Origin of the sequence: Baekduia sp. (assembly GCF_035685985.1) — a bacterium.
In the GTDB taxonomy this organism is placed as follows: Bacteria; Actinomycetota; Thermoleophilia; order Solirubrobacterales; family Solirubrobacteraceae; genus Baekduia.
In genome coordinates this window covers 279201-336871 of record NZ_DASRZV010000024.1, presented here as the reverse complement: position 1 = coordinate 336871, position 57671 = coordinate 279201, and the positions used below count along the sequence as shown (strand labels likewise).

General features: G+C 73.8%; 49 protein-coding genes (2 of these 49 cut by a window edge). 22 read left to right on the top strand and 27 right to left on the bottom strand.

The window, feature by feature from the left end; all coding sequences use genetic code 11:
* Together VFG42_RS14005 and VFG42_RS14000 are read left to right on the top strand one after the other, a co-directional pair.
* Window positions 1-448, top strand: the 3' portion of a protein-coding gene (locus tag VFG42_RS14005; RefSeq protein ID WP_324909353.1) for an acyl-CoA dehydrogenase family protein. The gene continues 647 nt to the left of window position 1, outside the view; the window shows 448 of its 1095 coding nt (coding positions 648-1095); the start codon falls outside the window, past its left edge; it ends in the stop codon at window positions 446-448.
* Window positions 445-1422, top strand: coding sequence for a zinc-binding dehydrogenase (locus tag VFG42_RS14000; protein WP_324909352.1), 978 nt, complete (start codon window positions 445-447; stop codon window positions 1420-1422). Before VFG42_RS14005 ends, VFG42_RS14000 begins: the two co-directional genes overlap by 4 nt.
* Here VFG42_RS14000 and VFG42_RS13995 read toward each other — a convergent pair.
* From VFG42_RS13995 to VFG42_RS13985, 3 genes are read right to left on the bottom strand one after another with little or no spacing between them, the layout of a single operon-like run.
* Window positions 1419-3104: an AMP-binding protein gene (locus VFG42_RS13995; protein ID WP_324909351.1), complete on the bottom strand. Its 1686-nt coding sequence runs from the start codon at window positions 3102-3104 to the stop codon at window positions 1419-1421. The genes VFG42_RS14000 and VFG42_RS13995 overlap by 4 nt on opposite strands.
* Window positions 3105-3115: 11 nt before the next feature.
* A complete protein-coding gene (locus VFG42_RS13990; protein WP_324909350.1) occupies window positions 3116-3925 on the bottom strand; it encodes an enoyl-CoA hydratase/isomerase family protein in 810 nt (269 codons plus the stop codon).
* Window positions 3918-4835, bottom strand: a complete 918-nt coding sequence (locus tag VFG42_RS13985) for a hydroxymethylglutaryl-CoA lyase (protein ID WP_349260417.1) — start codon at window positions 4833-4835, stop codon at window positions 3918-3920. Before VFG42_RS13985 ends, VFG42_RS13990 begins: the two co-directional genes overlap by 8 nt.
* 64 nt (window positions 4836-4899) lie before the next feature.
* Here VFG42_RS13985 and VFG42_RS13980 point away from each other — a divergent pair, with 64 nt between their 5' ends.
* A complete protein-coding gene (locus VFG42_RS13980) occupies window positions 4900-6063 on the top strand; it encodes an acyl-CoA dehydrogenase family protein (protein ID WP_324909348.1) in 1164 nt (387 codons plus the stop codon).
* 34 nt (window positions 6064-6097) lie between these two features.
* Here VFG42_RS13980 and VFG42_RS13975 read toward each other — a convergent pair whose 3' ends face one another.
* Both VFG42_RS13975 and VFG42_RS13970 read right to left on the bottom strand, forming a co-directional pair.
* Window positions 6098-6862: an SDR family NAD(P)-dependent oxidoreductase gene (locus tag VFG42_RS13975; protein ID WP_324909347.1), complete on the bottom strand. Its 765-nt coding sequence runs from the start codon at window positions 6860-6862 to the stop codon at window positions 6098-6100.
* 129 nt (window positions 6863-6991) lie between these two features.
* Window positions 6992-7747: a tyrosine-protein phosphatase gene (locus VFG42_RS13970; RefSeq protein ID WP_324909346.1), complete on the bottom strand. Its 756-nt coding sequence runs from the start codon at window positions 7745-7747 to the stop codon at window positions 6992-6994.
* A gap of 27 nt (window positions 7748-7774) precedes the next feature.
* On the opposite strand from VFG42_RS13970, the gene VFG42_RS13965 reads away from it, so the two are divergent.
* On the top strand, window positions 7775-8806 hold the full coding sequence (locus VFG42_RS13965) for a DUF7064 domain-containing protein (protein ID WP_324909345.1): 1032 nt from the start codon (window positions 7775-7777) through the stop codon (window positions 8804-8806).
* Between the two features lie 43 nt (window positions 8807-8849).
* On the opposite strand, the gene VFG42_RS13960 is transcribed toward VFG42_RS13965, so the two are convergent.
* Genes VFG42_RS13960 through VFG42_RS13945 form a run of 4 tightly spaced genes read right to left on the bottom strand, consistent with a single transcriptional unit; the run spans window position 8850 to window position 13534 of the window.
* Complete coding sequence (locus VFG42_RS13960; RefSeq protein ID WP_324909344.1) at window positions 8850-10094, bottom strand: ABC transporter substrate-binding protein; 1245 nt, start codon at window positions 10092-10094, stop codon at window positions 8850-8852.
* 38 nt (window positions 10095-10132) lie between these two features.
* Window positions 10133-10948, bottom strand: a complete 816-nt coding sequence (locus VFG42_RS13955; protein ID WP_349260422.1) for an acyl-CoA dehydratase activase — start codon at window positions 10946-10948, stop codon at window positions 10133-10135.
* Between the two features lie 32 nt (window positions 10949-10980).
* The gene (locus tag VFG42_RS13950; protein ID WP_324909342.1) at window positions 10981-12315 is read right to left on the bottom strand and encodes a 2-hydroxyacyl-CoA dehydratase family protein; all 1335 of its coding nucleotides are present in this window, start codon (window positions 12313-12315) and stop codon (window positions 10981-10983) included.
* Window positions 12316-12349: 34 nt separating this feature from the next.
* Complete coding sequence (locus VFG42_RS13945; protein WP_324909341.1) at window positions 12350-13534, bottom strand: 2-hydroxyacyl-CoA dehydratase family protein; 1185 nt, start codon at window positions 13532-13534, stop codon at window positions 12350-12352.
* Between the two features lie 88 nt (window positions 13535-13622).
* Here VFG42_RS13945 and VFG42_RS13940 point away from each other — a divergent pair, with 88 nt between their 5' ends.
* Window positions 13623-14477, top strand: a complete 855-nt coding sequence (locus VFG42_RS13940; RefSeq protein ID WP_324909340.1) for a PaaX family transcriptional regulator C-terminal domain-containing protein — start codon at window positions 13623-13625, stop codon at window positions 14475-14477.
* A gap of 6 nt (window positions 14478-14483) precedes the next feature.
* Here the strand turns inward: VFG42_RS13940 and VFG42_RS13935 are convergent, their stop codons facing one another.
* Window positions 14484-15278: an SDR family oxidoreductase gene (locus VFG42_RS13935; protein ID WP_324909339.1), complete on the bottom strand. Its 795-nt coding sequence runs from the start codon at window positions 15276-15278 to the stop codon at window positions 14484-14486.
* A 191-nt stretch (window positions 15279-15469) separates the two neighbouring features.
* Between VFG42_RS13935 and VFG42_RS13930 the strand changes: the two genes are divergently transcribed.
* The 5 genes from VFG42_RS13930 to VFG42_RS27440 all read left to right on the top strand — a co-directional run bounded on the left by VFG42_RS13930 (window position 15470) and on the right by VFG42_RS27440 (window position 20951).
* A complete protein-coding gene (locus tag VFG42_RS13930; RefSeq protein WP_324909338.1) occupies window positions 15470-17056 on the top strand; it encodes a class I adenylate-forming enzyme family protein in 1587 nt (528 codons plus the stop codon).
* Complete coding sequence (locus VFG42_RS13925) at window positions 17057-18166, top strand: CaiB/BaiF CoA-transferase family protein (RefSeq protein WP_324909337.1); 1110 nt, start codon at window positions 17057-17059, stop codon at window positions 18164-18166.
* Between the two features lie 98 nt (window positions 18167-18264).
* A complete protein-coding gene (menB, locus tag VFG42_RS13920; RefSeq protein ID WP_324909336.1) occupies window positions 18265-19092 on the top strand; it encodes a 1,4-dihydroxy-2-naphthoyl-CoA synthase in 828 nt (275 codons plus the stop codon).
* Between the two features lie 369 nt (window positions 19093-19461).
* Window positions 19462-19899, top strand: coding sequence for a hypothetical protein (locus VFG42_RS13915; protein WP_324909335.1), 438 nt, complete (start codon window positions 19462-19464; stop codon window positions 19897-19899).
* Window positions 19900-20132: 233 nt separating this feature from the next.
* Window positions 20133-20951 (top strand): cation-translocating P-type ATPase C-terminal domain-containing protein, encoded by an 819-nt coding sequence (locus VFG42_RS27440; RefSeq protein WP_349260416.1) that lies wholly within the window; start codon window positions 20133-20135, stop codon window positions 20949-20951.
* Here the strand turns inward: VFG42_RS27440 and VFG42_RS13910 are convergent.
* On the bottom strand, window positions 20878-22950 hold the full coding sequence (locus tag VFG42_RS13910; protein ID WP_324909334.1) for a PKD domain-containing protein: 2073 nt from the start codon (window positions 22948-22950) through the stop codon (window positions 20878-20880). The genes VFG42_RS27440 and VFG42_RS13910 overlap by 74 nt on opposite strands.
* Before the next feature lie 3 nt (window positions 22951-22953).
* Window positions 22954-27015, bottom strand: a complete 4062-nt coding sequence (locus VFG42_RS13905; protein ID WP_324909677.1) for a hypothetical protein — start codon at window positions 27013-27015, stop codon at window positions 22954-22956.
* Window positions 27016-27123: 108 nt separating this feature from the next.
* Between VFG42_RS13905 and VFG42_RS13900 the strand changes: the two genes are divergently transcribed.
* The 3 genes from VFG42_RS13900 to VFG42_RS13890 all read left to right on the top strand — a co-directional run bounded on the left by VFG42_RS13900 (window position 27124) and on the right by VFG42_RS13890 (window position 29541).
* Window positions 27124-28164, top strand: coding sequence for a helix-turn-helix domain-containing protein (locus VFG42_RS13900; protein WP_324909669.1), 1041 nt, complete (start codon window positions 27124-27126; stop codon window positions 28162-28164).
* Between the two features lie 338 nt (window positions 28165-28502).
* Complete coding sequence (locus VFG42_RS13895; protein ID WP_324909333.1) at window positions 28503-28892, top strand: hypothetical protein; 390 nt, start codon at window positions 28503-28505, stop codon at window positions 28890-28892.
* 85 nt (window positions 28893-28977) lie between these two features.
* Window positions 28978-29541 (top strand): putative Ig domain-containing protein, encoded by a 564-nt coding sequence (locus VFG42_RS13890; RefSeq protein ID WP_324909332.1) that lies wholly within the window; start codon window positions 28978-28980, stop codon window positions 29539-29541.
* 53 nt (window positions 29542-29594) lie between these two features.
* On the opposite strand, the gene VFG42_RS13885 is transcribed toward VFG42_RS13890, so the two are convergent.
* From VFG42_RS13885 to VFG42_RS13855, 7 genes are all read right to left on the bottom strand, one after another.
* Window positions 29595-30236, bottom strand: a complete 642-nt coding sequence (locus VFG42_RS13885; protein ID WP_324909331.1) for a LutC/YkgG family protein — start codon at window positions 30234-30236, stop codon at window positions 29595-29597.
* Complete coding sequence (locus tag VFG42_RS13880) at window positions 30233-31648, bottom strand: LutB/LldF family L-lactate oxidation iron-sulfur protein (RefSeq protein WP_324909330.1); 1416 nt, start codon at window positions 31646-31648, stop codon at window positions 30233-30235. The genes VFG42_RS13885 and VFG42_RS13880 overlap by 4 nt, the downstream gene beginning before the upstream one ends.
* Window positions 31645-32379 (bottom strand): (Fe-S)-binding protein, encoded by a 735-nt coding sequence (locus VFG42_RS13875; RefSeq protein ID WP_324909329.1) that lies wholly within the window; start codon window positions 32377-32379, stop codon window positions 31645-31647. Before VFG42_RS13875 ends, VFG42_RS13880 begins: the two co-directional genes overlap by 4 nt.
* Before the next feature lie 60 nt (window positions 32380-32439).
* Complete coding sequence (locus VFG42_RS13870; RefSeq protein WP_324909328.1) at window positions 32440-33477, bottom strand: substrate-binding domain-containing protein; 1038 nt, start codon at window positions 33475-33477, stop codon at window positions 32440-32442.
* Window positions 33478-33520: 43 nt separating this feature from the next.
* Window positions 33521-34555: an ABC transporter permease gene (locus VFG42_RS13865; protein ID WP_324909327.1), complete on the bottom strand. Its 1035-nt coding sequence runs from the start codon at window positions 34553-34555 to the stop codon at window positions 33521-33523.
* Window positions 34552-36087: a sugar ABC transporter ATP-binding protein gene (locus VFG42_RS13860; protein ID WP_324909326.1), complete on the bottom strand. Its 1536-nt coding sequence runs from the start codon at window positions 36085-36087 to the stop codon at window positions 34552-34554. The genes VFG42_RS13865 and VFG42_RS13860 overlap by 4 nt, the downstream gene beginning before the upstream one ends.
* 73 nt (window positions 36088-36160) lie before the next feature.
* A complete protein-coding gene (locus VFG42_RS13855; protein ID WP_324909325.1) occupies window positions 36161-37027 on the bottom strand; it encodes a class II fructose-bisphosphate aldolase in 867 nt (288 codons plus the stop codon).
* A gap of 46 nt (window positions 37028-37073) precedes the next feature.
* Here VFG42_RS13855 and VFG42_RS13850 point away from each other — a divergent pair, with 46 nt between their 5' ends.
* The 4 genes from VFG42_RS13850 to VFG42_RS13835 are packed head-to-tail and all read left to right on the top strand — an operon-like array spanning window position 37074 to window position 41273.
* Window positions 37074-38006 (top strand): 2-dehydropantoate 2-reductase, encoded by a 933-nt coding sequence (locus VFG42_RS13850; protein ID WP_324909324.1) that lies wholly within the window; start codon window positions 37074-37076, stop codon window positions 38004-38006.
* Complete coding sequence (locus tag VFG42_RS13845) at window positions 38003-38782, top strand: MBL fold metallo-hydrolase (RefSeq protein WP_324909323.1); 780 nt, start codon at window positions 38003-38005, stop codon at window positions 38780-38782. The genes VFG42_RS13850 and VFG42_RS13845 overlap by 4 nt, the downstream gene beginning before the upstream one ends.
* Window positions 38782-39624 (top strand): fumarylacetoacetate hydrolase family protein, encoded by an 843-nt coding sequence (locus tag VFG42_RS13840; RefSeq protein WP_324909322.1) that lies wholly within the window; start codon window positions 38782-38784, stop codon window positions 39622-39624. Before VFG42_RS13845 ends, VFG42_RS13840 begins: the two co-directional genes overlap by 1 nt.
* Entirely contained in the window at window positions 39621-41273 is a 1653-nt protein-coding gene (locus VFG42_RS13835; RefSeq protein WP_324909321.1) for a hypothetical protein, read from the top strand. The genes VFG42_RS13840 and VFG42_RS13835 overlap by 4 nt, the downstream gene beginning before the upstream one ends.
* Here VFG42_RS13835 and VFG42_RS13830 read toward each other — a convergent pair.
* Entirely contained in the window at window positions 41266-42231 is a 966-nt protein-coding gene (locus tag VFG42_RS13830) for an alpha/beta hydrolase (protein WP_324909320.1), read from the bottom strand. The genes VFG42_RS13835 and VFG42_RS13830 overlap by 8 nt on opposite strands.
* Before the next feature lie 23 nt (window positions 42232-42254).
* On the opposite strand from VFG42_RS13830, the gene VFG42_RS13825 reads away from it, so the two are divergent.
* From VFG42_RS13825 to VFG42_RS13810, 4 genes are read left to right on the top strand one after another with little or no spacing between them, the layout of a single operon-like run.
* Entirely contained in the window at window positions 42255-43250 is a 996-nt protein-coding gene (locus VFG42_RS13825; protein WP_324909319.1) for a zinc-dependent alcohol dehydrogenase, read from the top strand.
* 3 nt (window positions 43251-43253) lie between these two features.
* Entirely contained in the window at window positions 43254-44021 is a 768-nt protein-coding gene (locus VFG42_RS13820; RefSeq protein WP_324909318.1) for an SDR family NAD(P)-dependent oxidoreductase, read from the top strand.
* A complete protein-coding gene (locus VFG42_RS13815; protein WP_324909317.1) occupies window positions 44018-46045 on the top strand; it encodes a four-carbon acid sugar kinase family protein in 2028 nt (675 codons plus the stop codon). The genes VFG42_RS13820 and VFG42_RS13815 overlap by 4 nt, the downstream gene beginning before the upstream one ends.
* On the top strand, window positions 46038-46445 hold the full coding sequence (locus tag VFG42_RS13810) for a VOC family protein (RefSeq protein WP_324909316.1): 408 nt from the start codon (window positions 46038-46040) through the stop codon (window positions 46443-46445). Before VFG42_RS13815 ends, VFG42_RS13810 begins: the two co-directional genes overlap by 8 nt.
* Window positions 46446-46472: 27 nt before the next feature.
* Here VFG42_RS13810 and VFG42_RS13805 read toward each other — a convergent pair whose 3' ends face one another.
* The 5 genes from VFG42_RS13805 to VFG42_RS13785 form a co-directional block, all read right to left on the bottom strand.
* Window positions 46473-48893: a hypothetical protein gene (locus tag VFG42_RS13805; protein ID WP_324909315.1), complete on the bottom strand. Its 2421-nt coding sequence runs from the start codon at window positions 48891-48893 to the stop codon at window positions 46473-46475.
* 259 nt (window positions 48894-49152) lie between these two features.
* Complete coding sequence (locus tag VFG42_RS13800) at window positions 49153-50136, bottom strand: glycerate kinase (RefSeq protein WP_324909314.1); 984 nt, start codon at window positions 50134-50136, stop codon at window positions 49153-49155.
* Window positions 50133-51068, bottom strand: a complete 936-nt coding sequence (locus tag VFG42_RS13795; RefSeq protein ID WP_324909313.1) for a D-glycerate dehydrogenase — start codon at window positions 51066-51068, stop codon at window positions 50133-50135. Before VFG42_RS13795 ends, VFG42_RS13800 begins: the two co-directional genes overlap by 4 nt.
* A 619-nt stretch (window positions 51069-51687) precedes the next feature.
* Window positions 51688-55863: a hypothetical protein gene (locus tag VFG42_RS13790; RefSeq protein WP_324909312.1), complete on the bottom strand. Its 4176-nt coding sequence runs from the start codon at window positions 55861-55863 to the stop codon at window positions 51688-51690.
* Between the two features lie 49 nt (window positions 55864-55912).
* Complete coding sequence (locus tag VFG42_RS13785) at window positions 55913-56035, bottom strand: hypothetical protein (RefSeq protein WP_324909311.1); 123 nt, start codon at window positions 56033-56035, stop codon at window positions 55913-55915.
* A 276-nt stretch (window positions 56036-56311) separates the two neighbouring features.
* On the opposite strand from VFG42_RS13785, the gene VFG42_RS13780 reads away from it, so the two are divergent.
* Window positions 56312-56572 carry a hypothetical protein gene (locus VFG42_RS13780; protein WP_324909310.1) on the top strand — a complete coding sequence of 87 codons (261 nt, stop codon included), beginning with the start codon at window positions 56312-56314 and terminating at the stop codon, window positions 56570-56572.
* 19 nt (window positions 56573-56591) lie between these two features.
* On the opposite strand, the gene VFG42_RS13775 is transcribed toward VFG42_RS13780, so the two are convergent.
* Together VFG42_RS13775 and VFG42_RS13770 are read right to left on the bottom strand one after the other, a co-directional pair.
* Window positions 56592-56954: a DUF4267 domain-containing protein gene (locus tag VFG42_RS13775; protein WP_324909309.1), complete on the bottom strand. Its 363-nt coding sequence runs from the start codon at window positions 56952-56954 to the stop codon at window positions 56592-56594.
* Between the two features lie 36 nt (window positions 56955-56990).
* Window positions 56991-57671, bottom strand: partial view of a Gfo/Idh/MocA family oxidoreductase gene (locus VFG42_RS13770; RefSeq protein ID WP_324909308.1) — the 3' portion only. The gene runs 414 nt beyond the window's last position; the window shows 681 of its 1095 coding nt (coding positions 415-1095); its start codon lies off the right edge, out of view; its stop codon occupies window positions 56991-56993.

Genomic DNA, 57671 nt, shown 5'->3' with positions numbered 1-57671 from the left:
GCTGGTCGCGGTCGGGCGGGCGGCGGCCGTCGCGCTGGCGGCCGACGCGCTCGGCGCGGCCGAGGCGTTGTTGGACATGACGGTCGCCTACGTCAAGGAGCGCCAGCAGTTCGGGGTGCCCGTCGGCTCGTTCCAGGCGGTCAAGCACGGCGCGGCCCAGATGCTCGTCGACGTCGAGGGCGCGCGGGCCGCGGTGCACTACGGCGCGTGGGCGGTCGACGCCGGCAGCGAGGACGCGGGCGCGCACGCGGCGGTGGCCAAGGCCCAGGCGTGCGACGCGGCGTTCCGCGTCGCCGACAGGGCGCTCTTCCTGCACGGCGCGGTCGGCTACACGTGGGAGCACGACCTCCAGTTCGCGTTCAAGCGCATCAAGAGCGACCGGCTGCTGCTCGGCTCGCCCGACGCGCACCGCGACCTGCTGGCCGCCGAGCTGCTCGCGGCCGCGTGAACGCCGCCGCGCTCGCCGCGTTCGGCGGGCCGGAGGCGCTGGCCTTCGGCGAGCGGCCGGACCCGGTCGCGCCGCCCGGCTGGGCGGTCGTCGAGCTGCGCGCCGCGGCGCTCAACTGGCACGACGTGCTCGTGCGCCGCGGGCAGTACGACGTCGCGCTGCCGCGCGTCCCCGGTGCCGACGGCGCGGGCGTGCGGCGCGACACCGACGAGGCGGTGGTGATCCTGCCGTCGCTGCATTGGGGCGAGGACGACCGCTTCCCCTCCCCCGCGTTCGAGATCCTCGGCGACCACACCGACGGCACCTACGCCGAGCTGGTCGCGGTCCCGGAAGTCAACCTGATGGCCTTGCCGTCCGGGTGGTCGTGGGAGGAGGCCGCCGCGCTGCCGCTGGCGGGCCTGACCGCCTACCGCGCGCTGTTCACGCGCGGTGGCCTGCGGGCGGGCGAGACCGTGCTCGTGCTCGGCGCGGGCAGCGGCGTGTCGACCATGGCCATCGCCTTGGCCGCGCTGGCCGGCGCGCGCGTGCTGGTGACCTCCTCGTCGCGCGCGAAGATCGAGGCCGCGCGCGAGCTGGGCGCCGACGGCGGCGCCCTCTACACGCGGGACGGCTGGCCGGAGGAGATCCGGGCGCTGACGCCGGGCGGCCGCGGCGTCGACCTCGTCATCGACTCCGCCGGGACCTGGCCGCAGGCGCTGGCCGCGCTGGCCGGCGGCGGGCGGCTGGTCAACTTCGGCGCCACCGCCACGCCCGACGCGACCGTCGAGCTGCGCCGCTTCTACTTCGGCCAGCACACGATCCTCGGCACGACGATGGGCTCGCCGCGCGACTTCGCCGGGCTGCTGGCGCTGCTCGCCGAGCATCCGACCTGGCGGCCGCTGGTCCACGCGACCTACCCGCTGGACCGCGCCGCCGACGCCCACGCGGCGCTGGAGCGGCGCGAGCACATCGGCAAGTTGGTGCTGTCGGTCTAGGGCTGCGGCGGCGCGGCGCCCGCGAAGCGCTCGCGCAGCCGGTACTTCAACACCTTGCCGCCGACGGTCTCCGGCAGCGCGTCGACCGTGAACACGAGCTTCGGGGTCTCGTAGCCCGCCAGGCGCTGCCGGCAGAACGCGATCAGCTCGTCGGCTTCCAGCGCCGCGCCGTCGGCCAGGACGACGACCGCCGCGATCAGCTCGCCCCACTTCGGGTCGGGCACGCCGATGACCGCCGCGCGCGCCACCGCCGGGTGCTGCAGCACCGCGCCCTCGACGCGCTGGCTGGAGACGTTCTCGCCGCCGGTCTTGACCACGTCCTTGTAGCGGTCGACCATGATCTGCTGGCCGTCGGGCTCGTAGCGGCAGCTGTCGCCGGAGTGAAACCAGCCGCCGTCGAACGCGGCGCGCGTGGCGGCCTCGTCGCGGTAGTACCCGGCGGCCAGCGCGGGCCCGCGGTAGACCGCCTCGCCCGGCACGCCGGGCCGGTCGCGCAGGTCGTTCATCGCGTCGTCGACGACCCTGGCGGCGATCACCGGCGTCGGGCCGCCGACGTGGTTGACCGTCCCGCGCGAGGCGGCGACCTTCTCGGGCCACTCGTCGGCCCAGAAGCGGAACGAGGACATCGACTCGGTCTGGCCGAACACCTCGACCAGCCCGAGGTCGTCGCCGGCCAGCGCGCGCAGCCGCGCGACGAGGTCCGGGTGCATCGTCGCCCACGAGTAGAGCGCGACGGTCAGGCTGCTCAGGTCCGCGGCGGCCGGGTCGGCCTCGGCGGCGTCGGCGACGGCGGTCAGCAGGATCGGCGAGCCCGCCCACAGCGCCGTGGCGCGCTCGCGCGTGACCGCGCCGACGATCCCCGCCGCGTCGGGCCGGCGGCCGACGATCGCGGTGCCGCCGCCCAGCCACGCGCTGAAGACCGCCGCGTGGTGGCCGCAGTGGTAGACGATCGGCAGGAAGCTCAGCGCGCGGATCTGGTTGGGCCGCAGGACGCCGCGGTGGTAGCTCAAGGTGTAGGTGTGCGTCGCCATGTAGGAGTACATGTGCGTCGTCATCACCGCCTTGGGCATCGACGTCGTGCCCGACGTGAAGGTCAGCGACCACACGTCGTCGGCGTGGATGGGCGGCGCGGCGACCTCGGGCTCGGCGCTCGGCTGCCCGGCGATCCACTCGGCGAAGCGGACGCTGCCCGCGGGCGCGTCGCCCTCGCCGATCGGGATCGTCACCGCGGGCTCCAGGCCCGCGGCCGCGAACGCCTCGGCGCCGCGCGCGTAGAGGCCCGTGTCCACGATCGCGAGGCGCGCCTCGACGTGGCCGATCGCCCACGTGAGGACGTCCGGCGCCATCAGCGGGTTGACCGGCACCGCGACCAGGCCGGCCTTGGCGATGCCGATGAGCGTCAGCACCGCCTCGACCGAGTTGTCGCAGTACAGGATCACGCGGTCGCTGCGCCGCAGGCCGGCGGCCAGCAGCGCGTTGGCGACCTGGTTGGCGATCGCGTCGGCCCGCGCGTAGGTCACGCGCGCGAAGGCCGGGTCGCCGTAGGCGCCCTCCCAGCCGATCAGCGCCTCGCGGTCGGGCGTGTGCCACGTGACGCGCTCCAGGAGGTCGCCGACCGCCAGCCGGTTGTAGCGCTCGTCGGCGCGCCGTCCGTGCAGGCTCGTGACGTCGAACGCGGGCATCGGCGTGGCCCCTAGCCGAAGCGCGGCGGTCGCTTCTCCAGGAACGCGGCGATGCCCTCGGCGGCCTCGCCGTCGGTGAAGAGCCCGTGCTCCAGGCGCTCCTCGCGCGTGAGGCCCTGCGGAAGCGGGACCTCGAAGGACACGTCGACCGCGCGGACGACCGCGTGCAGCGCGGGCTGGGACATCGTCCGCAGCTCGCGCGCCAGCGCCAGCGCGTGCGCCTCGGCCTGCCCGTCCTCGACGAGCCGGTCGATCAGCCCGATCGCCTGCGCCTCCTGGGCGCCCACCTGACGCGCGGTCAACATGATGTCCAACGCGCGCCCGCGGCCGACCAGGCGCGGCAGGCGCTGCGTGCCGCCCGCACCGGGGATCAGCCCCAGCTTGACCTCGGGGAGGCCGAACGTCGCGCGGGCGCTGCCGACGCGCATCGTGCACGCCATCGCCAGCTCCAGGCCGCCGCCGAGGGCGAGGCCGTCGATCGCGGCGATCGACAGGCGCTCGGGGGAGGCGAGGCGGTTCAGCGGGGCGCGCAGCGCGCGGCCGTAGGCGGAGAACGCCTCCGCGTCGATCGACCCCATGTGCTTGATGTCGGCGCCCGCGGCGAAGAAGCCATCCAGGCGCGAGGCGATCACCATCACCTTGATGTCGGGGCGCGCGTCGGCGTGGTCCAGCGCCGCGGCCAGGCCGTCGATGAGCGGCAGGCCGAGCGCGTTGGCCGGCGGGCGGTTCAGCGCGATCGTCAGGATGCCGTCGTCGGCGTCCTCCCAGGTGACGACCGCGTCGGAGCCCGCGGCGACCGGCGTGGAGGCGGCCTCAGGCATCGTGCCACTGCACCGGGCCGGCGGTGAGCAGGTGGCTTCCGAGCGGGCGGCCGAGCACGCGCTGGACGTCGCGGCTCGCCTCCAGCAGCGCGGCCAGGTCGACGCCGGTGTCGACGCCCATCTCGTGCAGCATGGAGATCAGGTCCTCGGTCGCGATGTTGCCGGTCGACCCGGGCGGGACCGGGCAGCCGCCCAGCTCGCCGAAGCTCGACTCGAAGCTCGTCACGCCGGCCTCCAGGGCGGCCAGCGCGTTGGCCAGCCCCTGGCCGCGCGTGTTGTGGAAGTGCGCGGTCAGCTCGACGTCGGGCAGCTCGTCCAGCGCCCGCTCGTAGAACGCGCGGACCTGGCGCGGGTTCGCCATCCCGGTCGTGTCGCCGAAGCTGATCTCCCGCGCGCCGGCGGCGGCCATCGCCCGTGCCAGCTCGATCACGCGCTCGGGGTCGACATGGCCCTCGTAGGGACAGCCGAACGACGTCGCGATGCTCGCCAGCGGGCGCAGGCCCGCCTCGGCGATCTGGGGCAGCAGCGCCTCGACCGTCTTCAGCGAGTCGGCGATCGGCCGGTTGATGTTCTTCTGGTTGTGGGTCTCGGACGCGCTGAGGAAGACGATGACCTCGTCGAAGCGCTCCTTGTGCGGCAGCGCCGCCTCCCAGCCGCGCTGGTTGGGGACCAGCACGGCGACGTCGACGCCGTCGGGGATGGAGATGCCCGCCAGCACCTCGGCGCCGTCGGCCAGCTGCGGGATGACGTCCGCGCGGACGAAGCTGCCGACCTCGACGCGACGCAGGCCGGTGCGGGCCAGGGCGTCGATCAACCGGATCTTGTCCGGCGTCGGGATCGCCTCGGGCTCGTTCTGGAAGCCGTCGCGGGGACCGACCTCGCGTACCCGCACCCGGTCCGGCAGATCCACGGAACCAGTCGTTGCCATGCGCGCACACTAGCACCACATGTGAACGATCGTTTACTCTCGTCGCATGCGGCGCACGATCTTCACCGACGAGCACCAGGCGCTTCGCGAGACCTTCGGGTCCTATCTCGATCGCGAGGTCGCTCCGGTCTATGACGACTGGGAGCGGGCGGGGCTGATCCCGCGCGAGGTCCTGCGTCAGTGGGGCCGGCTCGGCTTCCTCGGCCCGGCCGTCCCCGCCGAGCACGGCGGCGCCGGCGCGGACGACTTCCGCTTCAACACGGTGTTGTTGGAGGAGGCCGCGCACCGTGGCTTCATCGGCGTCGAGATGGCGCTGTCGGTCCACAGCGACGTCGCCCTCCCCTACGTGCTCGAGCTGGGCACGCCCGAGCAGAAGGAGCGCTGGCTGCCGGGCCTGGCCAACGGCGACCTGATCGCCGGCATCGCGATGACCGAGCCGTCGACCGGCTCCGACGTGGCGGGCATCGGGACGCGCGCCCGCAAGAGCGACGGCGGCTACGTCGTCTCCGGCGCCAAGACCTTCATCTCCAACGGCATCAACGCCGACGTGATCGTCACCGCCGTGCGCACCGGCACCAGCGGACGGCCGAGCGACATCAGCCTGGTGATGATCGAAGACGGCATGCCGGGCTTCTCGCGCGGGCGCAACCTCGACAAGCTCGGCTCGCACTCGCAGGACACGGCCGAGCTGTTCTTCGACGAGGTGCCGGTGCCGCGCGAGAACCTCCTCGGCGAGGAGGGCCGCGGCTTCGCCTACCTGATGCAGAACCTCGCGCAGGAGCGGCTGGCGATCGCGGTCGCGTCGATCGCCGCCGCGCGCGGCGCGCTGGCGCGGACGCTCGACTACGTCAAGGAGCGCACCGCGTTCGGGCGGCCGGTCGGCACGTTCCAGAACTCGCGCTTCAAGCTGGCCGCCTGCCACGGCGAGGCGCAGGTGACGACCGCGCACGTCGACGCCGCGATCGACGCGCACGTCCGCGGCGAGCTGAGCGCCGAGGACGCGGCGGTCGCCAAGTGGTGGGCGACCGAGGCCCAGGGCCGGATCATCGACGCCTGCCTCCAGCTGCACGGCGGCTACGGCTACATGATGGAGTACCCGATCGCCCGCTCCTACGCCGACGCGCGGATCAAGCGGATCCTCGGCGGCACGAGCGAGATCATGTTGGAGTTGGTCGGGCGCTCGCTGGGGCTGGCCGAGCCGCGCCCATAGGCGGCGGCGCCCCGGGGCCGATCCCCCACCAGGCCTACGCCTGCTCGGTGGGCCGCACGATGACCTCGTTGACCGCCACGCGGCGGTCGCGGGTCACGATGTAGGCGATGGTCTGCGCGATGTCGTCGGCCTCCAGCGGCTCGACGCCCGCGAACATCCTCTCGTAGCGCTCCTGGGTCTCGGGGCGCTGGTGGCCGAACAGCTCGGTGGTCGTCACACCCGGGCCGACGACCGAGACGCGCACGTGGCGCCGGGTGACCTCCTGGCGCAGCGACTCCGAGAACGCGTGAACGCCGAACTTGGTGGCGTTGTAGACCCCCGCGCCGCGGTTGGCGAAGCGGCCGGCGATCGAGCTGATGTTGACCAGGTCGGCGCAGCGGCGCGGCTCCCGCTCGGCGGCGGCCAGCAGGTGCGGCAGCGCGGCGTGCGACACGTACAACAAGCCGTTGACGTTGATCGCGACCATGCGGTCCCACTCCTCCAGCGGCGCGTCGACGATCGGGCCGTTGAGCATCGCGCCGGCGTTGTTGACCACGACGTCGAGGCGGCCGCCGAGCCCGTCGACCGCTCGCCGCACGGCGTCCGCGGCCCGCGCCCGGTCGGTGATGTCGGCCTCGATCGCCAGCGCCTCGGCGCCGGCGCTCTCCAGCTCCCGCGCCAACGCGGCGAGCCGGTCGGCGCGGCGCGCGACGAGCGCCACCGCGGCGCCCTCCGCGGCCAGCGCGCGGGCCGTCGCCGCCCCGATGCCGGAGCTCGCGCCCGTGACCAGGGCCACGGTCCCGTCCAAACGCTGGGGCATGCCGGTGAACCTAGGGCCACGAGCCACGCGCGGCAGGCCGCGGACGCCCGGCGCGTTGGAGGGTTCTCCAATCGGATCGGCGCATCGCGTCCTCGGGGGCGGCGACGCTCCAGGGCTCGATCGCGCCGCTCACCGCAGCAGCTGCGCCCGCAGCGCGTCGAGCGTCGCGTCCTCGACGCCGATCGCGGCGAGGTAGCCCGGGATCGAGCCGTGCGCCTCGCGGATCCACGCCAGCAGCAGCTCCATCGCCTCGGCGGGGGCCTGCATGAACGCGGGCGGCTGGGCGACCATCGCGCCGGAGGGACGCGCCTCGCGCGCCCGGGCGCGGATGCGCTCCACGCGCTCCTTGGAGAGGTGGTAGTCGGCGACGATCGCGTCGTCCTCCACCCCGAGCGCGCCGAGCGTCAGCGCGGCCAGGACGCCGGTGCGGTCCTTGCCGGCGGCGCAGTAGAAGACGGCGGGCAGCCCGTCGGGCCGCGCGAGCAGGCCCAGCGCGGTGGCGATCGTCGGCGCGCCCTCGTGCAGCATGTCGCGGTAGCGGTCGCGGAGGAAGTCGTGCGGCGTGGCGATCGCGGCGGCGTCGGTCAGGTCCCAGATCCGCTCGATCATCGGGAGGTGGTGGAACGTCGTGGCCAGCGGCTCGAACGGGAACGTGCCGGTCGCGCGGACCTCGCCGTCGGTGCGCAGGTCGATCGCGGTGGTGAGGCCCAGCTCGCGGACCGTCTCGAGGTCGGCGCCGTCGAGCCGGTGGAGGGCGGCGCCGCGGAAGAGGCGCCGCCAGCGCACGACGCGGCCGTCGCGGGTCGGGTAGCCCCCGAGGTCGCGCAGGTTGAACGTGTCGACGAGCGCGATGTCGCGCATCCGGACCTCCTTGGCTGGCGCCATGTGTGAACGATCGTTAGCATACGCGACATGGAGATCTCGGCCGACGCCTTCGGCGACCCGCTGGTCACGCGCGACGCTCCGGAGCTGCCGGATCGCTTCTTCGACCGGTTCGTGTTCAACCTCCATCCGCCCGCCGACGGGCCGACCGAGCCGTCGGTGCTGCTGGGCTTCGGCGTGCACCCGCGCAAGGACGTGGCGGACGGGTTCGTCATGGTCACCGCGGGCGGCGTCCAGCGCAACCTGCGGTTCTCCACCGAGTTGAGCGCGACCGCCGGCGACGGCGCCGGGCCGGTCTCGTTCGCGGTGGTCGAGCCGATGGCGACCTGGCGCCTGGTGGTCGGGCCGAACCCGACGGGCGTCGAGCTCGACGTCGTCTGGCGCGCGACCGGCGGCGCCTGGCACGGGCCGGTCCACGTCACCCAGGGCGACGTCGCGACCGCGGCCTTCGACCACCTCTTCCAGCCCGGCCGGTACGTCGGCCGCCTGACGATCGACGGCGTCGAGACGTCGGTCGACGGCTGGTGGGGCGTGCGCGACCGCTCGCGCGGCGTGCGCACGATGTCCGGCGGCCAGGGCCTGCACCTCTGGTACCAGGCGGAGTTCGAGGACCGCGCCGTGGGCTTCCTGCTCGTCGAGGGCCGCGACCACTCGCGCCTGCTGCTGGAGGGCGGCGTCATGCACGCCGACGGCGGCGTCGACCCGATCGCCGACGTCGGCCACGACCTCGAGTTCGACGCGCAGCTGGACCTCGTCGGCGGCCGCGTCGAGGTCGTGACCGCGTCCGGCGCGCGGTACGCCATCGACGCCGACGCGCGCGCGGGCGGCGGCTACATGGCCGGCGCCGGGTACGGCGGCCACCACGGCAAGGTCGTCGGGCGCGACCACGTCGAGCACGACACCTACACCTTGGACGGCGGCGTCACGCCCAAGACGGTCGACACGTCGCTGACCGACCGCCTCACGCGGTTCTCCTGGGACGACCGTCCCGGCATCGGCATCTTCGAGTTCGCGCTGACCCGGAGCCGCTCCTACACCTACGCGCCGACGCCCCGCCCGTGAGCGCCGGCAGCGAACGCTGCCGGCGCCACGAGCGCGACCGGACCTACTTCGAGCAGGCCCCCGTCCCCGCCGGGACGACGTTCGCCGGGTCGAGGCTCTTGACGACCTTCCACTCGAAGCCGCCGCCGGGCTTGGCCTTCACCTGCCCGACGTACCACGGGCGCTCGAGCGTGTTGGAGGCGTTGAACTTCGTCGCGCCCATGATCGTGTCGTCGAAGGTGCCGCCGGTCAGCGCGGACCGCAGCGCGTCGGGAGCGGTGGAGTGGGCCTTGGCGACCGCGTCGCGCAGGACCTCGGCGGCGAGGTAGGCGTTGGCCTCGTCGTAGTTGGGCTCGCGGCCGTACTTGGCCTCGAAGCCCTTGACGAACGCGGCGTTGGCCGGGTTGTCGGCCTTGACGTCGTAGATCTGCGAGTCGTAGAAGCCGGCGGCGGGCTGCCCGATGCCGTCCCAGTTGATGTCGCTGACCATCGAGTAGCCCATGCGGACCTTCAACTGCCCCAACAACCCGAACTGCTTGGCCTGCGTGAGGAACGTCGAGGAGCCCGAGCCCGAGATCATCCCGAACATGCCGTCGGCGCCGCTGCTCTTGATCTGCGTGATCGCCGAGCCGAAGTCGGTCGTCGCGATCGGGACGTAGACGGTCTTGACGACCTGCGCCCCGGCGGCCTTGACCGCCTTGGTGATCGCCGCCGCCGCGGTGTGCCCGGTGCTGTAGTCGTACAGGATCAACGCGTACTTCTTGGCGGGCAGCGTGCCCGCCATCGAGCCGACGCCCTCCACCTGCGAGGACGTGCTCGGGATGAAGTGGAACGCCCGCGAGCTGCAGTTGTCGCCGGTCAGCGCCGCGTCCGAGCCGCTCGTGTTGAGGTAGAGCGCGCCCATCCCGGCCAGCTGGGCCTGCGTCGCGCCGACCTCCGCCGACGTGACCATCCCGGTGATCACCTTCGCGCCCTTGGACACCGCGGCGCGCGCGGCGCGCGTGCTCACCGCCGGCGTCCCGTCGGTCACGTTCTTGACGATCTCCAGCTTGTGCCCGTCCATGCCGCCGTGCGCGTTCATCTCCGCGGCCGCGTACTCCCAGCCCTTCAGGATCGACGACCCCAACTCGACCAGCGGCCCGCTCGACGGCGTGACGACCCCCACCTTGATCGGGCTCGACGACGACCCGCCGCCCCCGCCCCCGCTCCCGGCCGCCGAATCCGAGCCGCTGCCGCATCCGGCGCCCGCGGCGAGCAGCGTGCATCCCGCGACCGCGCCGAGCGCTCGCGACGTCTTCCTCCCCAACATGTCTCTCCTCCTGGGTTGACTCTGGTCCTACAGGTCCGTCACGGCGCCATCGGCAGCGCCTCGCCCACCGTGGGCGGGACGCGCACGCCGCGCAGGTCGTCGAGCGCGAGCAGCGCCGCGCCATAGGCGCCGGAGATCTGCGGCTCGTCGGGCACCGCGACCTCCAGCCGCAGCGCCTCCGACAGGAACCGCACCAGCGCCGCGTTCTTGGCCACCCCGCCGGTCATCACGACCGGCTCGCGCGGGCCGACCTGGGCGACGAGCCCGACCGTCCGGGCCGCGACCGCGCGGTGCACCGACGCCGCGATGTCCGCGATCGCGGCGCCCTGGGCGAGCAGCGAGATGACCTCGGTCTCGGCGAACGTCGCGCACATGCTCGACACCGCCACGGCGTCCGAGCCCTCCAGCGCCAGCCCGCCGATCGCCTCCAGATCGACCTCCAGCGCGCGCGCGAGCACCTCGAAGAAGCGTCCGGTGCCGCTCGCGCAGCGGTCGTTCATCGCGAAGCGGTCCACGAAGCCGTTCTCGTCCACGGCGATCGCCTTGCTGTCCTGGCCCCCGATGTCGATCACCAGCCGCACGCCCGGCCACAGCGTCGCGGCGCCGCGCGCGTGGCAGGTGATCTCGGTGAACGACCGGTCGGCGTCGGCGATCAGCCGCCGTCCGTACCCGGTGCTCACCATCCGGCCGATCGCGTCGGCGTCCAGGCCGGCGTCGGCCAGCGCCCTGTCCATCGACGCCTTCACGCCGACGCGGCTCACCGCGCCCATCCGCAGGACGCTGGTGGCCACCGGGCGGCCGTCGGCGTCCAGGATGACCGTCTTGGCGGTGGTCGACCCGAGGTCGACCCCCATCACATGGTCGGCGGACACGGCGCTGCGCTCGCTCAGGCGGCCATCCGCCGCACGTCGATGGCCTCCAACATGGCCTCCAGCCGGCTCTCCAGCACCTCGTCCTTGTAGTAGGAGTCGTCGGCGACGTCGCCCTCGAAGAACATCGTCTGGATCCCGAGCTCGCGCTGCGCCGCGGTGGCGAGCACGTGCTGCGGGTTGGCGAACGCGCGGCACGTGCGCGTCGCGTGGAAGACCGCGCCGTCGACGCCGTAGTCGGCGCAGTCGCGCAGCATCAGCTCCTCCAGCACGTGCGACCCGTGGTTGGTCGGGCACAGCAGGTAGTGCTGGGCCATGCCGAGGATCGGGTCGTCGGGGTCGATCAGGTGCGGCTCCTGCCAGAACGCGTTGTGCGTGTACCGGCCGACGACGACCGCGGCGTCGTGCTCGGCGAACTTGTTGGCCAGCCACCCGAGCCGGTTCCAGTTCATGATGCCGTCGAAGTAGAGGCGGTAGCGCTCACCCGGCAGGGCGGCGGTGCCGTCCTGGAGCCGCTGGGCGATCTCGTCGCGCACGCCCTGGAAGTAGTCGACCAGCGCCTGGTCGCCGGGCAGGAAGTTGATCGGCGCGATGCTCGCGATCCAGTCCCAGTAGGTGGCGGGCGTCGGCGCGCCCTTGCACAGCTCCATGCCCTCGCGCCGCAGCTCGGCCGCGCGCTTGATGTAGCCCATGGACTCGCGCAGCTTGTCCCAGTCGAACGGCCGGCCGGTCATCTGCTCCAGGAAGCCGATCAGGTCGTGGAGCTGGCGGGCGACGTAGCGCGACGCGTTGTCCCACTCGCGCCCGCGCAGGTAGCCGGCGTCGGGCTTGGCCGCCCACAGCATCGGCAGCGACACCTTGAACAACGGCACGTCCTTGCCGAAGACGCGGAAGGAGATCTCGTCCCACTGCTGGCCGGTGCTGCAGCCCGCGTAGGCGTTGACGAAGAAGTCCGGCGACGGCAGCTTGGACGCCAGGACCTCCTGGTCGACCATCCCGACCACGCCGCTCTGCTCGGACTCCTTGCCGCGCTGGGTCAACACCGCGCAGCCGAGGTGCGTGCGCGCGTAGGAGCACAGCTCGCCGACGTACCCGTACTCCTCCCCCGCCAGCTGCGCCGGGCCCTCCAGGTGCTGGGCGGCCAGGCGCGCGGAGAACGCCTCGCCGTGGCACCACTCGATCCCGGCGGCCTGGAAGATCGGGTTCAGCGCGGAGCCGTTGTACCAGACGACCTGCGCGCCGCGGTCGGGCGCCGTGAACAGGCGGTCCCAGTACTCCTTGACCATGGCGCCGGCCGCGCGCGTGCTCTGCAGGCGGTTGGGCTTGGGCTTGCTGACGACGTCGAGGGACATGCGGATGCGGCTCCCGGGGAGTGAGGTGGACGGGTCAGGCCGGCGCGCCGGCCGGCACGAGGTCACGGTCGCGGCGGACGCGCTCCAGCAGCGTCTCGACGCGGGTGCGGAAGGCTTCGAGCGGCAGGCCCTCGTGCTCGGTCTCGACCAGCAGGTGCGGGACGGCGCGCGCGTCGAGGGCCTTGCGCAGCTCGGGGTAGTAGAGCATGTGCGGCTCGCAGAACTTGGCCATCAGCACGATGACCGCCTCCGCCCCGCTCGCGGCCAGCGCGTCGACGAGGTAGTCGTCCCAGTCGACGTCGCGCTGCACGCGCGTCGGGCACGGCACGGTGACGTTGCGGTCCTGGTACCAGGCGGCGAGCGCGGCGAACGGGTCGCCCTCGGCGGCCACGTCGGTCGAGATGTAGCGGAACCCGTGGTAGAGGTCGTCGTCGACGACGACCGCCCCGCACTCCTCGATCGCGTCCAGCAGCGCGGGCTGCGGCGCCTGGCAGAAGTGGCCGGACAGGTGGACGCGGATGCGCTCGGGCGCGGCGCCGGCCGCGTCGACGAGGTCGTCGCGGATCGCCTCCAGGACCTCGGTGTGGCGCGCCTTGTCCATCACCATGCTCGACTTGACCAGGGCCTGCATCTGGGACGCGGTCAGCGGCGCGCGCCCGCCGCGGCGCAGCGCGTGGATCTCGCGCAGCAGCGCGCGGTTGCGGTTGAACAGCGCGATGCTCGCGGCGAGGTCGTCGTCGGCGATCGGCCGACCGGCGATCGCCTCGAGCTGCTCGCGCATGTCGCCGACCTGCTCGCGCACCTGCTCGCCCGTCCACGGCTCGTCCATCGACGGGACGAGCTGGGCGTACAACATGGGCCGGCCGTCCAGCCGCGAGCGGACGCCGTCGGCCGCGCCGAGCAGCTGGATGCAGTGGTCGACGAACAGGAAGCCGTCGAAGACGTCGAGCTGGCCCTTGGCCGCCTGGTCGGCCAGGCTGCGCGTGTAGCCGCAGTAGAACTCGAACATCAGGTTGCGACCCTCGGTGATCGCCTCGCGGCTCTCCTGGACGACGACGGGCAGCATCCCCGCGGCATGGACCAGCTCGGCCGGGAAGTTCATGGGGAACGACCCGATGACCTTGCGGTCGTGCTCGTCCTTCCAGCGCTGCGCGTAGCCCTGCGGGTCGTCGGCGATCGCCTCCAGCCCCGCGATCGCCTCGGTGGTCCGTTCCAACATATGACGCAACTGTAGACCTCATCTCGAATTGCGTCAAATGATGTCCTCGGTCGGCCGGGCGCTCCGCGCGTGCGGCATGATCCGGGCCATGGCCTCCGCGTCCGAGTCCTCCGCCGCCGTGGCGCCCGGCGCGCACGACAGCGCGCGGTCGACGCTGTTCACGATCCTCGCCGAGCTGGTGCACGCCGACGGCCGCCCGGTCTGGACCGCCTCGCTGCTGCACGTCCTGCGCGCCGCCGGCTACACCGAGCAGGCCGCGCGCCAGGCGATCGCGCGCGGCTCGGCGGCGGGCTGGATGGTCGGCGAGCGGACCGGTCGCCAGACGCGCTGGTCGGTCGCCCCCGCGTTGGCCCGCGCGTTCGACGCCGGCCCCGAGCGCGTCTTCGCGCTGAGCGCCGGCGACGGCGACTGGGACGGCCGCTGGCTGGTGCTGTTCATCTCGGTGCCCCAGGAGCAGCGCACCGCGCGCAAGCGGCTCTACGGCGCGCTGCAGTGGGCGGGCCTGGGCAACCCGACGCCGGGCCTGTGGCTGACGCCGCACACCGACCGCGCCGACGAGGTCGCGGCGGTCATCGACGAGGCCGGGCTGCGGGCGTCGGCGGTCTCGTTCGTCGGGTCGCTGGCCGAGATCGGGCTGACCGAGGCCGAGATCGTCGAGCGGGCCTGGGACCTCGACGCGGTCGCGGCCAGCTACGCGGCCCTGCTGGCGCGCTTCGGCGACCTCGACCCCGAGCCCGGCGACCCGCTGCTGCTGGCCCAGCTGGAGCTCAGCGGCGCGATCCGGCACGTCCCGTTCGTGGACCCGCAGCTGCCCGAGGCGCTGCTGCCCGGCTGGATCGGCCGCCGCGCGATGCGCCGGCTGCGCGAGGTCAACGCGGCGTGGTCGCCGGCCGCGCACGCGCGGTGGCGCGAGATCGTGGACGAGACGTCGCCGGGCGCCTGAGGCCTCCTACGCCGCCGAGATCCCGCCGTTCAGGCTGATCGCCTGACCGGTGAGCTTGGCCGCGGCGGGGCTCGCGAGGTAGAGCACGAGCGCCGCCATGTCGTCGGCCTCGACGACGCCGAGGTGGGCCATGGCCTTGGCCTTCTCGAAGATCCGCGAGCCGAACGGGCTCTCCAGCGCGCGCCGGCCCGCCGGCGTGTCGCCGATCAGCGACGGCGTGAGGACGTTGACCCGCACGCCGTCGCGCTTGGCCTCCATCGCCGCGGCGCGCGTGAACATGACGATGGCGGCCATCGCCGCGCCGATCACCGACTCGCCGACGGTCGCGACCTTGGCGGCGTCGGAGGCGACGTTGACGATGCAGCCGCCCCGCTGCGCGCGCATCGCCGGCAGCGCGGCGCGGGTCATCAGCATGGGCGGCAGCGCGAGATCGGTGAGCGTCGGCGCGAGATCCTCCAGCGCGAGGTCGACGAGCAGGCTCGGCTGCGCGAGGCTGACGGTGGAGTTGACCAGGACGTCGAGCGTGCCCAGGCGCGCGGTCGCCTCCTCGACGGCGCGCGCGGCCGCCGCCGGGTCCCCGGCGTCGACGGCCACGTAGTCGACCGCGGCATCGGGCGCGACCGCGCGGACCGCCGCGCACGCGGCGGCGCCGCGCCGCGCGTCGCGCCCCATCAGCACGAGCCGCGGCACGCCGGCCTCGGCCAGGCGACGCGCGGACGCCAGGCCGACGCCCGAGGTCCCGCCGGCGATCGCCACCCCGCTCTCGGCCAGCTCGCGCACCGTGATCCCGTCCCGCTCCATGTGGGCCCTCCTCCTCCGCACGATCGAATGGATCACAACATTTGTGATCAAGTCTCTGCGAGTGTAATATGTCGGCCGTCGGCGAGACGCACCGCGAACGGAGGAGACCAAGCGCGATGACCCCTCGACTCACCGAGTCGTTCTGGCCCGCCCGCGGCGACGCGCCGCCGCGACGACGCACGATGGCAGAGATGCTCGACGCGGCCGTCGCTCGACGTCCGGACGCGGCCGCGCTGGTCGACGGCGCGGCGCCCGAGCGCCGGCTCACCTACCGCGAGCTGGACGAGCGCGCGCGCCGGATCGCCGCCGTCCTGCTCGAGCGCCTCGCGCCCGGCGACCACCTCGCGCTGTGGGCGCCCAACAGCATCGACTGGGTCTGCGTGCAGTTCGGCGCCGGGCTGGCCGGCGTCGTCCTCGTGACGGTCAACCCCGCCTACCAGCGCGACGAGCTGCGCCACGTGCTCGTCCAGTCGCGGGCGCGGATGCTCGTGCACGCCGAGGAGCACCGCGGGCGCGACCTGGCCGCGGTCGCCGCCGGCGCGGCGGAGGGCGCGGCGACGGTGGAGCACGTCGAGGCGCTGGCGGCGCTGCTGGCGCGGGCCGACCGGACGGCGCCGCTCGCGGTCCTGCCCGCGGTCGCGCACGACGCCGTCGCGCAGATCCAGTACACGTCGGGCACGACCGGCGTCCCGAAGGGCGCGATGCTCACCCACGGCGGGATCGCGGTCGCCTACACGCAGGTCGCGCGCGGCGCGGGCGTGACGCCCGACGAGCCGCCGACGTGGATCAACGCCATGCCCTTGTTCCACTGCGGCGGCGCCGGGGTGGCGACGATCGGCACGGTCTCGCACGCGGGCACGCAGGTGGTGATGCCGGCGTGGGACGCCGGGACGTTCCTGGCGCTGGCCGAGGCCGAGCGCGGGACGATCACGCTCGCGGTGCCGACGATGCTCGTCGGGCTGCTGGAGCACCCGTCGCGGGCGGGACGCGACCTGCGCTCGCTGAGCACGATCCTCACCGGCGGCGCGACCGTGCCGCGCGACCTCGTCCTGCGCGTCGAGCGCGAGCTGGACGCGCGCGTGCTGATCACCTTCGGCCAGACCGAGTCGCACGGGACGATGTGCATGACGCGGCCGGGCGACGCGGTCGACGACATCGCCGCGACCGTCGGCTACCCGCTCGACCACGTCGACGTCCGGATCGCCGATCCCGACACCGGCGCGACGCTGCCGATCGGCGCGCTGGGCGAGATCCAGGTCCGCGGCGGCCAGGTGATGTGCGGCTACCACGCCGACGAGGAGGCCACGGCGGCGGCGATCGACCCGGACGGCTGGCTGCGCTTCGGCGACCTGGGCACGATGGACGAGCGCGGCTACCTGCGGGTCGTCGGGCGGCTCAAGGACATGATCATCCGCGGCGGCGAGAACATCTACCCGCGCGAGATCGAGGACGCGCTGATCGCGCACCCCGACGTGTCGGAGGTCGCGGTCGTCGGCGTGGCCGACCCGACCTGGGGCGAGGAGGTCGCGGCGGTCGTGCGGCCGGCGCCGGATCGCGACGCGCCGCTGGACGTCGACGTCCTGCACGCCTTCTGCCGCGAGCGCCTGGCCGGGTACAAGTGCCCGCGGCTCTGGTACGTCGTCCCGACGTTCCCGGCGACGCCGTCGGGCAAGGTCCAGAAGCACCGGCTGGCGGACATGATCGCCGCCGGCGACCTCGAGCCGGTCGCGTCCTATCAGCGCCCGCCGCGCGCCGCCGACACCGCGCAGGTCGGCTGAGTGCCCGGCGTCCTGGACGGGACCCGCGTCCTCGAGCTGGCCGGGATCGGCCCCGGCCCCCATGCGGCGATGCTGCTCGCCGACCTCGGCTGCGACGTCGTGCGCGTGGAGCGCCCGACCGCCGCGCCGGCGGCGGTCCCCGCGGAGCAGGACTACGTGCTGCGCAACCGGCGGTCGGTCGGGGCCGACCTGAAGGACCCGGACGACCGCGACATGGTGGTGTCGCTCGCCGACCGCGCCGACGTGCTGCTGGAGGGCTACCGACCGGGCGTGGCGGAGCGGCTCGGGCTCGGGCCCGACGTCCTGCTGGAGCGCAACCCGCGCCTGGTCTACGGCCGCATGACCGGCTGGGGGCAGGACGGACCGCTGGCGCGCGTCGCCGGCCACGACATCAACTACCTGGGGCTGACCGGCGCGCTGGCGATGATCGGCCGGGAGGGCGAGAGGCCGCTGGCGCCGCTCAACCTCGTCGGCGACTACGGCGGCGGGTCGCTCTACCTCGTGATCGGGATCCTCGGCGCGCTGCTGGAGCGGACGCGCTCGGGACGCGGGCAGGTCGTCGACGCGGCGATGGTCGACGGCGTCAGCTCGCTGATGGCCATGTACTGGAACATGGTCCAGCACGACGCGTGGACGCTGGACCGCGGCACGAACACGACCGACGGCGGCGCGCCGTTCTACGACACCTACGCGTGCGCCGACGGCCGCTTCGTCGCCGTGGGCGCGGTCGAGCCGCAGTTCTACGCGGCGTTGTTGCGGGTGCTGGGGCTGGACGGCGAGTCGCTGCCGGCGCAGATGGACCGCGCCGGATGGCCGCGGGTGCGCGCGCGGTTGACGGAGGTCTTCGCGACGCGCCCGCGCGACGCGTGGACCGAGGCCTTCGCGGGCGTCGACGCCTGCGTCACACCGGTGCTGGCGCTCGACGAGGTGTCCGACGACGCGCACCTCGCCGCGCGCGGGACGATCGCGGTGGCCGACGACGGCGAGCGCCTGCCCGCCGCCGCGCCGCGCTTCTCGCGCTCGGACGCGCCGCCGGTCCGCGCCCCGAGCGCGCCGGGGGCGGACACGGCGGCGGTGCTCGCCGACTGGGGAACCAGGGCCCGAAGCTGAGGCGCCCAGGCCGCGCGCGGCCGGGCCGGCACATTCGTCGCCCATCCTACTATCGGAAAGACGACGTTCCACGGGCGGAAGAGATAGCCTGCCGGGTCATGGCCGTGACCTGGAAGCCCGGTGCAGGCGAGTACACCGACATCCGCTACGAGCTCAGCGGCGACGGCATCGCGAAGATCACGATCAGCCGCCCGGAGGTGCGCAACGCCTTCCGGCCGCACACGCTCGTCGAGGTCGGCGACGCGCTGACGCACGCGCGCGAGAACGGCGACGTCGGGGCGATCATCCTCACCGGCGAGGGTCCGGACGCGTTCTGCTCGGGCGGCGACCAGAACGTCCGCGGCGACACGGGCTACGTCCCGGAGGGCGCGAAGGTCGGGCGCTTCCACGTCACCGACCTGCAGGTCCAGATGCGGCGGCTGCCCAAGCCGATCGTCGCGATGGTCGCGGGCTACGCGATCGGGGGCGGGCACATCCTGCACCTGTGCTGCGACCTGACGATCGCCGCCGACAACGCGCGCTTCGGCCAGGTCGGGCCGCGGGTCGGCTCCTGGGACGGCGGCTTCGGCGCCTCGCTGCTGCGCGACCTCGTCGGCACCAAGAAGGCCAAGGAGGTCTGGCTCCTGTGCCGCCAGTACGACGCCCAGCAGGCCTTGGACATGGGGTTGGTCAACGCGGTCGTGCCGCTGGAGCGCCTCGAGGAGGAGACCGTCTCCTGGTGCCGCGAGATGCTGAGCCTGTCGCCGTTCGCCCTGCGGCTGGTGAAGTCGTCGTTCCACGCTCACGAGGACGGCTACGCGGGGATCCAGCAGCTGGCCCACGACGCCAACCTGTTGTTCTACGCGTCGGATGAGGCCAAGGAGGGACGCGAGGCCTACATGGCGAAGCGCGCTCCGGACTTCTCGCGGTTTCCCCGGCGACCCTAGGCCCGCCCCACCCCGTCCAGATGCCGTTCCAGCACGTCGGCGGTCGCGTGCGCCGGACGGTCGGCGCGGAGGATCGCGTGGCGCGCGGCCGGGATCTCGTCGCGCGTCGTCCACCGGGCGCGCAGGCGCGCCGCGATCTCGGGGCCGGCGTCGGAGGCCGCGCGCGCGAGCGCGGCCGCTGCCAGCTCGCGCTCAAGGCGGCGGATGGCGACCGCCTGCGCCCGGCCCAGCCTCGCCGTCGACCGTGTCAGCCGACCACTGGAGCAGGAAGATGTCGACCGTTCCCCATACCGCCTCCTCCGTCGAAGGCGCCGCGCCGCCCTCGCCCGCGTCGAAGGCAAGGTCGCCGATGGCGCCGCCTACTGGCTGGTGCCGGCCGGCACCTACATCACCTTCGGGTTCTTGTGGTACTTCTCGGCCAAGGAGAAGCTCCTCGACCAGAACGGCCACATGCCCGCCGGGTTGGCCAAGGAGCTCAAGGGCAGCTTCCTGGCGTCGGTGCCCGGCCTGAACGCGGCGTGGCTGCTGCTGGGGATCATGGAGGCGATCGGGTTCGTGCTCGTCGCCGCCGGCCTCCTGGCCGGCGAGTTCCTCCCCGCCCGGCGCAAGCCGCTGTTGCTGACCGGCCTGGGGTGGTCGATCTTCACCTTCGCCGCGATGGCGGCCGCCAACGACGTCGTCGGCGACTTCAGCACGGTCGCCGAGCTGTTCACCTCCTTCACCGGCACGGTGCTGGTGATCGCGCTGGTCCTGCTGATGCCGCCCTACCGCGAGCGTCACTGGCTCACGCGCTTCACGGACCGCTAGGCAGCTCGGCCGTCGCGCCCGGGCACGACCGCTCGCCTCGCGGCCGCGCCATGCCCGTCCACTCCGCCCATCCGCCGCAGGCCGTCGACCCGAGGCGTCGGTCGACCGGCTGCTCGCCGATCTCTCCAGCCGGCGCGACGGGCTGACCTCGCGCGAGGCGCGGCGGCGCCGGTCGCCGCCGCCGGCGCCGGGCCGCTGGAGGGCACGCTCACGCAAGGGTCGATGGCGGCCCGATGCGCGTGGTGCTCTGCGACGACGTCCGCAAGTTCATCACCTACATCTTCCCACGCGCCCGCCGAGGCGCTGCCCTTCGTCGTCTTCGTCCTCGCCGGCCGGCCATCGACCTCGGCACCGACACCGTCCCCGCGCTCGCGCTCGCGCTCGGCCGCGAGCCGGCCGAGCCCGGGATCATGAGACGCCCGCCGCGGCCGCGACGGTCCGGGATCGTCCAACGCGCGATGCTCGAGCGCGCCTGGCTGCGCATGGGCCTGGTCGAGGCCGTCCTGGCGATGCTCGGCTTCCTCGTCGTCCTGCCGGCCGCGGGCTGGTCGCCCCACGCCCCCACCGGCGCCGGCCATCCGCTGCACCACGCCTACCGGCTCCGACGAGCTCCATCGCGCGTGGGCCCGCCGCGAGGAGCGGCCGCTTGGCGAGGCCTCCGTCCGCCGGCGAAGCAGGACGTAGGCGATCGCATCGGAAGCGCCCGGCAACCCGGTCCGCCATCACACCCGCCGCGACGAGCGCCGCATGCGGTTGGACGGTCTCAGCCCGCGAAGCGCCCCGGACGTAGGCGCCGGCGGCGAGCAAGTCGTCGATCACCTCCAGCGCGGCCCGACGCGTGGTCTGCTTCCGCGCCTGGCGTAGGCCCGCGACGCGAGTTCGCCAACCTCCCGAGAGCCTTCGCTGGTCTTCGTGGGGCGCGTTGCCCACGTTGCCCCAAGCGACTCCGAGCGACCGGCGATGGCTACGAACTTGCGCCTACTTCTTGCGCTTGGGCGCGCAGGTCTTGTACTTGCGTGCGAGCGTCAGCGTCTTCTTGGTGGACAACGTGACCTTGACGGTGACCGTGTAGGTGCCCTTGGGCAGGCCGGTCAGCGTGATCGGTGCGTGGGCCCGGGAGCCGGTGTAGGACATGGCCTTGCGGCCGGTCACCGAGACCGTGGTCCTGGCGATCGTCGTGCCCTTGGGCGCATGGAGCGTGATCTTGAGCGTGCGGCGGCTGGTGCAGGACTTCGACGCCGCCGGCAGCGCGATGACGCTCGCGGCGTTCGTGGTCGCCGGCTTGGACCCGGGCACGGGCTTGGACGCCGGCGTCGGCGAAGGCGTCGGCGAAGGCGTCGGCGAAGGCGTCGGCGTAGGCGAAGGCGAAGGCGTCGGCGTCGGCGTCGGCGAAGGCGTCGGCGCGGGCGGCACCGGCGGTGCGCTGATCGTGATCGTCGCGGTCGCGCTCGTCGCGTTCCCGGCGGCGTCGGTCGCCGTCGCGGTCACCGTGTAGGTCCCGGCCACGGCGAACGCGTGCGTCACCGCGGCGCCGCTGGTCGCGGGCGTCCCGTCCCCGAAGGACCACGACACGCCGACTCCGCCGCCGGCGTCGGACGTCGTCACCGAGAAGGGCACGTCGTCGCCGGCCGTCGCGCCCGCGGGCACGGCCAGCGACAGCGTCGGCGGCGTCACGTCGTCCAGCGCCGCGCGGACCCGCGTGACCGTCGTCCCGTCCTTGGAGAGCCAGACGGTCGTCGCGTCGCCGGTCGGCGAAAGCGCGACGATCGGGCTCGACGCGCTGTCGGCCTGCGCGGTGAGGTCGGTCATCGCGTCCCAGGAGAGCCCGGAGAACCGGTCCACGCGGACCGTGTAAGGCGGGTACGGCGGACCGCCGTCGATGCGGTCGGTGTCGGCCCAGACGGCCCGCACGACGCCGCCCGGCGCCGCGGCGAGCGAGAGCGTCGTCGCATATCGATCAGCGCCGCTCAGCGCCGGCGCCGGCGACCACGGTCCGGATCCCGTGGCGCGGTGCGCGGCGACGACCACTTGGCGCTTCAGCGACGCGTCCTCGGAGAGCCATGCCAGCGTCGCCGCACCGTCGCCGGTCTCGGCGAGCGTCGGCGTGAAGAGGTTCGTGCCTGCCCCGACCTGCGCCGGGGCGCTCCCAGCGCTCGCTCCGGGCGCCAGCGTCGCGGCCTCGACGGCGCCGTGGGTCGTGTCGGTCCATGCGGCGGTCGCCACCCCGCCGGAGTCGATCCCGAGGCCGATCGTGCCCGCGCCGATGGTGTCGCCCGGCGTCGAGACGTCCACCGGTGCGCTCCAGCTCGAGGACCCCGCCGCGCGGAGCGCCACCCGCGCGGTCCCCGGGCCGTTGTAGGAGGTCGTGTCCAGCGGGTTGCGCCAGGACACGGCGGCGTCGCCGGCGGCGTCCTCGACCAGCCGGGGCTGGGGCGACGGGTTGGCCGGGCCGCCGGCCGCCACCGTCGAGATCGCACTCCAGATGCCGTCGTGCGGGCGGTCGACGACGTCGACCGCGGGGGACGCGTCGTTGTACGGCCACCACGCGACGGTCGTGTCACCGGCCGCGTCCATGGCGACGGTCGGCGCGCCCGCCGCCGATCCGTCTTGCCCGAACGCCGTGGCCGGCGAGAGGTCACTCGGCGCCGACCAGGTACCGCCCGCGCCGCGAACGACCGTCTGGATCTTCGTGTTGTAGGTCGACGGCGCCCCGGAGGCGGCCGACGCCGCCCAGGCGACCGCCGCGTCGCCGGATCCGTCGAGGGCGATCGCGGGGGTCTGCGGAGACGTCAAGTCCGGGTCGGACACGGCCACCGGCGCCGACCATGCTCCGCCCGCCGGCCGCGTCGCGACCATGACCTCGCTCTTGGGCGAGGTGGTGGTCTGGATCCAAGCGGCGATCGCCGTGCCGTCGGCCCCGACGGCCAGCGCGGGCGAGAAGGTGGCGGTGGCCGGGTCGGACAGCAGCGTGGACGAGGGCAGCGCGCTTGCCCCCGCGGGCAGCGCGAACGCGGCGAGGGCCGCGACGACGACGGGACGACAGAGCGACATGCCCTACTTGCCCTTCTTCCTCGTGGACGACGACTTCTTGTAGGTCAACTTCAACCTGAAGGACTTGGCGATCGGCCTGCGGCCGGCACCGGTGACCTTGACCGTCACGGTCGCGGTCAGCGTGCGCGCCCTCTTCAGCGCCTTCAGGCCCGAGGCGTTCAACCTGATCGCGACGCTGCCGTGCGCGCCCGGCTTGAGCGTCAGCCTGCCCTTCCCGATCGTCTGCGGCTTGGGCCTCTTCCTGGCCTTGGCGACCGCGGCGCTCTTGTGTGCCTTGCCGCCCGAGGGCGGCACGATCGTCGCGGTCGTCGCCACCGTGCACGACGCCGCCGCCACCGAGGAGCACGTCACGACCGCGGGCAGCGTGATGGACCCCTTGCCGTCGGTTGTCACCTTGCCGGCCCTCGTCGTCACGCCGGTCGTGGCCGTGCCGGAGGGCGCCGGCGACGCGGGCCTCCCGGGCGCGGGCGGCGACGGCGTCCCGTCCTGCGGGGCAGGCGGCGCCGCCGCGGCGAGCACCGGCACGTTGATGGAGAACTCGCTCGTCACACCCGGCGCGCCGCCGCCCGGCACGGTCGTCGCGGTCGCCGACACGAACCGCGCGCCAGCGGGCGGCGCGGGGAACGTCCCGCCCACGTCGGCGTCGCCCGCGCCGTCGGTGGTCACCGAGAGCCGTCCGACCGCGCGCTGGCCCTCGCCGGCGCCGAACGGGTTCTGGGCGTCGTCGGCGAACACCTCGATGATGTAGGCCATGCTCGGGCGGCCGTGCAGCGTGCCGGTCACGCTCATCTGCCCGCCGCCGACCGCGGCCTCCGTCAGCACCGGCGCGTTCTGGACGTCGTTGGTGCCCGCGTCGGGCTGCGTGCGGTCCTGGGGGTCGATCCCGTAGCCGAACCCGCCGACGTTGGTGGCGTCCGGCGCGGTCGAGGCGCTCGTCACGAGGTCGAGGCCCAGGCCGGGGATGCCGGTCAGGTTCGTCTCGGTGAAGTTCTCGTTGTCGTAGATGACGTTGCCCAGCACCTGGGCGGTCGGGTGGTGGGAGGCCGAGCCGAGCAGCCAGATCCCGGCCGCGCGCGAGTGCTCGACGTCGTTGGACTCGATCCGCAGGCCGTGCTCGTCGCCGATCGCGGTCAGCGGCAGCGAGTTGGCGGTGAAGCGGTTGCCGATCACCGTCTCGCCGGTGCCCGGGATCGTGGAGACGTCGGCGCTGTGCGCGTTCAGGCCCGCGGTCGTCAGCGCGTCGACCGCGCCGAGCGCCGCGTCCTCGTTGGGCTGGCCCAGCGCGGCCTGCTTGCCCGCCTCGCCGGCCACCGCCGGGTTGACCTGCGCCTGCCTGAGGTCGTCGGTCGACGGGTCGGTGTTGGCGAGCAGGACCCCGAAGCCGTCGTTGGTGAACGTATTGGGTTGATCGGTGGTGCCGATCGCCGTCCCGGCCGAGCCGCCGTCGACGACCGCCAGCGCGTTGGCGGTGAACCCGTTGCCGCGCACGGCCAGCCCGGTGCCCCCGTTGGCCAGCACGCCGAACGCGTTGCCCTGGATCGTGTTGCCGGCGACAACCACGTCCTGCGCGGGTGCCGTGCCGTCCGCGCTCGCGTTCCCGGCGTAGAGCACACCGAAGCCGCCGCCGAGGCCCGCGAGGTCGGCGGTGGCCAGCGCGCCGAACGCCGGCGGCTCGTCGCTGCCGATCGTGTTGGCGGTGATCGCGTCGCCGTGGAGGTGGTCGCCGCCGAGCGCGATCCCCGTGAAGTCGCCGAGCACGCGGTTGCCCCTGACCGACACGCCCTCCGCGTCGGCCAGCAGGACGCCGATGACGTCGTGCAGGCCGAGGCCGTGGGCGATCACGTCCGGCAGGCGCTGGTCGGCGTCGTCACCGAGCAGGTTGTCGTGGATCGACGGCGCCGCGACGCCGGTGCCCGCGATCGTCACGCCGGCCAGCTCGCCCTGGAAGCGGTTGCTCTCGGCGTCCAGGCCGGTGACGGTCCCGGCGGCCAGCAGCCCGAACATCCCGCCGAAGTCGGGCAGCGCGCTCGTCCCGTCGGCCGCCGCGCCGAACACGTTGCCGGAGACCGTCAGGCCGTGCACCACGCCGCCCGCCGTGCCGACGCCGATCAGGTCGCCGCTGATGACGTTCGCGGTGTCGATCGCGACGCCGGAGACCGCGGCGCCGCCGGGTGCGATCAGCACGCCGGCCGCGCTCAGCGTCGTGTCCACGGCGGGGTTCGGCGACGCGGGGCCGTCCGGGTCCAGCGCGTTGAAGCCCGCGCCGTGGACGCCGATCAGGTTGCCCATGACGTGCGCCCCCGAGGACGCGGAGCGCAACAGGATCCCCGCGCCGTAGCCGGGCGCGGCGCTCGCGAAAGCGTCGGCGCCGCGGTGGCCCGCGAGCCCGTGCAGGTACGTGTACAGCCCGGTCGCGTCGCCGTCCTCGAAGAAGACGTTCCCGGGCAGCGTGCCGGACGGGCCGACCGCGACGCTGTCGGCCGCCACCTCGGCACCGACGTGATCCTTGACCAGGACGCTGTCGGCCAGCGTGCTCTGCGCGCCGCCGAGCTTGACGCCGTCGCCGCCGAAGCGCGTGACCTCCAGGCCGCGGACCGCCGAGCCCGCCGCCCCCGCTGCCAGCTCGATCCCGTCGGCCGACGCGCCCGCGCTCGTCCCGTCGAGGATCGCGCCGATCTTGCGTGTGCCCGCGACCAGCGGGCTGGGCTGCGTCGTGGCGTCGAGGTCGACGGGCGCCGTGATCGCCGGCAGCGGCGAGGCCGGCGCGATCGTCGGGATCCCGGAGCCGGCGCCGGTGACGTCGAAGGTGACCGGCGTCTTGGTCGACGAGCCGTCGTGGTTCAGCTGCTGGATGGCAGCCCGTAGCGTGCAGGTATTCTGAGCGGTCAGGCAAGCGCCGTCCGTGAGGTCCTTGTCGGACTGGTCGCCGGTCGAGTCGACGACGTAGCCCATCTTCAGGACGAACCCGTACTCGCCGTCGTCGTCGTAGCCGACGCCGGCGACATCGCCGTTGTCGTTCATCGCCAGCGCGTCGAAGAGCGTGTTGTCGTGCGCCGGGTCGACGAGCGAGTTGAGGTCGACGACCCTGCCGTCCGGCTGCTGGACCGCGGCGTGCAGGTTCGGCGCGCCGCCGCCGGTGGCGACGTCGATCGTGCCTGCCAGCGCGTGCTTGGCGTTGACCGCGTTGTAGCCGGCGAGGCCCGTGAGCAGGTGGTCGGTGCCGTCGGCGGTGCGCAGGTAGTTGGTGCGGTCGTCGACGTCGCCCTTGTAGCCGAGCACCGCCCCGTCGGGGGCGAGGTCGTTCATCACCGTGATGTCGGACGAGAAGCCGCCGAGGATCGTCGCGCCGCTGGGCACGGGCGTGAGGTCGATCGGCGTCCCGGCGGCCGTGGGGCTCGCGCCCGACCAGAGGTACCAATGGTCGCCACCCGCGCCATCGACCTTGCCCAGGATCTTGGAGCCGTCCGCGGTGATCGCGCCCGCGTGGGTGACGTACGCGTCGCCGGCGGGATCGCTCGCGTTGCCCCACCCGACGCCGCTCAGCGACCCGTTGTTCCACTCGAAGCCCGTGAAGCCGTGCGGGTTGTCGCCCTCGGTCTGGCCGACGATCGCGCCGGTGTCGGAGATGTCCTCGGAGTAGGAGTAGTCGTACACGTCGGGGTCGTGGGTGAGCGGGCTGATGACCTGCGGGGCGCCGGTCGGCGACGACCAGGTGACCGCGTGGGTCACGAAGACGCTGTTGGCGTCCTCCTGCTGGGTCATGCCGGCCATCCGGCCCGAGGCGTTGATCGCCGCGACCTGGGTGCCCGAGCCCTGCAGGCGCGTCAGCGCCCCGGACGGCGCGGTGGTCGTGATCTGCCACTCTCCCGCACCGTCGACGGTGCCGTCGCCATCGTCGGACAGGTCGGTGATCTCGCCGACGACCTGGTCCTTGGCGTTGATGCCGTTCGGGACGAAGTCGGTGACCCGGTAGAGCTGCGCCGCCTGCGCGGACCCGGCCATGGCGGCCAGCAGCAGGATGGGCACGACCGGCGCGAGGCGTGCGCCGCGGCGGAGGAGGGCCATGCCGCGACATTAGGCACGTGGCCGTTCCGCTTCCCGGACGAGAGCGACCTGACGCCAGGACGAGCGCGCACCGCCCGCGATGGAGTTGCAGTCTTCCGGTCCATCGATATGGTTTCCCACGCAACGAACGGCGGGTCAGGACGAGAAACAAGGACGGATGCCGTGCCGCAAGCCCCCCAGCGCTGGACGACGGAGAGGATCCCCGCGCCAGAACAGTTCGCCTTCTGGCGCGACGTGGTATGGGAGGCCTTCGTGCCCGTGTCTCCGGTGCGCGCCACAGACGACGGGCCATTTCGCGGCAGCGTGACGGCGCGATCGATCGGACGGATCGGCCTCTCGCGGATCGTCTCGGACGCGCAGACCGTCCACCGCACCGAGGCGCAGGTGCAGCGCAACCCGGGCGACGTCTTCTTCCTCAACCTGCCGCTGACCCGCGCGACGCGGGCAACGCAGGACGGGCGCAGCGCCGAGCTGGCCCGTGGCGACTTCACGATCGTCGACAGCACGCGCCCGTTCGACCTCGGCTTCGCTGAGCCCTTCGAGCAGCTGTCGTTCACGATCCCGCACGCCGCGCTGGCGCCGCTGCTGGTCGATCCCGTCGGTGCGACCGCGAGACCGGTGCGCGGCGACCGCGGGCTCGGCGCCGTGGCCAGCAGCGCCCTGCGGGCGGCGGCGACCGTGCCGATGGCGCTGGACAGCGCGGCGGCGACCACGCTGGGCGACCACCTCGTCGGCCTCGTCGCGCTCGCGCTCGGCGGCGTCGCCGCGGCGGTCCGCTCGCCCTCCTCGGGCGGCCCCCGCCTCACCGCCGGCACCCTGCTCGAGCTCGCGCGCGACGAGGTCGAGCGCTCGCTCGACGACGCCGAGCTGACGCCGGCCGACGTCGCCGACCGCGTCGGGATCTCGACGCGCTACCTGCACCGGCTGTTCTCCGACGATGGCCTGAGCTTCGGGCGTTGGCTCCTGGCCCGCCGCCTGGAGCGTGGCGCCGAGGCCCTGGCCGACCCCGCGCGCGAGCACTGGTCGGTGACGACCATCGCGATCGAACACGGGTTCGCCGACCCTTCCTACTTCGCCCGTGCCTTCAGGACGCGCTTCGGCGTCACGCCACGCCAGTGGCGCGCGGCCGCCCTCAGCCCCCGCGGCTGACCGCACACGCCGGCCGGACGACAGTGCACATCGCCTGTGCGCTCTCGTCCCTGACGGGACGTCCCGGTCCCAGGACACTTCCCGGTCATGCCACGGCTCCGCACCACGGAGCAACTGCCTCTGCGCGGTCGCGCCCACCGTCGCCAACCCGGACGGCACGACCACCCGCGAGATCGACATCGACGCGGCGGCAACCGGCCCACAGGGCGGCTACGTGATCGTCCCGTGCTCGCCACCGACCACCGACGCCGACCCTCAAGCACCTCGCGATCAAGGGCACCACGGTCTCCTGGACCGAGGGCGGCACGCCGGTCTTGAGGGTGTACGGGTCCTAGGCCATGACACGTCTGCTCACCATCGCGCTCGCCTGCGATCCGGGCGGGGCCTGCTGGGCGGCGGGCTACAACGCCAACGACGCCGTCCTCGTGCGCGTATCGCACGACGGCGTCCCCGGCACGCCGATCGAGATCGCCGACATGGCCGCCGTCGACGATCTCTCCTGCCCCACCGCCGGGTTCTGCGAGGCCGTCGGCGGATCGCTGACCACGCAGCTCGGGACGGTCGTCTTCTCGCTCACCAACGGGTCGGTGGGCGACCGCCACCTCATCGCCGGCCGCGCCGCACGGCGTCGCGGGCACGCTGAGCATGAACGGCGTCGACTGCCCGGCCGTGGGCAGCGGCCTGGCCGCACGTCCCGGGGACCAAGTCCCTCGACGGCGTCGCGATGACGAGCGGCGACTCGTGGATCGCGGTCGGTGACGCGGCCGGCAGCTACGGCGTGGGCGCGGTGGTCTCGAGCGCGACGGTCCCACGTTGAGCGAGAGCGGCGCCCTGCCGTCCGGGCTGACGTTCGACGCGATCACCGGCACGTTGTCGGGCACTCCCCGCATCGCCGGGACGTGGGGCTTCTCGGTCACCGCCACCAACGGCGCCGGGCCCGACGCCACGGTGCCGGTCGCGATCACGGTCGCCCCGCCACTGAGCGGCGGCGACGGACCTGGCGCGGAGCCCGCCGGCGGCGAGCTCTCCGCGCCGGGCGGCGGCACGCCCGCGGGCAGGACGGCGAGCGTCTCGCTCGGCGCGCCGACGACCTCCGGGACAACCGCGCGGCTCGTCCTCGTCTGCACCGCCCCGGTCGGGGACAGCTGCCCGATCTCGGCGACGTTCACCGCCGTCGAGACGATCCAGGACGGCCAAGTCATCGGGATCGCCGCGCGCCACAAGCGCACCAGGAAGACCGTCACGCTCGGCACCGCCAGGATGACCGTCCAGGCTCACGTCTCACCTCCTAGGCACGCACCAAGCGAATGTCCTCGTCGGCGAGCAGCGTGGAGAGCTCGAAGCTGCCGCCCGTCAGCGCCCCTTGGCTGCGCCTGACCTTGGTTGTTGTCGTCATCGACTTGGGCTCGGGTCTGGCGGGCGTTCAGGGCTCAGCCGTCGACCACGACGACCTCGAGGCGGCGCGGGCCGTGGACGCCCTCGACGCGGCTGAGCTCGATGTCGGAGGTCGCGGACGGTCCGGACACGAGCGTCAGGGGGTGGCCGGCGACGAGCGCCGGGCCGATCCTGCGGAACGCCTCGGCCGTGGTCCCGACGACCTGCGTCGCCTGGACGACGCAGACGTGCAGGTCGGGCACGAGCGTGATCAGCCGGCGCCCGCTGAGCGGGCCGCCGTCGAGGATCACCGTGCCGGTCTCGGCGATCGCCAGCGCGCAGCCGGTGACGACGCCGTCGACGACGTCCAGCGCGCGCGGGGACAGCGCGGCGTCCGTCACGCTGCCGTCGCGTGGGCGCCAGTCGACCGGCACGCCGTCGGCGACGACGACCCGGCGCGCGCCGTGCCGCGTCAGCGCGGCATCGACGGTCGCCCCGACGCGCGCCGCGCCATCGCACCACGTCACGGTCGCGCGGTAGTCCGCCACGCGCTCGGCGAACAGCGCGGCGGCGTCCACGGGCCCGGCGGCGCGCGGCCGCGTGGCCGGCGCGTCCGGGACGGGGTCCACGACCGCCGGCGCCGCGGCCAGCGCCGCCCGCAGCCGGCCCAGGATCTCGTCGCGCGCGGTCACGCTCACCGCTTCCGCCACCAGTCGCGGAACGACTCCGGGGCGGGCAGCGGCAGGTCGCGCGACGCCGTCCAGCCGCCGAGGCCCGGTGGCGGGCGGTGGCCGCCGCCGCCGTACATCCGCTCCAGCGGAGCGCGGCCGGCTCGGGCCGCGCGCTGGGCGGCCTCATAGCGCCGGCGGCCGCCGAAGACGCGGGCCATGGCCTCCATCGCCAGCCGCTCGCCCGCGGCGACGTCGCCGCGCCGTGCCCGCTCGACGATCTCCGAGCGCAGGTGGACGAGCACCTCGGGGATCGGGATCTTCACCGGGCAGACGTCGCCGCACGCCCCGCACAGCGTCGAGGCCCACGGCAACGAGCTGACCGGACCGCGCAGGCCCTCCAACTGCGGCGCGACGATCGCCCCGATCGGGCCCGGGTAGGTGTGCCCGTAGGCGTGCCCGCCGGTGCGCTCGTAGACCGGGCAGACGTTCAGACACGCCGAGCAGCGGATGCAGTGCAGCGCCTGGCGCCCGACCGGGTCGGCCGCGACGCCGGAGCGCCCGGCGTCGACGAGGACGAGGTGGAACTCCTCCGGGCCGTCGCCCGCCGTGACGCCCGTCCACATCGAGGTGTACGGGTTCATGCGCTCACCGGTCGAGGACCGCGGCAACAGCTGCAACATGATCGACAGATCGTCGATCGACCGCACGAGCTTCTCGATCCCCATCACCGTGATCAGCACGCGCGGGATCGTCGTGCACATCCGCCCGTTGCCCTCGGATTCCACGACGCAGACCGTGCCGGTCTCGGCCACCGCGAAGTTGGCCCCGCTGATGCCGACGCGCGCGCTCAGGAAGCGCTCGCGCAGGAAGCGCCGCGCCGCCTCGGCCAGCGCCTCCGGCTCGTCGGTCAGATCCTCCGTCCCGGGCAGCGTGCGCCGGAAGAGCTCGCGGATCTGCTCGCGGCCGTGGTGGATCGCCGGGACGAGGATGTGCGACGGGCGGTCGCCGGCGAGCTGGACGATCAGCTCGGCCAGGTCGGTCTCGTAGGGCGTGATCCCCGCGGCCTCCAGCGCGTCGTTGAGCCCGATCTCGTCGGTCGTCAAGGACTTCACCTTGACGACCTCCTCGGCGCCCTCGGCCGCGACCAGCTCGACGACGATCGCGTTGGCCTCCGCGGCGTCACGGGCCCAGTGCACGGTCCCGCCCTGCTCGGTCACGCGCCGCTCCAGCAGCTCCAGCAGCTCGGGCAGCTCGGCGACGACGCGCTGCTTGACCGCACGCCCGCGCGCCCGGAGCGCCTCCCAGTCGCCGACCTCGCCGACGACCTCCGCGCGCTTGGCCCGGATCGCCTGGGTCGCGCGGCGCAGGTTGGTGCGCAGGACCGGGTCGCGCAGCGTCTCGCGGGCCGCCGCCGGGAACTTCTCAGCGTTCCGGGTCATGCCACCGACGCCAGGATCTCGGCCAGGTGCGGCGTGGCGATCGGCAGGCCCTGGCGCTCGATGCCGCCGCGCAGGTGCATCAGGCAGGAGCTGTCCAGCGCGGTGCACGCCTGGGCGCCCGCCGCGGTCAGCGCCGCCAGCTTGTCCTCCATCATCGCGCTGGAGGTCTCCGCGTTCTTGAGCGCGAACGTGCCACCGAAGCCGCAGCAGCCCTGCGCGTCGGCGATCTCCACCAGCTCGATCCCCGCGACAGCGCGCAGCAGCCGCAGCGGCGCCTCCCCCACGCGCAGCAGCCGCAGCGAGTGGCAGGTCGGGTGGTAGGCCACCCTGAACGGGTAGCGCGCGCCGACGTCCTCGACGCCCAGCTCGTCGACGAGGAACTGCGACAGCTCGAAGACGCGCGGCGCGAGCGCCGCCGCGGACCGCGCGACGGCGTCGTCGCCGGTCTCGGCGGCCAGCTCGGGGTAGTGGCGGCGCACGAGCGCCGCGCACGAGCCCGAAGGGCAGACGATCGCGTCGGCGCCGGCCTCCTCGAAGGCCCGCACGAAGCGCCGGACCAGCGGCAGCGCCTGCTGCCGGTAGCCGGAGTTGACGTGCATCTGCCCGCAGCAGGTCTGGTCCTCGGGGAAGACGACCTCGTGCCCCAGGCGCTCCAGCAGCGTGACGGTGGCCCGGCCGACGTCGGGGAACAGCGTGTCGGCCAGGCACGTGACGAACAGCGCGACCCGCATCAGCGCAGGCGCCCGAACGCGTCGAGGAGGAGATACGTCGTCCGGGCGCCCATGGCCGTCCTACGGCTTCTGGCCGCCGCGCGAGAGCGCGGCCGCGGTGGTCTTGTCGGCGACGATCAGGCCGGTGTTGACGTTCACCGGGATCGGGGGCACGCCGTCGGACTTCGTCAGCCCCGACACGGTCAGCCCGTTGTGGTTGTAGTCGTACAGCAGCTTCATCGCGTAGTACGTGAACAACGTGCGCTTCTGGACGATGATCGCCGACGTGTCGCCGGTCAGCAGCGTCTTGAAGAACTCCGGCGTCTGCTCCATCGCCGACACCTTGACCCTGCCGTTCTTGTGCGCCTCCTTGAGCGCGCGGACGATGCCGGCGCCGCTCTCGGAGTCGAAGCCCGCGAACGCCGAGATGTTCGGGTGCGCGGCCAGCAGGGAAGCGGTGACCGACGCGGCCTTGGAGGAGTCGCCCGTGTCGTCCTCCTCGGCGACGAGCTTCAGGTTGGTGCCCTTGAGCGTGTCCGAGAAGCCCTTGCGGGCCTGCTTCATGTTGTCGGCGTTGATGATCGACAGCGTCGCGACCTCGCCGTTGCCGCCGGTGGCCTTGATGAGGGCCTTGGCCTGGGCGACGCCGATGTCGTACCAGTCGGTCCCGACGAAGGCCAGGCGCTTGGACTCCGGCAGGTCGGCGTCGTCGGTGACCGTCGGCACGCCGGCGCCGATGCACTTGTTGACCGACGCGCTCAGCGACGGGTCCCAGCCGACGACGATCACGCCGGCGGGCTTCTGCGCGCAGACCTGGTCGATCGTCGAGATGAACGCCGGCAGGTCGATGTTCGTCGGCCCGGCGATCTTGACCTTGACGCCGAGCTCCTTGGCCGCCATCTTCAGCGCGACCTGGTCGTGCGCGACGAACAGCGGCAGCGTCGAGTTCTGCGAGATCCAGTAGTACGTCTCGTCGAGCGCCGGCCGCGAGCCCGCGGCGGTCGTCGACGAGCCCGAGTCGGCCTTGGCCTTGTCGGACTCCTGTCCACAGCCGGCCGCGGCCACCGCCACGGCACCGGCCAGCAGCACGCCCATGCCGGCGCGCATCTTGCGATGCATCTCCATCCTCCTTCGATAGACCCAGTTGAGTACTGCAGGGGGTTCAGACTTCGACCTTCTGCTGCCAGCGGTCCAGCGAGACCGCCAACAGGAGCACCACGCCGATCACGATGTTCTGCCAGAACACGTTCACGTCCATGATGATCAGCGCGTTCTGCAGCAACGCGATGAAGAGCACGCCCAGCACGCCGCCGAGGACCGTGCCCTCGCCGCCGCGCAGGCTGGCGCCGCCGAGCACGGCGGCGGTGATCGTCTGCAGCTCGATGCCGGTGCCGGCGCTGACCTGCGCGGCGTCCAGCCGTGCGGCGTTCAGCACCCCGGCCAGGCCGGCCAGCGTCCCCATGATCACGAAGGCGACGAGCATCAGGCGCTCGGACCGGATCCCGGACAGCGTGGCCGCGCGACGGTTGCCGCCCACGTAGTAGTACTGGCGGAAGAAGCGCGTCTGGCTCACGGCCCACGAGCCGGCGAGCACCACCACCAACATGATCCAGAACGGCATCTGCAGGCCGAGGAAGTCGGACTGGCCGATCTTCGCGAACGAGTCCGAGATCGGCGCGACGCCGGTGCCGGTGATCAGCTGCGTGATCCCGCGGAAGATGCCGACGGTCGCCAGCGTGGCGATCAGCGCGTTGATCCGGATCTGGGTGACGATGATCCCGTTGAACAGGCCCGCGACCGCGCCGACGACCAGGCCCGCGGCGACGCCGGGCACCACGGGCCACCCGGACGTCGCGATCAGCTGCCCGGAGACGACGCCCGAGAGCGCGAGCACGCCGCCGATCGACAGGTCGAACGCCCCGCCGATCATCAGCAGCATCATGCCGACGACGAGGATCCCGTAGACCGCCGCGTTGAGCAGCACGGCCTCGATGTTGGAGGACGTCGGGAACGAGATGTCATAGCGGTAGGTCATGTAGCCCGAGAGGGCGACGATCAGGATCACCAGCAGCAGCGGGCGCGACCGCAGGATCCGGCCTCCCACCAGCGTCGCGAGGCGGCGCGCCCGCGCACCGGTGGGGTTGGGCGTCGGCTCGGGCCCGGTGTGGGCCTCGAGCGTGTCGGTCTGGATGCTCACGCGATCACCTCTGCAGTGGTCGCGCCCGGCGAGGCCAGGCGCAAGATGGTCTCCTCGTCGGCGTCGTCGCCGGCGACCTCGCCGGTGACACGCCCTTCCGCCATGACGACGACGCGGTCGGCGAGCGTCAGGACCTCGGGGAGGTCCGACGACACCACCAACAACGCGATGCCGGAGTCGGCGAGCTCGCGCAGGACGGCGTAGATGTCGGAGCGGGCGCCGACGTCGACGCCGCGCGTGGGCTCGTCGACGATCAGCAGCTTGGGGCGGTTGGCCAGCCACTTGGCCAGCAGCACCTTCTGCTGGTTGCCGCCGCTGAGGTTGCCGACCGACTGGTCGACGCCCGGCGTGACGATCCGGAGCCGCTTCACGTAGGTCTCGGCCAGCGCGCGGACCTCGCCGCGCCGGACGACCCCGCGCGGCGAGACCGCGCCGAGGTTGGCGGCCGCGACGTTCTCGGCGATCGACATCCCCAGGAAGAGCCCGCTGTCCTTGCGGTCCTCGGGGACCATGCCGACGGCCGCCGCGCGCGCGTCGGCCGGCGAGCGCGGCGCGTGCGGGCGCCCCGCGAGCTCGATCGTCCCGGCGCTCACGCCGCGCGCGCCGAAGATCGACTCGCACAGCTCGGTGCGCCCGGCGCCGATCAGGCCGGCCAGGCAGACGATCTCCCCGGCGTGGACGTCCAGCGACGCGTCGACGACCTTCGGCGGCGCGGCGAGGTGGCTGACGCGCAGGACCGGCTCGTCGCCGATCGCGTGCTCGTGGCGCCCCGCGGCGCGCTCGAGCGTCAGCTCGCGGCCGACCATCAGGCGGATCAGCTCGGCCTCGGTGAAGTCCGCGGTCGGGCCGCCGCCGGTGCGGCGCCCGTCCTTGAGCACGGTCACCGTATCGCTGAGCTCGAAGACCTCGGCGAGGCGATGGGAGATGTAGACGACCGCGGTGCCCGCGCTCGCCAGCCGGCGCGTGACGGCGAAGAGGTGCCGCGTCTCGGCGAGGCTCAGCGCGGCCGTCGGCTCGTCGAGGATCAGGACCCCGAGGTCGTGCGACAGCGCCTTGGCGATCTCGACCATCTGCTGCTCGGCCGGCGACAACGCCCCGACCGTCGCGCCCGGGTCGATGTCGGATTGCAGCTGGTCGAAGAGCGCCCTGGTCGCGGCGCGCATCGCGCGCCAGTCGATCCCCAGCCGCGTGCGGCGCAGCGGCTGGCGACCGGCGAAGACGTTCTCGGCCACCGACAGCGTCGGCACGAGGCTGCGCTCCTGGTGGACCATGCCGATGCCCGCGGCGACCGCCGCGCGCTCGTCGAGCGCCTCGAGCGGCCGGCCGTCCAGCGCGATCGCGCCCTCGTCGGGCGACTCGACGCCCGCGATGATCTTCATCAGCGTCGACTTGCCGGCCCCGTTCTCGCCGACGAGCGCGTGGATCTCGCCCGGGGCGAGCTCCAGCGACACGTCGGCCAGGGCCCGCACGCCGGGGAACGACTTGGACACGCCGCGCAGGGACAGGCGCGGCGCGACCCCGGCGGCGGTCACGGCTGCCTGCTGATCAGCCATGCCGCTCCGTTGACCCGTTGGTATGATGGCATACCAGCATCTCTACCATCGCTCATACGGCGCTGTCAAGGCTCGTGCCGATCGCGCCGCCGAGCACCGCGAGCGTCTCCCGCACGGCCAGCGCCGTCGCGTCGCGCACCGCGCCCGTCAGCGCGCCGAGGTTCGCGCCCCCGCTCCAGCCCGCCAGGCCATGGTCGAGCGTGGCCAGGTACCGCGTGCGCAGCTCGGTGTTGACGTTGACCTTCCGCGCCCCCGCGGCCAGCGCGGCGGCCAGCTCCGCCGACGGCAGGCCGGAGGCGCCGTGCAGCGAGACGTGCGCGCCGGTCGCGGCGCGGATCGCGGCGAGCCGGTCGACGTCGAGCCGCGGCGGCTCGCGGTAGTGGCCGTGGACGTTGCCGATCGAGACCGCCAGGCAGGCCGGCCGCGCGTCGCGGACGAAGTCCGCGGCCTGTCGCGGGTCGGTCAGGGCACCCGCCGAGATCGCCGTGGCGACGTCCTCGTCGCCCGCGATGCCGCCGAGCTCGCCCTCGACGTGCGCGCCGCGGCGTGCCCCGGCCTCCACGCAGGCGGCGGTCAGCGCGACGTTCTCGGCCAGCGGCAGATGCGAGCCGTCGACCATCACGGCGCCGGCGCCGGCCGCGAAGGCCGCCTCGACCGTCGCCCGATCGCTGACGTGGTCGAGCTGGACGCAGACGGCGGTCTCGGCCCCGGCGGCCTGGGCGACGAGCGCCGTCAGCAGGTCCGCGCCGCGCCGCGCGCGGAACGACGCGGGGCTCACGAGCAGGACGACGCCGGTCCCGGCGTCCTCGGCGGCGTCGAGCACGCCCGCCGCCTGCGTCGAGTCGTAGCACGTGAAGGCGCCGACGGCCGTGCCACGCGACGCGGCGTCGTCGAGCAGTTCAAGGAAGGAAGCGAGCAAGGGAATCCAGTTGTTGTTCGGTAGGCTGTATGATTGTATACCAAGAATGTCCATCACATCAGCCACCATCATCGGCGCGGGTGCCATGGGCGGCATCTTCGGAGCCCGCCTGGCCACCGCCGGCATCGACACGACCTTCTTCGACGTGTCGGAGCCGCTCGTCGCGCGGCTGCGCACCGAGGGCGTGACGCTGGTGAGCGACGGCGCCGAGGACTCCGTGCCCGTCCGCGGCACCACCGATCCCGCCGAGCTGACCGAGTCCGACCTCGTCGCGGTCTTCGTCAAGTGCTTCCACACCGAGGAGGCGGTCCGCCGGGCCGCGCCGGCGATCGGCTCCGACACCACGGTGCTGACCCTGCAGAACGGGTGGGGCAACGGCGAGAAGATCGCCGAGCTGGTCGACCCGGCCCGGCTCGCCATCGGCGTCACCTACGTGTCGGGCACGCAGCTGGAACCGGGGCGCATCGGCTGGAAGGGCTCGGGACCGACCTACGTCGGGCCGTGGGATCCCGGATCGGCCGGCCTCGCCCAGCCGGTCGTGGACTCGCTGGGCCGCGCGGGCTTCGACGTCGAGACGGCCGCCGACGTGCGGACCGAGATCTGGCGCAAGTTGGTCCTGAACGCCGCGACGCTGCCGACCGCGGCGCTGACCGGGCTGGCCGCCGGGTCGCTGGCCGCGGTCGGCTCGATGTCCGAGCTGGTCGACGCGGCCGCGCGCGAGGCGGTCGCGGTCGCCAACGCCGCCGGCCACGACCTCGACGCGGAGGCCTCGGTCGCCCGCATCCACGAGGTCCTCGACGCCGCCGGGCCGGGCAAGGCCTCGATGCTCCAGGACTTCGAGGCCGGCCGCCGGTCGGAGATCGACGTCATCACCGGCGCGGTGCTGCGGATCGGCGCCGACCACGGCGTCCCCACCCCGGTCAACCAGGCGCTCTACGCGCTGGTCCAGGGCTACGAGCACGCGCGGAGCCGGGCATGAGCACCGAGATCCGCTTCCTCGGCGTCGCCGGCTTCGAGATCGTCGGTGGCGGCCGCCGCATCCTGATCGACCCGTTCCTCTCCGCCAGCCCGGCCGCGCCGGTCCGCCACGAGGACCTCGCCACGCCCGACGTCATCCTCGTCTCCCACGCGGCCTTCGACCACCTCGGCGACACCGCGGCGATCGCGCTGCGCACCGGCGCACCGGTCGTCTGCGGCGCCGACGTCCGGATCGCGCTGCTGGCCGAGGGCGTGCCGAGCGAGCAGGTCCGCGCCACGGTCTGGGGGCTCGTCGTCGAGCTCGACGGCCTGCTGATCCGGCCGGTCGAGTGCCACCACTGGTCGATGGCCACGCTGCCCGACGGGTCGACCGTCACCGGCACGCCGATCGCCTTCATCGTCGAGCCGGAGCCCGGCGTGCGCATCTACCACTACGGCGACACGGCGATCTTCGACATGCGCTGGATCGGCGAGCTCTACCGGCCGACGATCGGGCTCATCGGCTGCTCGCAGCCGCGGGAGCTGCTGGCCGGCGTGCCCGGACCGGGGCGCCTGGTCACCGGCGAGCTGTCGCCCGACGAGGCGGGCCGGGTCGCCGAGATGCTCGGCGTGGAGCTCGCCGTGGCCTGCCACTACCTGGAGCGCAACGACGACGTCGACGCGTTCGTGGCCGCCGTCGCCCAGCACGACAGCACCGGGACGCGGCGGGTCGCCACGCCGCGGGTCGGCGAGGTCGTCGTCGTCGAGCCGTCGCCAGTGGCCGGGAGCGCGGCCTGATGCCGGCGCTGGTCCGTTACTCGCGCGCGAGCGGCGGCGGCGGCGTCGGCGTCGGCGTCCGGGTCGGCGAGACCGTCCACGCGACGCCCTACGCCACGATGCCCGAGCTGATCGACGCGGGCCCCGCGGCGTGGGCCGCGCTCGCCGCGGCGCCGCTCGGCGAGGTCGTCGGCGACGCCCGGATCGAGGCTCCGTTGGCCCGGCCCGGCAAGATGCTGTTCTGCGGCGTCAACTACCTGGGCCACCTCGACGAGAACCCCAGCGCCGTGCTGCCCAAGGTGCCGTTCTTCTTCTCCAAGTTCGCCAGCGCGATCGTCGGGCCCGAGGCCCCGATCGTCCTGCCGACCGAGGAGGGCGAGGTCGACTACGAGGTCGAGCTGGCCGTCGTCATCGGGCGCACGGCGCGATCGGTCGCCGTCGAGGACGCGCTGGACCACGTCTTCGGCTATACGATCGCCAACGACGTCTCGGCGCGCGACGTCCAGTTCGTCGACATGCAGATCACGCTGGGCAAGAACCCCGACACGTTCGCCCCCTTGGGCCCGGCGATCGTCACGCCCGACGCGCTCGGCGACCCGCAGGCGCTCGGGCTGCGCACGCGCGTCAACGGCGACCTGCGCCAGAGCGACACGACCGACCACATGCTCTTCACGGTGGCCGAGCTGCTGGCCTTCGTGTCGCGCACGATCACGCTCGATCCCGGCGACGTCGTCACCACCGGGACGCCCGCGGGCGTCGGGACGTTCCGCGACCCGCCGCTGTGGCTGAGGCCCGGCGACGTGGTCGAGGTCGAGGTCGACGGCATCGGGACGCTGCGCAACCCCGTCGTGGCGGGCTGGTGAGCGACCGCGCGCCCGCGCAGCTCCGCGCCGGACCGCTGACCGCGGTCCTCGACGGCGCGGACCTCCGCTGGGTGCGCTGGGACGGCGTCGAGGTGGTCCGCCGCCTCGGCTTCGCGGCGCGGGGGCCGAGCTGGAGCACGATCCCCGCGACCGCGCGGGACGTCGTGCTCGAGGAGCGGCCGGCGGGCTTCGACGTCCGCGTCACGGCGCGCCACGCCGGCGCGGGCCTCGACCTGAGCTGGACGGGCACGATCGGCGCCACCGACTCGGGCTCGCTGATCTACAGCGTGACGTGGACCGCTCATGAGCCCTTCGCCTACAACCGGATCGGGCTGGTCGTGTTGCTCGCGCCGGCCGCCGTCACCGGCCGTGCGTACCGGCTCGTGGGGCCGGAGGGCACCGTCCGCGGCCGCTTTCCCACGGCGGTCGCCCCGCAGCCGTTCACCGCCGGCCACTACGCGGGGATGGCGCCGCCGCTGACCGCGCTGTCGTTCGACCTCGCGCCCGGCGAGGTCCAGCTGGCCTTCGAGGGCGAGCGCTTCGAGCTGGAGGACCAGCGCAACTGGGCCGACGACTCGTTCAAGGCCTACGGGACGCCGCTGTCGGTGCCGCTGCCCCAGCACGCCGAGCCCTCGGCGCCGGTCGGCCAGGCGGTGACGCTGCGCGTCGCCGCGTTGCCGCGCCGCGCCCGCCGCACGGCGCCCGCGCGCCCGCCGCGGCTCCGCGTGGGCGGGCGTGACGGGACGGTCGGCGACCTCGGGCTGCCGGTCGCGCCGACGGCGGGCGCCGCGGGCGCGGCGGGCGCGGCGTTCCTGCGCGCCGACGCCGACGCGGCGGCGCCCGGATGGCGCGCGGAGGTCGAGGCCTTCCTGGCGCTCTGCGACGCGGCCGACCGCGACGGCGAGCTCGGGCTGCTGCGGCCCACGGCCGCCGCCGTCGGCGAGCTGCTCGCCGCGGCGCACCCGCGCCTGGCGCGGATCGTCGCGGCGGGCGCGACCGGGGAGCCGACCGACCCGGCCTGCTGCGCCGACCCGGCGCTCGCGGCCGGCGACCGCCCCGCGCGCCCCGCGCTGTTCGGCGGCACCCATCGCTGGTTCGCCGAGCTGCACCGCTGGCACCCGGCCGCCGGCGGCTTCGACGGCCTCGGCTACGTCGCCTCGCCCCAGGTCCACGACCGCGACACGCCGTCGATCGCCGAGAACGTCGCGGGCCTACGCGCGACGATCCGCGCGGCCGGCGCGCTCTACCCGGACCGGCCGATCGCCGTCCGCCTGCACCTCGACGAGCGCGCGCCCGACCCGCGCCTGGCCACGGCGTGGGGCGGCGCCTGGCTGGCGGCCGCGCTCGCCGAGCTGCTGGCCGGCGGCGCCGCGCACGTGACGGCGCTGCACGCCGGCGAGCTCGCCGGCGCCGCGGACGCGCAGGCCGCGTTCGCCCACCTGGCCGCGCTGCCCGGCCTGCCGCGGCTGCAGCGCACCGACCCGCCCGCGGGCGTCGGCGCGCTGGCCTACGAGCGCGACGGCGGCCCGGCGCTGCTGCTGGCCAACGCGGGCGCGCGCGACGCCGAGCTGACCGTCGCCGGCCCGGACGGACACGAGCGGCTCGTGTCCGTCGCGGCCGGGTCGTGGGCCGAGCACGCGCTCAGCTGAGCGCGGCCTGGAGCACCGGGCCCAGCTCGGCCAGCAGCTCGCGGACGCGCGGGACGCGGCCGGTCATCTGGATCGCGCCGTGGGTGAGGCGCGCCCACTCGACGGTCCGCGTCGCGACGCCGGCGGCGCACAACCGCTCGGCGTAGCGCAGACCGTCGTCGCGCAGCGGGTCGCACTCGGCGACCACGACGGTCGCGGAGGCGACGCCGGCGAGATCCGGCGCGCGCAGCGGCGCGGCCAGCGGCGGCGGGTCGCCGAAGCGCTCGCCGAGGTAGGTGCGCCAGAAGTAGTCCACGTCGCCGGTCTCGATCATGTAGCCCTTGGCGTACTTCCTGTAGGAGTCGCTGTCCTGCGTCGTGTCCAGCGGCGCGAAGAGCAGCAGCTGGTGGGCGGGCGCGGGGTCCGCGCTCGCGCGCCCGGCCAGCGCGACCGCCGCGGCGAGCGTGCCGCCGGAGCTCTCCCCCGCGACCGCGAGCCGCCGGCCGTCGAGCCCGAGGCGCTCGGCCGCGCCCGCCAGCCACGCGAACGCGGCGCGCGCGTCGTCGATCGCCGCCGGGTAGCGGTGCTCGGGCGCGAGCCGGTAGGAGGTCGACAGGATCGGCATCCGCGCGGCGGCCGCCAGCTCGCGGACCACCGCCTCGGTGAAGCCGACCGAGCCGAGCATCCAGCCACCACCGTGGAAGAAGACCAGCCCGGGTCCGTGGTCGACGGCACCCGGCGGCCGGTACAGGCGAGCCTCCAAGGTGACGCCCGCGGCGCCGCCCGGGATCTCCAGCTCGCGGATCTCCTCCATCTCCGGCGGCGGCGCGTTGAGCGCGCGCAGGCCCTCGACCGACGCGCGCGCGTCGGCGACCGAGAGGCGGTGCAGCGGCTCCTCGGCCGTCGCGGCCAGCTCGTCGAGCACGGCGCGGAGATCGGGATCCAGGTCGTCAGCGACCTCGTTGCGTTGGGGCATCATGGCGGTATACTGTCATACCAGTTGTGCGACAGCTCGTGATCGACAGCCCCGGCGCGCTGCGCCTGCGTTCCGTCCCGGAGCCGACGCCCGCCCCCGGCGAGGCGCTCGTCCGGGTCGAGGCCGCGGGCATCTGCGGCTCCGACATCCACGGCTACACCGGCACCAACGGCCGCCGCCCGCCGGGCACGGTGATGGGCCATGAGGCCGCCGGCCGCGTCGTCGCCGTGGGCGACGACGCCGACGACGCGCTCGTCGGCCGGCTGGTCGCGATCAACCCGGTGGTCTCGTGCGGGGCATGCCCGCGTTGCCGGCAGGGCCACCCCAACATCTGCGACGTTCGGCGCCTCTACGGCTGCACCCCCGCGCTGCCCGGCGCCTTCGCCGAGCTGCTCGCCGTGCGCGCGGCCAACCTCGTGGCCCTGCCCGACGACGTCCCGCCCGAGCGCGCCGCGCTGATCGAGCCCCTCAGCGTCGGTGCGCGCGCAGCGGCCCTGACCGGCGTCGGCGACGACGACCGCGTGCTGGTCATCGGCGGCGGGCCGATCGGCATCGCCGCGGCGCTGGCCGCGCGGCGCATGGGCGCCGGCGTCCTGGTCTCCGAGCCCGACGCCGAGCGCCGAGCGCTGCTCGACGCGCTCGGGCTCGCCGCCCGCGCGCCGGACGACGCGACGGACCCGGTCGACGCCGCGATCGACTGCGTCGGCTTCGAGCAGACCGTCGCCACCGCGGTGGCCGTCACGCCGCCCGGCGGCACGATCGTCTGGGTCGGCCTCGCGCGCGAGCACGTGCCGGTCGACGCGGTCGCGCTGGTCATGGGCGAGCGCCACCTCGTCGGCTCGGCCGTCTACACGCCCGACGACTTCGCGGCGACCGCGGACTGGGTCGCCCGCACCGAGGTCCCGCTGGAGCTGCTCGTGCAGCGCCGCGCGGAGCTGGACGAGCTGCCCGACGTCTTCGCCGGCTACGGCGACGGCCGGATCACCGCCGTCAAGACCCTCGTCCAGATCGGCGGCGCGTAGGCGATGGGCGGCGCCCTCGCCGGCAAGCGCGCGGCGATCACCGGCGCGGGCTCGGGCATCGGCCGCGCGACCGCGCTGCGCTTCGCGGCCGAGGGCGCCGGTCTGCTGCTCGTCGACGTCGACGCCGACGGGCTGGCCGCGACGGCCGCCGCGGCCGCCGACCGGGGCGCCGCCGTCCAGCTCGCGGTGGCCGACGTCACCGACGAGGCCGCGGTCGCCGCCGCCTTCGCGGGCTACCGCGCCAGCGGCCCGATCGACGTGGTGGTCGCCAACGCCGCCGTGCAGCTCTTCGGCCGCGACGCCGCGGCCGCCGACCTCGAGCTCGAGACCTGGCGCACGACGCTCGACGTCAACCTCACCGGCGCGTTCCTGACCTGCAAGCACGGCATCCGCGCGATGCTCGCCGACGGCGTCGCCGGCTCGGTCGTGTGCACCGCCTCGCCGACCGGCATGCTCGGCTCGGCGCCCGGCTTCGACGCCTACAGCACGAGCAAGGCCGGCGTCGTCGGCCTCGTGCGCGTGCTCGCCGCCGACTACGGCCCGCACGGGATCCGCGTCAACGCGGTGGTCCCGGGCTTCACGGAGACGCCGCTGGTGACCGCGGTCATGGAGGACGACGCCGCCCGCCGCAGGCTGCTCGAAGGCATCCCGCTCGGGCGGCCCGGCACGGCCGAGGAGGTCGCGGCGGCGATGCTCTTCCTCGCCTCCGACGAGTCCTCCTACGCCACCGCCTCGGTCCTGGTGGTCGACGGCGGGGCGACCGGGACGTGAGCGCGCCGCCGTGGGTCGTCCTGGAGGACGACCCGACCGGGATCCAGCTGCTGGCCGGCGTCGCGCTCGCGGCCGACGACGCGCCCGAGGCGCTGCGCGCCGCGGCGGCGATGTCGGACCGGGCGCTGCACGTCCTGACGAACTCGCGCGCGGTCGATGCCGAGGCGGCGGCAGCGCTGGTGGAGCGTGCCGCCCGCCGCGCCCTGGAGGTCGTGCCTGGGGCGACCGTCGTCCTGCGCGGCGACAGCACGCTGCGCGGCCACGTCCACGAGGAGCACGCCGCGCTCGCGCGCGTCACCGCGCCCGGCGCCACACCCGTGCTCGTCCTGTTGCCCGCGCTGCCCGGCGCCGGGCGCGTCACGCGCGCCGGCGTCCACCGCCTCGTGGCCGACGGCCGCGACGTCCCGGTCCACGAGACCGAGTACGCGCGCGACGGCGTCTTCACCTACACGACCTCGGACCTGCTCGCCTGGGCCCAGGAGCGCTCCGGCGGGCGCCTGCCCGCGCGCGACGGCGCCGGCCTGCCGCTCGGGCGCCTGCGCGCCGAGGGTCCGGCCGCCGTGGTCGACGTCCTGAAGCGCCTCGCCGCCGCCGGCCGGCCGAGCGCCTTCGCGCCGGACTCCGAGACCGTCGCCGACCAGGGCCTGGTCGCCGCGGGCGTGCGCGACGCGCTCGCGCTCGGCGTCCCGCTGATCGTTCGCGCCTCGCCGAGCGCGGTCGGCGCCTTGTGCGGGACCTTGGCCGACGCGCCGCGGGAGCCGCCCCGTGGGCGGCTGCTGGTCGTCTGCGGCTCCTACGTGCCGGGCTCCGGCCGGCAGCTCGCCGCGCTCGCCGCGGCCTACCCGGACGCGCTGGTCGAGCTCGACCTCGACGCCGGCGGCGACGCGCCCGGCGCGGCGGCCGCCGCCTGCCTGGCGTGCCTGGAGCGGGCGGGCATCGCCGTGCTGTGCACGCCGCGCGAGCGCGCGGCGCACCGGCTCGGCCTCGACGCCGGGGCGGCGGTGATGGAGCTGCTGACCGACGCGGTCGCGCGCGTCGCGCGGGCGGCGGACGTCGTCGTCGCCAAGGGCGGCATCACCTCGGCCGAGGTCCTGCGCCGCGGGCTCGGCGCCGCGGCCGCCGCCGTCGACGGGCCGCTCGCGCCGGGCGGCGTGCTGCTGCGGGCCTCGGGGCGCGACGGCGTGAAGCCTTATGTCATCGTCCCTGGGAACATCGGTGGACCCACGCTGCTGCGCGAGCTCGCAGATGTGCTGCGCGGGTCTACCGGTCGCACCGGATACCGTATGACCATGGCCTCAGACTTCTCGGCGATCGCGCGTGAACCCCGGCTCTCCGACAAGGTCGCTCGGCAGCTGCAGAGCTCGATCGTCGACGGCACGCTGGCCCCCGGCGACCGCCTCCCTCCCGAGCGCGACCTCGGCGACCAGTTCGGCGTTTCGCGCACCGTGATCCGCGAGGCGGTCCGCACGCTGGTGGCCAAGGGCCTGCTGGAGGCGCGCGCCGGCTCGGGCGTGCGCGTGGCGACGATCGACGCCTCCGCCGTGCGCGAGACGATGGGGATGTACCTGCGCGTCAACGGCGAGCTGGACTACGGCGACCTGCACGAGGTCCGCGCGCTGCTGGAGATCGAGATCGCCGGCGACGCCGCGGAGCGCGCGGTCGTCAGCGACCTCGACGCGCTCGAGGCGTCCTGCGCCGCGTTCGCCGCGGCCAAGGGCGACGTCGAGAAGGTCTCCGAGCTCGACGTCGAGTTCCACCGCCTGATCGCCCAGGCCACGCACAACCCGCTCTTCGTCGTGCTGCTGGACTCGATCGGCGACGTGCTGCTCGACGTGCGCCGCGCGACGATGGGGATCTCCGGCCGCCCGCAGCAGGGCCTCAAGCACCACCGCGCGATCCTCGCGCGGATCCGCGACCGCGACGCCGACGGTGCACGCGCCGCGATGCGCGAGCACCTCGAGGACTCCGAGAAGGCCTGGCGTCGGCTGTCGGACAAGCAGACGCGCGGAGTGCTCGGTGGCTGAGAGCGGACAGCTCGACCACGTGGCGGTCCTCGTCCGCGACGTCGACGAGGCGCTCGGCTACTGGCGCGACCGCCTCGGCCTGCCGGTCGTCCACGACGAGGTCAACGAGACCGCGCGTGCGCGCCTGACCTACCTCGACGCCGGCGGCGTCTTCATCCAGCTGCTCGCGCCGCTCGACGAGACGGCGCCGCTGGCGGCGGCGCTGGCGGCCGACGGCGAGGGCCTGCACCACCTCTGCTTCGCCGCCGACGACGTGCTCGGCCGGGCGGCGGAGCTGGCCGACGCCGACGCGCCGGCCCCGCGCGCGGGCTCGGGTCGCGGGCGGCCGTCGGCCTTCGTCCCCGGGCCGCCGCACCACGGCGTCCTGGTCGAGACGACCGCGGCCGACGGCGCCGCCTGAGCGACGGCGCCGCCGGCCCGCGAGCGCTCAGGGCCGGTAGATCTCGATCCCGGAGAGCTCCGGGTCGCCCTTGGAGTGGCGCAGGATGTCGACGGTCAGCGAGCCGTCCGACACCGTGGCCGTGTAGGGGCCGTACCGCGTCCAGTGCAGGTAGGCCTGGTCGCCGATCGCGGTGGCCACCGTCGAGCCCTCCACCTTGACGTCCATGTCACGGAAGTTGCTCATGTAGTTCTCGACGATGTCCAGGTACACCTGGTAGGTGCCGTTGGCGATCGTCTGGTTCATCGTGAAGCCCTGGCCGTTGGGCGGTGCCGACCGCCAGATGACCGACGAGAGCATCGACTGGGTGTTGGCGTCGGCCGCCGGGCTCACGGTCCCCAGGCTCCCGCTGCCCGTCAGCGGCGCGTCGGTCGAGAACCCGCTGCTCAGCGCCGAGCTGTAGGACGTCCAGCTGTTGCCGCCGATCGTCGTGGCCGCACCGTTGAGGTTGATGGCCTTGACGAACGTCGGCCCGCCGCTGACCGAGTAGATCGCGACGCCGTTGATCACGGGGTCGCCCTTGGAGTGGCGCAGGATGTCCATGTTCAACGTGCCGTCCGAGACGGTCACCGTGTAGGGCCCGTACTTGTGCCACTGCGCGTAGGACTGGTCGCCGATCGCCGTGGCGACCGTCGTGCCCTCCAGCTTGACGTCCATGTCGCGCGCGCTGGTCGCGTAGCTCTCGGCCTCCCAGAAGTACACCTGGTAGGTCCCGTTGGCGATCGTCTGGTTCATCGAGAAGCCCTGGCCGTTGGGCGGCGAGGACCGGTAGATGCCCGACGTCAGCATCGTCGTCGTGTCGGAGTCCGCCGCCGGGGTCAGACCCGGCAGCGCGCCCGCGCCGGAGGACGGCGCGTCGGTCGAGAACCCGTTGCTCAGCGCCGTCGAGTACGACTGCCAGGCGTTGCCCTCGATCGTCACCGCCGGCCCGTTGAGGTCGATGCCCTTGACGAACGTGCCCGTCGTGGGCGGGACGAGCTTCAGGTACAGCGCGGCGTAGCCCGAGAACGGCGGCGTGAACGAGCGCGAGCCCGCCGCGACCGTGATGGTCCCGGTGCTCGTCGCGTTGGCCCCGAGGTTGAGCCACTCGTAGGTGTAGGTGCCGGCCGACAGCGTCACGGTGAACGCCGTCGCCGAGTTGGGCTGGAAGACGAGGTACTTGCTGCCCGGGTCGGCCAGCGCGTAGCCGGTCGAGGACAGCTCGCCGTGGGGCACGACCGTCGAGAGGTCGATCTTGTCGGCGTAGGCCTTGGCCTCCCCCATCGACTGCCGGACCGCGTTCTCGGCGGCGTCGGTCGGGTACGGGGTGAACTGCGAGGAGATCGACGTCGGCAGCGTGTTCTCGGCGAGGTCCATCCACGCCGGGTTGGTGCCGCGCGTGAACGACTCCCAGATGTAGGCGGCGTCGCCGCCGTAGCCGTAGTTGTGGTCGCTGTCGGCGATCACGACCTTGTCGCCCGTGGCCGGGGCGCTGGAGGCGTAGAGCGTCGACGGCGAGACCCAGTCGGCGTGGCTGGAGAACAGGTCCGCGTTGTTGCCGTTGGGGTACTGCGCGGTCATCCCGACCGGGTGCTGCTTGGGCTTGGTCGCCTCGTAGCTCTTGACGTAGTCGATCATGGCGTTCTGCCACGTCGTGTCGGCCGTGCTGCCGGCGTCCTCGTTCGTGATCTCGTAGAGGACGTTGTCGAAGCTGTTGACGGTGTCGACGACCTTGCGAATGTAGGCCTTCTGAAGGTTGTTGATGGCGTTGATGTTCGGATCGGACGCGTTGATCGTGTGCGTCTCCGGGCCGACGCCGTCGGCGTTCGTGTCGCCGTTGATGCCGTTGACGTTGTTGGAGGCCTTGAACGGGTGCCCGTTCCACGGGTTGCCCGAGCCCTTGCCCGTGTTGTCGATGCTCCAGCCCTGGAAGAGCATCACGTCGACGTAGATCCCACGCGCGGCGGCCGCCGAGACGCGGTCGTAGAGGCGGTCGAAGTAGCCCTGGTTGAAGAGCGTGCCGCTGATGTTGAGGTCGAACTTGTTGCCGCCGTCGGCCGCGCAGCAGACGGTCGCCGAGCGGTTCCAGGGCGAGCCGCTGTTGGCGTTGACGCCGGTCCCGCTGCCGTTCATCGTGAAGTGGAAGTCCGACGCCCACGGGATGTAGCGCGTGCTCTCCCAGTTCCACAGCCGGAAGAAGTCCTGGCCGTTGTTCTGCATCAGGTCCAGCCACGAGCTGTAGTTGAAGGTGATCGTGGGCAGCGTGTCGCCCCAGTCCTGGAAGTCCGACCAGGTGTGCGACCCCGTCAGCAGGATCGGCTTGCCCGAGTTGTCCGTGAAGTACCGCGGGTTGGCGCTGCTCTGCCTCAGCGGCCCGTTGAAGGCCGAGGCGACCGGCGCGCCCAACCCGACGGCGACCGCGAGCGTCACCGCCCCTACCGCGATCCGGCCGAGGACCCTACGGCCCCGGCATCGTCGATCGAGCACGTGCTCTCCTCCTGGATCGATGGCCGGACGCGTGCCGCCCAGCACAATTGGTGTGACGGTATGCCATCCCACCACCTCCGTCAACCGTTGTCGTAGGCAGCGGCCACCGCTCCGGGTCGTGAGCGGCACCGGCCGCGCGAGCGGGAGGCTCGGCGCGTCGACCAGCAGCTGCTCGGCGGGCCGCCGCGGCGTCGAGCCGGGCTCAGCGTGCGGCGACGCCGAGGCCGAGCGCCCGCCCGGCGGCCGTCATCGCCGGCGGGTCGGTGGCCTCGGCGACGGAGGCCAGCCCGAGCGCCGCGACCGCCGCGCCGTCGAGCCGGCTGGTCCCGACCACCGCATGCAGCGGCAGGCGCGCGGCGCGGCAGCGCCGGGCCACCTCGCCGATGATCTTGCCCTGCAGCGTCTGCTCGTCCAGGCAGCCCTCGCCGGTGACCACCGCGCTCGCCGACCGCAGGCGCGCGTCGAAGCCGATCGCGTCCAGCACCCAGGCGGCGCCGGGCAGCAGCTCGGCGCCGAGGGCCGCCCACAGGCCGCCCGCCAGGCCGCCGGCGGCGCCGGTCATCGCGACACCGCGCGGATCGCGAGGCAGGGCCGCGGCCTGCTCGTGCAGCGCGGCCGTCAGGCGCGCGACCGCCGCGGGGTCGGCGCCCTTCTGCGGTCCGAAGACCCGGGCGGCGTCCTCGAACGGCGTCTCGACGTCGCAGGCGACGGCCAGCTCCGCCGCGCCCAGCCCGCCGGCCGCGCGAACGGCCGCGATCGCGCCGCGCCCGCCGTCGCTGGTCGCGCTGCCGCCGACCGTGACGACGATCCGGCGCGCGCCGGCCGCCGCCGCGGCGACGATCAGCTCGCCGGTGCCGTAGGTGCTGGCCCGCTCGGCGTCGCGCAGCGCGGGCGCCACGAGGCCGAGCCCCGAGGCCTGCGCCATCTCGACGATCGCCGTGGCGCCGTCGTCGGTCCAGCCGATCGCGCCGGTGACCGGCCGACCCAGCGGGTCGTGGCAGGCGACGTCGGCCATCCGCCCGCCAGGCCGCGCGCGGACCACGACGTCCAACGTCCCCTCGCCACCGTCGGCGACCGGGCAGCGGTCCGCGCCGACGCCGGACGACTCGACCCCGACGGCCACCGCGTCGGCGACCTCCGCGGCCGAGAACGTCCCCTTGAACGAGTCGGGCGCGACGAGGATCACGACGCCGGGGCCAGGGCCGGCGCGGGGTTGGGCAACGGCTCGCCCGCGAGGCCGGCGAGCAGGTTGTCGACCGCCAGCTGCGCCATCCGCTCGCGCGCGCCCTGGGTCGCCGAGCCGATGTGCGGGAGCACGACCAGGTTCGGGGCCTGCAGCAGCGGGTCGTCGGCGGGCAGCGGCTCGGGGTCGGTGACGTCCAGGCCGGCCGCCGCCAGCCGCCCGTCGGCCAGCGCCTGGGTCAGCGCGACCTGGTCCACGAGCCCGCCGCGCGCCGTGTTGACGAGGATCGCGCCGGGCTTGATCGCCGCCAGCGCCGCGGCTCCGATCAGGTGCCGGGTTGCGGGCAGCAGCGGCGCGTGGAGGCTGACGAAGTCGGCCGCGGCCAGCGCGGCCAGCAGGTCGTCGCGGCGGCCGACGCGGACGACGTCCATGCTGAAGCCCTCGGCTCGCCGGGCGACGGCCTCGCCGATCCGGCCCGCGCCGACGATGACGAGCGTCGCGCCATGGACGTCCCGTCCGAGCCAGCCCGCCGGCTCCCACGACGTCCACCGGCCGTCGCGAACCGCGCGGTCGGCGGCCGGAACGTGCCGGGCCGCGGCGAGCAGCAGCGCGAACGCCAGGTCGGCGGTGGCCTCGGTCAGCACGTCCGGCGTGATGCCGACCGCGACCCCGCGCGCGGCGCATGCCGCGAGGTCGACGTTGTCGCAGCCGACCGCGTAGTTGGAGACGACCCGCAGGCCCGGGGCCGCATCGAGCAGCGCGGGGTCCACGCGGTCGGCGACCGTCGTCAGGACGCCCTCCACCCCGTCGACCAGAGCCCGCAGCTTGCCGGCGCTCGCCGCCGGACCGTCATGGACGACGACCTCGTGCCCGGCGGCCGTCAGCCGCTCCGGCGCTCGCGACGCCAACCTGCGTGTGATGAGGATCCGTGCCACAAGGTTCTCCCCGGCCTCCGCCGTGTCGTTGTCCACCGCGCGAGCCCGAGTGCCAACGCGTCATGACCATCATCTCGATCCCACGCGCTCCCAAGCGACAGCGCACCCTCATCAAGCACCACAACGGGCGTGACCTCTGAACGCCCACCGTTCCCGGGGACGAGATCACGGGACGATCCGCGGTGTGTCCCGGACCGCGGCGATCCCGCCCGGCCCCGAGACGACGGAAGCCCGCGATGCGCGGGGCTTCTCGCGAAGGGTGAGCGAGGGGACCCGAACCCGCGACCGACTGGACCACAAGCGCAAGGCCTATGCGGTCGGGAAGTGGTGATCTACAGGGGGTTCACCGGTCTCGCGGTCGTCGACGCCGGGCCGGCGTCCCTGCGGATTCGGGTCGTTTCCGGACGGTCCAGGCACTCCTGGAATTCGAGTGCCGGAACGCGTGCCCCGAGCGCCGCCCCGCGAGCGGCGCCCGATAGCCCGGCCTTGTGGATCTGCACGCGGGGACGTATCTCTCGTCCGAGCCGACCATCGATGAGATCAGAGAAGCTCACCGCCGGGTCGTACGTCCCGGCGCGATCGAGATCCGCGTCGGCTGACATGGCCTCATGCGCCACCGCTAGTGACAGCGGATGCGCTTCTTGCGCACCGAGCACTTCTTCAGCGACCTCAGCGGCTGCTTCTTCTGGACCAGCCGCTTGAACGACACGCGCGTGACCTTCGACTGGCGGTAGTTGCCGACCGCGCGGACGGTCACGCGGCCGCCGGTCGTCTTGGACACGTTCTTGAAGACCAGCACGCGCGCGTGTGACGTGGCGAAGCGCTGCGTGCCGGCGGTCAGCGCCAGCTCGTAGCCGGTCGCGCCGGGCACGTCGCGCCAGGTCACCCGCACCGAGGTGCCCTTGCGCCGGACGTCGAGGCCGCGCGGCGCCGCCAGCACCGGCGGCGGCGGGGTGAAGGTCGTGACCGTGCGCTCCTCGGAGCCGATGCCGTTCAGCGCGATCGACGCGACCACCGTGTGCTTGGCCTGGTCCGGGCCCGGCGTGAAGGCGATCGAGCCGTGGCCGCCCGGCGTGATGCCGATCAGCCGGCGCGCGCCGCGCCGGTCGACGTCGAAGAACTGCACCCGCTGTGCCGGGCGACGACGGACGTCGAAGGTCAGGACGCGCCGGTCCCCGCGACCACGCGTGACGCGCCCGGAGACCTTCGCATCGGCCGGGTTCTTGGCGATCGAGGTGCCGACGATCGTCGCCGAGCCCGGCAGCGGCTCGATCCTCCATGCGCCCGCCGCGACGCCCTGCAGCCCGACGGTCGTGAAGTGCGCATCGGCGTTGTCGAAGCGCACGATGCGGATCTTGGCGTCCGGCGAGTACACGAAGCGGCCCGCGCTGGTGTCCAGCGTCTCGCCGTGGGGTCCCGTCACCTTCACCTGCGGCGACTCGCCGGACCCGTCGAGCTGGATCGCCTGGGCGGTCGCGCCCATCTGCACGGTCGTGCCCGCCGCCTGCGCGGCCCTGGCCTGCCCCGCGCGGACGTCGATCTTGAAGGGCGACCACTTGCAGCCGTCGATCGGCCAGATGAACGGCTTGTCCGGGTGCGCCCACTGCACGCCGCCGCCGGCGCTGACCGGGCCGAGCTGCAGGCACGCGCCCGAGCCGCCTTCGAGGTTCGGGCCGCGGGAGATGTTCGCCACCGATCTCGCGCAGAGGTCGTCGTCGACGGCGATCAGGCAGGCCGAGATGTCGCCGTGCAGGTTGTAGCGCTGCTTGACCAGGTCCATCTCGCCGTTGATCCCGCCGCCGAAGCGGATGATCCCGAGGAGGTCGAAGCTCGCGTTGCCGCCGATGGCGACGTAGCCCGGCAGCTCGTAGAGGAAGTAGCCGCCGCCGAGCCGCGTGTCGCCGACGAACGGGAGGTCCAGGCCGACGTCGCCGCCCGCGGCCACCAGCGGCCGCGTGAACGGGGTCGAGTACATCGCCGCCGGGAACGACTGGCCGACCTCGTCGCGCTTCAGGAGATACGGCGTCGCGGAGCTGGGCGCGGCGAACACCTCGTAGCCGTCGACCTTGACGAACCCGCCGCCGGTGATCCCCGCCTGACCGAACACGCGCGACGGGTTGAGCCCGAACCCCAGGTTCGCGTGGTTCAGGTACACGGCGGGCGGCGCCAGCGGCTTGCCCGGATCGGCGAAGACCAACCCCGTCTTCGCGTAGACGAGCTCGTTGCCCTGCAGCCGGATGGAGCCGACGGGGTCCTTGAAGTCCAGGCAGCCGGCCCCGAACAGGCACGCGCTCATCCCGCCGATCCACTGATCGCTCGCCTGGTCGTAGCGGACCGTCAGGTCGTCGAGCACGACCGGCCCGAACGCGACGTCCATCGGCCCCATCTTCACACCGTCGACGGAGGACAGCCCGTCCGGCGAGGCGTAGATCTGCATGCGCGGCTGCACGTTGATGCCGTTGCGCTGCACGAAGTCCGGCAGCTTGATGCCGGTCTGGATGGTCGCGTAGCCGCCGCCCAGGGAGACGTTGAAGTCGCCCACGTAGGGGAAGCGCCCCAGCTGTGGGAACGACACCGGGCGCGGGATCGCGCCGAGGTCGATCGCGCCGGCCGACGAACCCACCTTCAGGTTGAAGCCGCCCCCTGCCGGCTTCAGCGCCGTCCCCGCCACCCGGACCGACGCGTTCGAGGACGTGAGCGCCGACGCCTGCGGGAACGCCATCACGCCCGCGCCGCCCGCCGGGGTCACGGGCCACAGGCCATTGATCAGCACCGTCCCGGTGGCCGCGTACCCGTCCAGCAGCTCGATGGCGCGCCCCATCAGCCCTGCGTCGGATCGGTTGAGGCCGTACGCGGAGGCAATCGGGTCGAGGACGCCGCGCTCGGCGCCGGGAAGGTCTGCGAGCTCGTCCAGTGGCCTCATGCAACCGCTCAGCGTGACCCCGCCCGAGCGCACGTTGACCGCGCCACAGGCCGACGACTTGCCCGTCAGGACCGATTCGGCGCCCGTGGCCACCACGGCGGAGGCGTCACGCGGCTCGCCGCCGAGCACCTTCTTGGCGTCGGCGTCATCGGGCCGGGCCTGGCCGGACACCGAGCGCGTGAAGGTCTGCGCACCGCCCGGACCGGTGACCTTGGCGGTCACCGTCGCCGGACCGGTGAGCCGCAGACGGATGCTGCGCTGCGACGCGGTCGCGGAGTACGTCGGGCCGTTCTTGCCGACCGTCCATTCGATCTGGCTCGCCTCGCCGGTGAAGGCCACCGTGAGGACGCCCGCATGGCCCGAGGTGAACTTCTGGACGACCTGGATCGCGCTGGGGACCGGGGCCGCCGGCGGCGGTGGCGGCAGTGGCAGCGGCAGTGCCGGGGGCGGCGGCGGGCCGTCCGCCGGCCCCGGGGTGGTTCCGGGCCCGGCCGGCACGGCGATGTCGCCGAAGCGCACGAAGACGCGATCGTTCTCGCCGTCGCTGTCGACCCACATGACGCCGGTCGTCCCGTCCGGGCCGGCGGCGACCACGGGCCGCTGCTGCTGGGGCAGCGTGGCGACATCGACCGGCGTCGAGTAGGCGCCGCCGGGGCCCGGCGCGCGCGTCCCGATCGACACGTGGCGGTTGGCGCCGAGCCGGTAGTAGGACGACGTGCCGCTGTCGTCGACCGCGAACAACCGGGCGCTGTCGGCGGGGTCCGCGAACGGCCGGGTCGCGCCGAAGTAGAGAGCGCTCGCATCCATGGAGAGATCGCCGTTGGCGGGCGCCGCGTCGAAGCCGCGGCCGTAGGTGGCGGTGAGGTCGCCGGCAGCGTCGCTGACGACCGACCGGAAGAAGTTCGGGTCGTTGTCGTAGTCGTTGGAGATGGGGGTCTTGAACCCGGACCACGCGCCGGTGCCCGTTCCGGTCCGGGTCACGTAGTCCGCCTCCCCGCGGCCGGCGCCGGTCGTCTTGTTCCACAGCACCACGCTGCGGGCGTCGTTGATCGCCGCCACCGGGTCGTCGATCGACCGGCCGACGCGCACGCCGACCTGCTGGGCCGCCTCGAGCGGGTTCCCATTCGCATCGAGCCGCGCCGCACGGACGTAGGCCTGGTCGCGATCCTGGTTCCACGAGTTGGGGTTGTCCGCCCAGGCCAACAGGGCATTGCCATTCGCATCCATGGCGAGGTCCTGCTGACCGATGAGCGGATCGTGGTTCACGTCGCTCGCCGTCACCTCCGCGATCTTGATGAACCCGCTCACGGCCCCCGCGGTCGTCACGCGCTTGACCCGCTCCTCGACCTGAGCGGGCGGCCCGGTCGTGGTGTCGAGCTGGCTGTACGCCATCAGCAGCCGGTCGTTGGCGTTGTTGACGACCGCGTCACCGAGCGAGGCCGCCCCATCGGTCTCGGTCGCGTTCTGCGGCGGCCCGAACGCCCCGCCCGCCGGCCGCGACAGCACGTAGATGTCGGCGCCGGTCGCCGCGTTCCGCTGTCCCCACAGCACGTACGCCGCGCCGTCGCGCGCGACGACGACGCGCACGCCGTAGGCGTCCGTGCCGGCGGCGGACACCGTCGCCGCCGGGCCGAGGAAGCCGTGCGCCGCGCGCGTGGCCACGTGCACGCGGCTGTGGCCGCCGCTGTCCGTCTCCAGCCAGGCGGCGACGGCGCCGCCGGTCGCGTCGAAGGCCAGCGCTGGGCCGGCCCCATTGGTCGCGTCGGTGGACAGGGTCTGCGTGCTCGACCAGGTCAGGTCGGCGTGGGCGGCGGGCGCGAGCAGCCAGCCGGCGAGCAGCGACGCAGCCACAGCGCGGAGGACGTGGGTCACGGCGCCCATCCTGCCGGAGCGAGGAGCAATGGGCAACCACGGCGCCGCGTCATCGGCCGACGATCTTGAACGCGCGGGTGGCGGGCTTGGACTGGTGGCCGGCGACGCCCCTCGCGGTCGCCACGAGCGCGTAGGTGCCCTTCGCCGGCGCCTTGCTCTTCAGGCGCCCCATGGATCCGAAGCTGTTCAGCCCGGCGTTGCCGACGGCTATGTGATGGGCCAGGCCCGCCTGCGCAACTTCAAGGTGTTCATCTCGGGGGTGACCCCGCGCACGCTGGAATCGAGCGTCGCCGTTGCCGACGCCGGCCGTCAGCTCGCCTGGTGGTCATCGTGGTTCTCCGTTGGTGTAGGGGTTGATGGTGGTCGGGATGGCCCAGCGGCGGGTGGGGTCAAGCCGCGTCGGGAGAGCTTGGAGGTAGATGCGGCGTGCCGGCGGTGAGCGGTAGCGGTGGTGGCGACGACCGCGATGGGATGGGCGGGTACGAAGCCGAGGCCGATCCCCCATCCCAAGCACGACGTCCACGTCGGGTTCATCACCTACCCGGCGAACACGAACGCGCTGGTGGCGCTCGTGTCCTTCGGCGCGAGCGGCATCTACCTGTCGTTCCTGCTGACCGTGATCGGGTCGATCATCGCGCGCCGCCGCGGCCGCGGCCTGGCCCGCCCCCTCCACGACGAGTACCAGACGACCGGCGCCGAGCGGATGTGAGGAGCGAGGCTCAGCGCGGTCAGCCGGCCTCGCGCAGGGCCAGCGCGCCCATGACGATCGCGCCGAGCGCCGTCGCCGTGACGACCGCCGACGTCGCCTTCGGCAGGTAGCCCTCCCGGCCCGCGGCGAGCCCGGCCAGCGCGTCGGCGGCATCGCAGGCCACGCCGATCGCCAGCCACTGCCGGCGCGCCTCGCCCTCGGTGGCCAGGATCCCGGCCCCGAGCGCCGCGTCGCGAACCCCGAACAGCCGCGCGAGATACGGCGCCTGCGGATTCGCCTCGATGTCGAGCCCGAACACCCGGCCGGCCAACCGCGGCGTGAAGAACGCCGAGCCACCGATCGCCAGACGCGTGATCGCCAGAGACGTGATGTGCTGACCCATGGCGGGACCCTACCGGCCTCGATCAAGGCGCCGGCCTCAATGCCCTCCGGGGTCCAGGTCGAGCCGGCGTCCCTCGCGCGCGGAGGCCAGGACGGCGTCCCCGAGCTCGTTCGCGCGGACGCCGTCGTGGAAGCCGGCCTGCAGCGGGTCGCCCGGCCGGTCCTCGATCACCGACCGTAGGAAGGTCCCCCACTGGTGGACGAAGGTGCTCTCCCAGCCGACGACGTGCCCGGCCTCCCACCAGGTGTCCATGAACGGGTGGGAGTGCTCGGTGACCAGGACGTCGCGGAAGCCGCCGAGGCCCTGCCGCTGGTCCTCGACGAACATCACGTGCAGCTTGTTGAAGTCCTCCATGTCCCACCACGCCGAGCCCTCGGTGCCGTTGACCTCGATCCGGTGGCGTGCCTTCCACCCGGTCGCGCACGAGGACGCCTCCAGCGACGCCGTCGCGCCGCCGGCCATCTCGAAGCCGGCCAGGAACGTGTCGTCGGCGCCGGTCAGGATCGGCTGCGCCGTGCCGACCACCGACCGCGGCTCGCCGACCACATGCCGCAACATGTCGAAGAGATGGGAGAAGTCGCGCACCGCCGACCCGCCGACCCCGCCCGGGAAGTCGGGGTTGTTGCTCAGCCAGTCCTGCAGGTACAGGCCGCGGTAGTGGCGGAGCGTCCCGAGCCGGCCCTCGGCGACGAGGTCGCGCAGGAGCCGCACCGCGGG

Coding starts and splice junctions, on each gene's coding strand:
- VFG42_RS13995 (WP_324909351.1), bottom strand. CDS start 3,104: ATGCCCGCGTTCGACGTCACGAGCCTGCACGGACGGCGCGCCGACGAG.
- VFG42_RS13990 (WP_324909350.1), bottom strand. CDS start 3,925: ATGCCTGAGGCCGCCTCCACGCCGGTCGCCGCGGGCTCCGACGCGGTC.
- VFG42_RS13980 (WP_324909348.1), top strand. CDS start 4,900: ATGCGGCGCACGATCTTCACCGACGAGCACCAGGCGCTTCGCGAGACC.
- VFG42_RS13975 (WP_324909347.1), bottom strand. CDS start 6,862: ATGCCCCAGCGTTTGGACGGGACCGTGGCCCTGGTCACGGGCGCGAGC.
- VFG42_RS13970 (WP_324909346.1), bottom strand. CDS start 7,747: ATGGCGCCAGCCAAGGAGGTCCGGATGCGCGACATCGCGCTCGTCGAC.
- VFG42_RS13965 (WP_324909345.1), top strand. CDS start 7,775: ATGGAGATCTCGGCCGACGCCTTCGGCGACCCGCTGGTCACGCGCGAC.
- VFG42_RS13960 (WP_324909344.1), bottom strand. CDS start 10,094: ATGTTGGGGAGGAAGACGTCGCGAGCGCTCGGCGCGGTCGCGGGATGC.
- VFG42_RS13955 (WP_349260422.1), bottom strand. CDS start 10,948: ATGGGGGTCGACCTCGGGTCGACCACCGCCAAGACGGTCATCCTGGAC.
- VFG42_RS13950 (WP_324909342.1), bottom strand. CDS start 12,315: ATGTCCCTCGACGTCGTCAGCAAGCCCAAGCCCAACCGCCTGCAGAGC.
- VFG42_RS13945 (WP_324909341.1), bottom strand. CDS start 13,534: ATGTTGGAACGGACCACCGAGGCGATCGCGGGGCTGGAGGCGATCGCC.
- VFG42_RS13940 (WP_324909340.1), top strand. CDS start 13,623: ATGGCCTCCGCGTCCGAGTCCTCCGCCGCCGTGGCGCCCGGCGCGCAC.
- VFG42_RS13935 (WP_324909339.1), bottom strand. CDS start 15,278: ATGGAGCGGGACGGGATCACGGTGCGCGAGCTGGCCGAGAGCGGGGTG.
- VFG42_RS13930 (WP_324909338.1), top strand. CDS start 15,470: ATGCTCGACGCGGCCGTCGCTCGACGTCCGGACGCGGCCGCGCTGGTC.
- menB (WP_324909336.1), top strand. CDS start 18,265: ATGGCCGTGACCTGGAAGCCCGGTGCAGGCGAGTACACCGACATCCGC.
- VFG42_RS27440 (WP_349260416.1), top strand. CDS start 20,133: ATGCGCGTGGTGCTCTGCGACGACGTCCGCAAGTTCATCACCTACATC.
- VFG42_RS13910 (WP_324909334.1), bottom strand. CDS start 22,950: ATGTCGCTCTGTCGTCCCGTCGTCGTCGCGGCCCTCGCCGCGTTCGCG.
- VFG42_RS13905 (WP_324909677.1), bottom strand. CDS start 27,015: ATGGCCCTCCTCCGCCGCGGCGCACGCCTCGCGCCGGTCGTGCCCATC.
- VFG42_RS13900 (WP_324909669.1), top strand. CDS start 27,124: ATGGTTTCCCACGCAACGAACGGCGGGTCAGGACGAGAAACAAGGACG.
- VFG42_RS13895 (WP_324909333.1), top strand. CDS start 28,503: ATGACACGTCTGCTCACCATCGCGCTCGCCTGCGATCCGGGCGGGGCC.
- VFG42_RS13880 (WP_324909330.1), bottom strand. CDS start 31,648: ATGACCCGGAACGCTGAGAAGTTCCCGGCGGCGGCCCGCGAGACGCTG.
- VFG42_RS13875 (WP_324909329.1), bottom strand. CDS start 32,379: ATGCGGGTCGCGCTGTTCGTCACGTGCCTGGCCGACACGCTGTTCCCC.
- VFG42_RS13870 (WP_324909328.1), bottom strand. CDS start 33,477: ATGCATCGCAAGATGCGCGCCGGCATGGGCGTGCTGCTGGCCGGTGCC.
- VFG42_RS13850 (WP_324909324.1), top strand. CDS start 37,074: ATGTCCATCACATCAGCCACCATCATCGGCGCGGGTGCCATGGGCGGC.
- VFG42_RS13845 (WP_324909323.1), top strand. CDS start 38,003: ATGAGCACCGAGATCCGCTTCCTCGGCGTCGCCGGCTTCGAGATCGTC.
- VFG42_RS13840 (WP_324909322.1), top strand. CDS start 38,782: ATGCCGGCGCTGGTCCGTTACTCGCGCGCGAGCGGCGGCGGCGGCGTC.
- VFG42_RS13830 (WP_324909320.1), bottom strand. CDS start 42,231: ATGATGCCCCAACGCAACGAGGTCGCTGACGACCTGGATCCCGATCTC.
- VFG42_RS13820 (WP_324909318.1), top strand. CDS start 43,254: ATGGGCGGCGCCCTCGCCGGCAAGCGCGCGGCGATCACCGGCGCGGGC.
- VFG42_RS13785 (WP_324909311.1), bottom strand. CDS start 56,035: ATGGGGCGCCTGAAGAGCAAGGCGCCGGCGAAGGGCACCTACGCGCTC.
- VFG42_RS13775 (WP_324909309.1), bottom strand. CDS start 56,954: ATGGGTCAGCACATCACGTCTCTGGCGATCACGCGTCTGGCGATCGGT.